We start from the raw sequence: 57,671 nt of genomic DNA, 5'->3' as shown, positions 1-57,671 counted from the left end.
AGCAATCGCACCGCCATCAACGCCCAAAAAACACGTTGAGGAACAGGTGAATCCACTTTACCGCCAGAGGTAATGCTATCGATAACCAATGAGCCTGAATCAGAAGAGGTGATAAAGAACACCATAATCAAACCAATCGATACCACTGAAAGCACAGAGCTCATTGGCAGAGCATCGTAAGTATGGAAAAGAGAAAGTGTAATATCTTGCAGACCATTCACACCAATCTCGCCCACCTTGTTCGCCACTTGATCAATCGCGATGCCACCGAAAATAGCCATCCAGATGATGATTACTGTCGTTGGGATGAACAATACAGCAACGATGAATTCACGAATCGTTCGACCTTTAGAGATACGAGCGATGAACATGCCTACGAATGGTGACCAAGACATCCACCATGCCCAGTAGAATACCGTCCAACCTTGCATCCACGTTTCGTCATCACGACCGTGAGGATTGCTTAAGGGAATGAAGTTTTCAATGTAGCCCATTAGCGCGGTTGGGATTGCTTTAATACCCGCCATGCCACCAGCGATGGCAACGAAGATAAGTAAGCCCAAAGCAACCAGCATGTTCACATTACTCAGAAGCTTTACACCACCGTTGATGCCACGAACCACGGACATTGTCGCTAAGAAAGTAACCACTGCGATAACAATCAGCTGCATGCCAATACCGCCATCGGTACCAAATACATGGTTAATACCACTGGTCGCTTGTTGAGCACCTAAGCCCAATGAAGTTGCAAGGCCAAATAGCGTTGCAAGCACAGCGACGATATCAACAATATGACCAAACCAACCCCAAGTTCTATCACCCAAGATAGGGTAGAAAATAGAGCGGATTGATAGAGGTAAACCTTTATTGAAGGTGAAGAAGGCAAGCGCTAGAGCAACAACCGCGTAAATCGCCCAACCGTACAGACCCCAGTTGTAGATGGTTGCACCAAGAGCCAACTTCGCCGCTTCAGGAGAGTAAGCTTCAACACCTAGTGGTGTTTCATACCAGCCAGTGAAATAAGCTACTGGCTCAGCAACACCCCAGAACATTAAGCCAATACCCATTCCTGCGGCGAATAACATCGACATCCAAGATAGGTTTGAGTGCTCTGCTTTGGCATCATTGCCACCAATACGTATCTTGCCATACGGGGAGACAATGAGGGCAAAACAGAAAATTACGAAGATGTTTGCTGCCCACATGAAGAAACCATCGAAGTTACCAATGACTTTCCATTTGATTCCATCAAGCGCCGCTTTTGCGGTTTCAGGGTCTGCGACTAGAAGTGCCAACAGGAAGATAATGATCGCCCCTGCACTGATTCCAAATACTGGGTTATGAACATCAAAAACCCATTTCTGAACGTTATCTTGTCCTACTGTATAATCGGTATTTTCAATACTATACCTATCTTTTACAGGCTCCATGCTTCCTCTCTAATTTGCAGCGCACAGTTTGCAACATTGCATTCGGCGCTTAAATTTCGAAAAGAAGAATATCAACCTGTCGCAAAAATACTAAAAAAACCTCCATAAAGGAGGCGTAAATTACACATTTAGTAATTAAATTACACATTTAACGTTATTTAGCGTAAGATCAGTCCACAAGCCCGGAGCTGACCGCATATTTAGCAAGCTCTGCCGTAGAGTGAATATCGAGCTTATGCTTAATATTTTGCCTATGGGTTTCTACCGTTCGATAGCTGATATTCAGCGCCTTTGCGACCTCTTTACTGCTCTCCCCTTTTGCGACTAATTTCAGCACAGCCTCTTCACGTCTGCTCAATGGATTCTTGACAGATGGCGTGGGAGTAATCGGCTGAGTAAACAAATTCTGCGTGACTTTTTCACAGAAATAGGTCGATCCTTGATTGACCGTTTTGATTGCCTGTACCATTTTTTCAGCCGAAATCTCTTTCAACATGTAACCGACAGCACCCGACTGCATCACCTTCATGATGTATTCACGGTTGTTATGCATGGTCAGCATCAGGACCTTGGCTTCTGGGTCTTCTTCTTTAATCAGATGGGTGGCATCAATGCCATTCATGATAGGCATGCTGATATCCATCAACACCACATCAGGGCGCAGAGACTTAACGACCTCTACCGCTTCTAGTCCATTGCTGGCGGTACCTATCACGCTAATATCTGGCTCGAGTTCCAATCTCGCCATAAAGCCATCCAGTACCACTTGGTGATCATCAGCAATCACAACTCGAATAACTTCACTCATTCATTAATCCCTCTAGTGTCAGTAACACTGTAATTTCCGTTCCGAGGCCAATCTCACTCATCAATTCAAAGTCACCACCGATGAACTCCACTCGCTCTCTCATGTTACGCAGCCCGATCCCTCGTTTTTCCATTGCTTTATAGGTGTTGAAACCGACACCGTTATCTTGAATCAGTAGTTGCAACACATTACCAATTTGCTGAGCGATAACCGTTACTTTGGTCGCTTGCGCGTGTTTCTCGATATTATTCAGCGACTCTTGCACCACTCGATACAAGGTTGTCGCAGCCTCAGATTTCAACTTACCCTGTTGAGTGCTAAACAAGGTTTCTACTTCAATACCCGAATGCGCCTGAAAATCTAACAACAATGAAGACAATGCCGCCTCTAAACCAATATCATCCAACGAACTTGGACGAAGTTGATGCGAGATGTGCCTCACTTCTTCGATCGCTCGCATCAGTGAATGCTGCGACTTATTCAAATGTGCTTTAAGGTCTTCATTTTGTAGCTTATTACCGAGCAGTTCCAAATGGCAACGACTCGACACTAATAATTGGTTAATACCATCATGCAACTCACGCGCTAGATGCTTCTTCTCGTCTTCTTGGAACATCACCGTCTTATGCGCCAGCTCCTTTAAGTTGTTATCAGCAATCCGATGTTCATGCATGTTAATAGCCAAGGTCAGCACGATGATGACCGCGACCGTTACGCTCAAAATCACCACAATCGAAAAGAACGTGGTTTCAATATTCTTATTTATCGCAGCCTGCATCGAAGCCACTTCTTGGTGTACGTCTTCAATATACAAGCCGGTGCCAATCATCCAGTCCCAACGCTCTAACCAAGCGGCGTAGCTCAGCTTAGACACCACCTCACCCGTCGAAGGCTTTTGCCACAAATACTGGTGAAACCCGCCTCCGGTTTGCGCTTCTCTTAACAGAGCCTCTATCAGAAAATCGCCATCTTCATCTTGCAGTTGGAGTAGGTTTTGGCCTATCAATTCTGGCTGAATTGGATGAACCAAGTTGGTCCCGTGGCGATCGTATGCGAAGAAGTACCCATCAGAGCCATATCTAAGTTTAGACAATATGGTTCGAACTTTTTTTTTGGCTTGGGCTTCTTGGATATTTGGATCGTTATAGACGTGTTCTATGGCGTCGAAAGCGAGGTCAACCGTGTCTTTGAGGGCGTTTTCACGCGACTTGATTAGGCTATCTCTAAAGATCTCGACTTCTTTAGCGCCTAACGTTTTAGTCTGGTGCAGCGAGATCCAGCTAATACTCGCCGTTACCAGCAGCAACGGGAGCAGCGTCAGCAAAATCAGCTTGGCTTTTAGAGGCATTCCTTTCCCTCACAAAAAACGGCTTACTGAACATCAATAAGCCGTTTTACTTTAGCAATTTATAGATAGCCGTTGAAACATATCATTCACATTCTTGGCTTCACTCACATTCCATAGAAAGATGGGAAAGCGAGAAGTGATCCAAGTACGAGGATTTGAATCAGAATGAACGGCATCACGCCTCGGTAGATGTCCTTAGTTGTCACACCTTTAGGTGCTACGCCTTTGAGATAGAACAGACTAAAACCAAATGGCGGCGTCAGGAATGAGGTTTGTAGGTTCATCGCGATAAGGATAGCGAACCATGTCATGTTGATGCCCATCAGTTCAGCAACTGGCGCAATGATCGGCACAATGATGAAACAGATCTCTACGAAGTCGATGAAGAACCCCAGAATCAGAATCACCAGCATGGTAATGATCAAGAAGCCCCATTTTTCACCTGGCAGTTGTAGCATCCACTCTTCAACCAGATAGTCACCACCAGTGTAGGTAAACGCCATTGAGAATGCCGTTGCACCCAACAAGATAGCAAATACCATCGCGGTTACTTTCACCGTCTCTTTCGACGCGTCGTAGACCATCGACCAACTAAACTGACCGTAAAGCAGTGCAAGAATCATCGCACCCGCGCCACCTAATGCCGCTGACTCGGTTGGCGTAGCAACACCTGCAAAGATAGAGCCCAGTACAACAATGATGAGCGCTAAAGGCGGAATAATCGCTTTCAGTGCATTAAACACTTCTTGCTTACGGCTGATAGAGTCATCACGTTCAATCGGTTGAGCCGCTTCAGGGTGTAGCTTCGCGTATATCAAGATATAAACGATGTACGCGCCGACCAGCATCACACCCGGCCAAATCGCCGCTTGGAACAAGTCGCCTACAGGAACACCTAGAACATCACCCAATAGAATCAATACGATGGAGGGTGGAATGATCTGCCCTAGCGTACCAGACGCACAAATAGTGCCGCAGGCTAAGCCTTTGTCGTAATTGTACTTGAGCATTACAGGTAGGGAGATAAGGCCCATCGCAACAACAGAAGCACCAACCACGCCAGTAGAAGCGGCAAGCAGAGAACCTACGAGTACCGTCGAGATTGCGATACCACCACGAACGCCGCCAAACAGTCGCCCCATAGACTCAAGCAACTGCTCAGCAAGCTTGGTCTTTTGTAGAACGAGCCCCATAAAAACAAACAATGGAACGGCCATCAGAACCGTGTTTTCCATAATGGATTGAATTCGATATGGCATGAAGGCAAACATTTCAATGCCCTCAGCCCAAACACCAAAGATTAACGCGATACCACCAAAGGTAAACGCCACTGGGAAGCCAAGTAAAAGCGCAAACAAGGCTACGAAAAACATTACTATTCCAATCATGTTCAGCCTCTACTTGTTTTTTGTATGAATATTGTTTGCATGGATAAGATGCGGATTAAAAATCTTATTCAGTGAATGCAGGATCAAACCTACGCCACTGAGTGCCATCAAAAAGAATGACAGCGGGATCATAGCTTTGATGATCCAGCGATACGGCAGGCCACCGGGATCGCCTGAGGTTTCACCCAGTTCATAACTCTCTTTGGCAACATCGATACCAAACCAAGCCACCAGCAGGCAAAACGGAAGTAGAAAGATAAGCGTGCCAAGCAGGTCAATAATCGCTTGTGCTTTAAAGCTCAGTTGCTCATAGAACACGTCAACTCGAACATGGCCACCAGCCTTGATGGCATAAGGAACACCGAGTAGGAAAACGGCGGAGAAAAGGTGCCATTCCATCTCTTGGAAGGCGATAGAGACATCGTTGAAGGCATATCTCATGACAACGTCATACACGACGTTGGCGATAAGTAAAATAAACAACATACTGGAAAGCCATCCCAGTGCGTCACCGATACGATTAAACAGGCGTTCAATATAAATTAGACTTCGCATTCCCGACTCCATGGAATTTGAAAAGACATCGCGCAGCTGAGGTAACGAGCTGTAGGACGTAGAAAAGGTTCTTGAGCGTAATACAGGATTTATCCTGCTTAGTTATTATGTTTTAAATGAACCCTCGGCTTATTCACTCTTAAATACTCAATAAGAAAAGCTTCGGGTTCATTTAGATTCAGTTCAACAACTGTCGATTATTTCGCTTGGCTATTTAGATAAGCTCTATGTGAAATATCCGTCCATGAACGTACTTGCTCTAGGTAGCTTGCTTGTGAAGCTTGAATCTCTTTTGCTAGCTCATCTTTCTCAGCATGTGCAGCCAGTAGGCGATCGTTCGCTTCTTTCAGAGCAGACATAACCTCTGGTGGGAAATCTTTCACTTGTACATCTGGGTATTCTGTCTTCATTGAAACCCAGTTCTTACCACTTTCGTGCGTTGCTTGTGTGTACATGTCGTAAGCCGCAGTACGCATTGCAACACGTAAGATTTCTTGTAGGTCTTCAGGCAGCTTGTTCCATGTACGCTTGTTCACTAGGAATTGAAGCTCTGAACCCGGCTCGTGCCAACCTGTGTAGTAGTAAGGCGCGATTTTGTGGAAGCCCATTCGTAAATCCAGCGATGGACCTACCCACTCTAGTGCATCAATCGTGCGACGCTCTAGAGACGTGTAAAGTTCACCTGGGGCAATGTTCGTCGGTTTAGCACCTAGCTCAGCAAGAATCTCGCCTGCAAAGCCCGGGATTCGCATTTTCAGACCTTGTAGATCTTCAACGCTGTTGATCTCTTTTTGAAACCAACCCCCCATCTGGATATCCGTGTTACCACCAGGGAAAGACATCAAGTTATGTGGAGAGTAAACCTGCTCCATTAACTCCATACCACCACCGTGATAGAACCACGCGTATTGTTCTGCTGGCGTCATACCGAAAGGCATAGAAGTGAAGTAAAGAGTGTTTGGAACTTTACCTTTCCAGTAGTAAGAGCCTGAGTGACCCATGTCGTATTGACCAGACTTAACCATGTCAAAAACGCCAAGAGGTGCTTTGTGTTTGTTTGCTGAATCGATTCTGATTTGCAGTCGACCATTCGACATCTTCTCAGCCATCGCCGCCATGTTTTTGGTTGCATCACCGAAAACTGGGAAGTTTGGTCCCCAAGTTTCCGCAAGTTTTAAACGGTAAACCTTATCAGCGGCTGTAGCACCAGTAGCGACCAAAGCTAAACAAGCCGCAGCAGTTACTGCAACGTTTTTAAAAACTCGTGTGAGGGAGTTAGAAATGAGACTCATGTTCACGTCCTTTGTTGGGTTAACACTCTTTCTATGAGCATTTTTTATGATTCAACATAAGAGTGCACCGTGATGAGGCAACAAGATATCAGGGAGAGCACGCACGCATGGCGTTAACAAAGTTACGTATTAGACCAAAGGATTAAGTAGAACTACGTAGGAGATGATTGAATAGTGTCGATTTCAAAGGAGTTTGGATATTCACCAAGGCAATGCGTATTGATAAATACCTAAGTATTAATAATTAAATACTCTTAACAATTGATTGCCATTTCGTGATGAAGCTCTATTCATTGCTGTATTTTAGGGGAAAAAATCAAGGCTTTGCTCTCTTGATCTACCTAGCTAACGCCCTAATTTAGTGCTTGCTGATTCGAAGCTCTGGCACGAGACAACACTAATCAGTTAAGCCGTATATCGAATTGGAATTGAGATTATAGAGCCTAGGTTTAGGCTTGGATTTGGGCTCGGACTTGGCATAATGTGCCAGATACAAAAAAGCCTCGAAAATCGAGGCTTAAAAACTTAACGAAGCGAATGTAATCCCACAGGATTAGATAGCTTTGTAGATAACCTTGTTACCTGCTAGCTGCTCTTTCGCTACTAGGTTTTCTTCAAGAAGTTTTTTCAATGCGCCTGTTGCCCATGAAGCTGCTTTCGCGTCTTCTTGACCAGCTTCTAGGCCGATACCTTTAGGGTTAATGCCTTCAGCATTGCTAACAACGATGTCTAGAACTTGTTGTTGCTTAGGAGTCAGTGCTACTGCAACTTCTTTAGTTGCTGCTACTGCTTTCTCTACCGCTGGTTTTGCTGCTACAGTTTTTTCTGCTACAACTTTCTCTGCGACAGGCTTCGCTTTTTTCGGCGTTGCCACTGCTTTAACTACAGCCGCTTTAGTGCGTTTCTGCAGTTTAGCCTGCACCTTACGCTTATGAGCAAGTCTCATTGAATATTTCTCCAGTTCACTGCTCTTTTCGCAGTGGTGAAAATTTGAAGCGCGATTTATACCAAAAAACAGGAGCTATTTGTAGAGTGAAGCGTCGAAAGTCGACGAAAAATACCGATATTGTCTACTAGCGTCTATTATTTAAACATCGACTTATCAATTCAGGGTCATATACACTGGTTATCCATCCAGACAAAAATATGAAAACTTGGTGTTACCTATGGACACTCGTCACCTTAGTAATTTCTCTTTGCCTTCATTCACTCGCTCGTACCGTATCCTCGCCATTATTTTAGGCTTCATTTGCTTGATCGTTTCGCTCTACAGTGACAATCCAAAGTTACTGATCGTGGGTGCTTTTTGCAGTATTGCGCTTCTGGGAACTGGCTACTATTTGATGCTGCGCAGCCGAGTGATGTTCACACTTACCCCGACTCATTTTCAGCAGCACTTTTACAAAGGGGGTTGGGTTTTAAAATGGAGTAACATCCAAAAAATTGGTCTTTGCACTTATGAACAAGATGGTTGGCATCAACCTCTGCCCTGGGTCGGAATTAAAGTAAAAGATTACTCGCCCTACCTCGATTCGATTTGCCCTAAAATAACTTGTGAATTATTGCTCAGCCAACGAGCACTTTTGTACTTAGGAGCCAAACAAGCAGGCAAAGAGTCCAACTTTGAGGATATGGTTCTCGACTCATCGCATTACCATGCGCGTTGTACTGAAAGTGGCTGTGTCGAACTAAGCCAATACAAAGAGTCGCAGAATACCGACAACGTAAATTTCAACGATAACCAATCACAGGACAACCTTGATTCACCGAATGAGACAAACAGTCCAAACGCGGTGATTAAAAACTATTCTGGATTGCAGGCGATGCTTGCCAACAGAATGAAATATCAAAGGGGCTTCCACGGTTATGACATTTTCATATCAACCCATGATTTGAATATGAGTGGAGAAGAGTTTGTGGGGCTGGCTCGACGCTACTTGGCTGCCGCTGAACGTCTTTCTGATTAAGGTTTACCAGTAAGTTCACACACAATAAAAAAGCTTAGCTTTCAGGACAAAAGCTAAGCTTCATTTTCAATCAATCGACACAAATAATCGGTTGGAAAATCAAAGATTTAATTAGTACAGAGGCATTTCATCTGCGACGAACGGGTTTGATGCACGCTCGCGACCGAATGTCGATTCAGGACCATGGCCCGGAACGAATGTTACGTCACTGCCTAGTGGCCAAAGCTTAGTCTTGATTGAAGCGATAAGCGTATTGAAGTCACCTTGTGGGAAGTCAGTACGGCCAATTGCGCCGTTAAACAACACATCACCCACAAACGCTAAACGAGCTTGCTCACTGAACAGTACAACGTGACCTGGCGTGTGGCCCGGCGTGTGAATCACATCAATCACTTGATTACCAAAAGTGACTTTGTCGCCCTCTTCTAACCAAGTGTTTGGTTCAAAAGCTTTACACAGTGGGAAACCAAACATCTGACTTTGATTCTCTAGACCTTGTAGCCAGAAGTTGTCTGCCTTATGCGGGCCCACAATTTCAACCTTCAAGATCTCAGCAAGTGGTACCGTACCGCCAACATGATCTAAGTGACCGTGCGTCAGTACCAAGTTCACAACCTTAACACCGAGTTCTTCAATGATAGCCGCGAGTTGTTGAACATCACCGCCCGGATCGACAACGATGCCATCCATGGTTTCATCACACCACACAATCGAGCAGTTCTGAGAAAAAGAGGTAACAGGTACAACTTGATACTTAAGAGACATATACAAACCTTAAAGAGCGAATCTGGTGAACAACTCGAATATCGCTATGTTATTGGCAACAAACCCAACAATAACAAACTAAACAGCAACAAACTGAGCAGCAATAAACCGAATTATTAGAACAAACTGAAATTTGGGCAAACTATGACATTGGATGTCTACTTTGACAAGTGCCTACCGTATCACTCAATAACTCAGCTTAGCTCTACCAGCTGCGAACTGGACCAGTATCAATGTGGATGAAGTTACTACGAGCGTAATAACCAACACCACCTGCTTGCAGACTTTTAGCTACGTCTCTCAGTTCCTTTAAATCAACACCATCGATACGAAAATCGATCGCTTTACCAAGCATGTGATAGCTCTTTTTAGCGACACCACTCGACTTAGAGCGCAACGCTTCGTTGGTTGCTGGAGAGCGGTAGCCAGAGATGATTTGAACTTCTTTTTGAATACCCAGTACATTTTGAATCTGAGTGATCTGATCAAACAGGTTCTTATCCATTGGATGAATCTCATTGCGGCGGAAGTCACGGCACAGTTTGCTAAGGCGTGCCATCTCGTCACCAACATAGTTAGTGCCATCGAAATAACAAGTCTCTAATCGTTCACCAGTGTGAAGATTGTTCATGCTAATCGTTCTTGGTTGATCCGGGTATGAAGCGAAAGCGATAGAAGGAGTAAGAGAGGCGACTACAGCAGTACCACCAGCGTAAGTCAGAAACTGACGGCGTGAAAATAAACTTTGAGACATACAGCAAAAAAACCAATTAGATCGAACGAAAAATGCACGATACATAATGGAATTTGCTGCGTCAACGTACAAAAACCGTGCAAAACGTTAGTATTTGTAACCTTTGCACGGTTAGTTATTGATACTCATTATAATTTTATCAATAGAAGCTTGGTTGTCATTTTTCAGTCAAGATCACCTTTCTTGACCATATTTCAATCAACCGCCCTCTTTATCATATTGGTAGATATCACCGCGGTATTGTATGCCTCCTTCTTCAAACAACACGGTTTGATAAATGATATGCACTGGAATTCGCTTCTTGAGACGAACCTTAGTATTGGGCGCAAGTTCATCATCCTGATTCGGCACTTTCTTTACCTTTGTCGCAAATAACAACTCCGCGAGTTCCTCGGCATGCTCAACACGAATACAACCAGAGCTATAGGCGCGGAAGTCATCGTTAAACAAGCTTTTACTTGGGGTGTCATGGAGATAGATGGCTCGCTTGTTGGGCGTATTGAACTTATACAAACCCAATGCGTTACTAGAGCCTGCTTGCTGGCGCATTCGATAAGGAAAAGAGTTAAAGTTAATCGTTTGCCAATCTATCTCGGTAGTATCGACAGTTTCCATCGAACGCCAACCATCGATCACTTGAAAATTGTGTGTTTCAAGATAACTCTCGTCGGCTTTTACTTTAGGCAAGATATCTTTAACCATGATTTTCCATGGCACGTTCCAAGTCGGATTTAAGATAACCGAATCAAGCTTTATCTCTAAGAGTGGTGTTTTTCTCGATTTTCTCCCAACCACAACTTTAGATTCAAAAACCTCTTCCCCATCTTCCCAATACTTCATATCAAAACTAGGTACATTCACCACAATCAGTGAGTCTCTATTTCTTGGCCATAAGCGGGCACGCTCGGCGTTCAATGCTAGGGAAGTAAGTCGATCATCAAAGCCCATATTGATCCATTTGATCGTGTCTGGCCCGATGATCCCATCATCCGTAAGACCGTGCATGCGTTGGAAAGATTTAATCGCCTTTTGCAGATCTCGATCGAACTTGGGAAAATCGACCGCGATCATCGAGGTATCAACACCAACCAAAGCAATGCGCTCAACAAGAACCGTCTTGTCTGAAAGCTCGTCACCCAAGCGCTTCAAACCTTTCTGTCTATATCGTTCAATATTGAGTTCAGAGGCGGTTTCTAACACCGAATAGGTTGCTTTGAATTGGTCAAAATCCCCAACAGGCGGCGCGTAAGACAACACCATCTCCAATAAGTAATCATTGGCGACGCTGCTTTTTAATCTCATCAGGATATGCGGAGAAGGCGCTGGTAATTTGGAATGCAGCTTGCCCGAGAAGTACCACTCTTTACCGGCAAGCGGCGCATTTTCAACGTAGCTCAGGTAGTAGATAAAAGTATCGGTGAGTAATATGTCCGACTCTCGCCATTGAGCATGGGATTGATAGTGACGAATTTGCTTGAGTTGTCGATCGAAGAGTGGTGCCATTTGAGCTTGTTCGAGAAGCGACAATTGAAATTCAAACGCCTTAACAAGTTCAGGTGAATCCCAAAGAATAGGCAGAGATGAGTCTTGATAAATACTCTGGGTAAGCTCTGGATAAATCAGCATAAAAGAGAGCTCCGAATCAGCCGGAAGAAATCGGCTCTCGTCAGAACTCGTATAGCTCCATGCGTGCACAGAAACTAGAACTAATAATCCACAGAAGTATTTTGCGAACATGCTTAACTCCATCACCAACCATCTCATAAGTATGGCAAAGAAATCGGAGTAAGCATGTTATTTTTAAGAGGCTTTATAAATCAGATTGAACTCCAATGGTTATCCCACTGGACCGATGATTGCTGAGTTGATTTCTCATAAGGCTTGCGCTGGCTAACCACACTGCCCGCCCCAGAGCTTAATCGAAACTCACCATCAAACAGCACAGCACCAGAAGCGTCAGATAATGCAGACAGTTCTACTAATTCTTTGGTCTCTTTCGACCAAATACCGTAGCAATTGCCTCTTGGCGAAGTCGCAATAATCCAATCGTCTGACGCCGCAATACTGGCGATATAGTGATTGAACCTTGCCCATTGCTCAGGCTCTGCGTTCAGTGATACAAACTGGCCGCCTTTAGTATGCATCGCCAATAGCGAAGGATACTCATCTGGTTCACCACGATATTGCTGGCCACAAAGTACCGTTTCAGCACCATCATGGGCTAAATGTCGAATGCTCAGCTTCTTATCCAACAATTCAACCTGATCAAGTAACACACCTTCAGGAGAAACATAACTCAAGCTCGGCAGCATCGAATCGAGGTTTTTCGGTGTTCTACCATCAGTATGAACGCCACCAACGCCGATCGCGAGATTACCATCCGGCATGATGATCACTTCATGTGGGCCGATACCGAAACCAGTGAACTCTTCGACCTTACGATAGCCTTGCGCGACATCGTAAACGCCAATCACGCCTTGACTGGTGTCGGTTTTCCCTTCAGTGGCATACAATAGTGTGCCGTCTAATGAGTAAACGCCATGACCATAGAAGTGGCGGTTGTTACCTTTCACCACCATTTTGATCTGCTGACCGTTTTTGTAGTCAAACACCATAAAATAGTCACCAGGACGACGGGCAAAAACCACCGCATGCGATGAGGTTGGGCAAATCGCGACGCCATGGCCACGATTGGGGATGGGAAGTTGGCTCAGTGGCATGCCAAATTCGTCAGCCACAACTGCAGAATATTGACCACGACCATTAAGCGCACAGCCAATCAGTTGAGGTTTATTCGATGCGCTTTCACCTGAACGGCTAGCACATCCGAACGGCAGCACAGGCACAGCAGCACACCCAAGTGCTGCTTTCAGTAAGGTTCTTCGTGTAGTATCAGTCACCATCGGTAGCATTAAATCCTATTACCACGCCAAGCTCTATCGCCACTTCTTCATGAATCAGGTACTTCAAACGTTCTAGTTTGTTGTATTGAGTCAGCACCTCGCGGTAGCCCTCTTTGCTCTGCAATAACTCAAACAAGCTTGAGTCTGTAGGCCAAGTATCTAGCGTCAATGTGAACTGGTCAGCAACGCGATCAGCTAGGTCGTTTAAGCCCTTCTCTCTCAACAAGCCGTCTAGGCCATTGCCACCGGCAAGGTACAAATTCTGAAGTGCTGCTACATTGGCTTTTAGTTGAGTCATTGAGGTTTGAGCGCGCCATGATTCCGAGAAGTAAGGGCGTGGATGACCAATTTTAGCCATCGGACGACTCAGTTTTTTCATGCTGTAATCAAGTTGGTTGGTCAATAAAGCGATGTATTCAGACTCCCAACGAGTCTCGTCTAGCGCTAACCAAGGGTTAACCTGCCATGCCTCAGCAATAGAGGCCGATTTCATTGCCAAGTTTTGTGCGATCGCTTGTGAAGATAGACAACCAGACGCTTTGTCTTGCAGTAATGGAGATTGCTCGTCGTACAGAGACCACTCCAACGCACCTAGCCCTTGAACCGTCACACTCTGCTGCGCGATTTCGTCTTGAGTCCAAGCTTTGTTCTGCTGAGTTAACTGACGCATCTTAAGACCCGTCGTGTTCTTTTTGTCTGGCCAGAATTGAACATTCCAGCTCTCTTCAAGCGCTGCTGTTGGACCTCTTTCTTGGCCTTGTAGTGCCATCCAGCTGTTCATTGTGATCTGCCATTGATCTTTCAAAGCGTCTAACTCAACGTTATCCGTTTCACAGTAACCTTGCATCAGAGCTTCTAATTCGCTCGATTGCTTCGCGAATAGCACCGCTGAATCAAACTCTTGTTGATAGACACTGCGACTGATGTGGTCGGTCGTGTCTGCTTGATAAGACACACCGTTAACCTCAGATGAAGCGGCTTGCTCACCCGATGATTGGCAGCCTGCCATAATTAATGCCGACAAAGGCATTAACAAAAATTTATGTGTCATGCTGTTACCTTACTTCCTAATTTTTCTTTTAATTATATGAGTTCATTAAATGCGAAACGACCGCTGGCCTCGTATTGCTACAAGTTCAGCGGTGCTAAGTGGTTTAATAGCGGCTTTCTTAAGTCATTAGCCGTTAACTAAACTGAATTCAACTCAGCTTATAACGAGTTTAAAAACGCCAATAGTGCTTCACGCTCGCTGCTACTAAGATCTAAAACGTTTTGTTTCGCCATTTCTGCTTCACCGCCATGCCAAAGCACAGCTTCCATAACATTTCTCGCACGACCGTCATGAAGTAAGAAGGTGTGACCATTCACTTCTTTGGTATAGCCTAATCCCCACAATGGCGTGGTGCGCCACTCTTGACCGTTTGCTAGATACTCTGGGCGATTGTCGGCTAAGCCTTCTCCCATATCGTGCAGTAACATATCGGTATATGGGCTGATTAGCTGTTTAGACAACGCAGGTAAGCCTTCACGTTCTGCTGTGCGAATTTCAGCTTGGTGGCAACTTTGGCAACCAATAGCTTTAAACAGTTTTTTACCTTGAACAACCGCAGGCTTATCAACGTTGCGACGAATTGGAACCGCCAAATGCTGCGAATAGAACTCAACAAAATCTAGGATATTATCGCTGACTTCAGGTTCACCACCATTTGGAAAATCATCACAGGTTGATTGCGCTGATGTGCAGTTTTCGTTCGGGAACAAACTGCTTGTTAAGCCCAAATCGCCGTTAAATGCTGCAGCATTTTGTTGCATTAGGTTTGGCTGTCCGGCTTTCCAACCAAATCGACCCAACGCCATTTCGTTAGTTTGAACATCAAGAACATAATTGGCTTTGCCTGTTACGCCTTGGCTGTCCGCAGCTTGTTGCTTCGCGAAGCCAAGAATCGTTTCTTGTGGGATGCTCTCAAGCAGACCTAGGCCGATCATTGGTGGCGCAACACGAGCCGAAAATTCTGTTTTAGGGTGCATTTTACCAAACGCGAGTTCAGTGATTTTTAATGTTGGTTTACGTAGAGTAACAACCGTGCCGTCTTTGAATTCAACAGGAACATCGGTGTAACTGATGTTCACTTTACCCTCTGGTTTCACACCTTGAAGCGCGAAATCTTGTAGCTGTCCACCGTAAGTCGGTTCTGGAATGCCACCATCGCGAATAAAGGCTTGTCTCTGCTCTGGTGTTTCAGCAGGAATACTCAAGCGAACCAGCATGGATACCGCGTTCTCATCGCCTTTTTCTGGCGCGTGGCCACGACCATCTTTGATGTGACAGTTTTGACAACCGTTGGTGTTAAACAATGGGCCCAATCCATCACGTGCATCGGTTGATGATGGTGCAGGAACCCAAGGGTTTCTAAAGAAGCTGTTACCTACACTGAAATCTAAGCGTTTGCTCATTGGTAGGTTGGCAGCAGGAAGAGAAAAAGCGTTTGCTCCCTCTTTCTTCACGGTTGTTTTGCCACCTGAGTAGGTTTCATGGGCATGTAATGGAGCTAAGAAAAACAGTGCGGTTAATAGTGAGGCTGAGAGATACGACTTCATACATTGCCTTGCTGTGTTTTTGATTTTAGTTTTTATGTGGGAGTAACTTTCATGAGTAACAAACAATTAAGGACTCAATGAGAGCCCTTTATGATTTTCGTCTCGGGTTCTTAGAACTCGTGATCAGCCGTGTCTGGGTTAAGGCTATCAATGCCAATCACACCAGCAGCACGCTCAATCGCAGCCGTTTGAGACACTAGCGCAACAATTGTTTTGTTTACTAGTGCGTTACCCGAAGCGTTGTCAGCAGCAATTAGCTGATCGAAATGCTGGTTGTTTTTCTCTGCAGAAACAACAAGCTGGCCAACTTGTGCACGTGCTAAGTCAAACTGCTTTTGGATCTCTTTCGCAGCTTGCTCATCTTTTTGCTCTACTAGGTCAAACAGGCTTGGACCTGAAAGCAGAGTGCCGTCTTCACGCTTATATAGACCCGTGTAAACGTTGTAGATGCCTTGCTCATTGTAGTAGTGAGAGTTGTGCGTGTTATCAGAGAAACAATCGTGCTCGTCTTCAGTAGAGTTTGCTTCTAGTGCAACCTTCATACGCTCACCCGCTAGTTCACCTAGAGACAGTGAACCCATGCCAAATAGCATTTTACGTAAGCCGTTGTCACTAGATTCAGAAAGAAGCTCTTGACGGTAGTTACCTTTCTCGCCTTCAGCCCACTGTTTTTCCATCCATTCTAGATCTTGGATAAGAAGTTCAGCTGATGCTTTTAGGTATGCGCCACGACGGTCACAGTTACCATTAGTACACTCAGCGCCAACAACGAAGTCAGTGTAAGCACGCTCACCTGCACCGCTGTTTGTGCCGTTTAAATCTTGACCCCAAAGTAGGAATTCAATCGCGTGGTAGCCAGACGCTACGTTTGCTTCAGAGCCACCGATCTCGTTGAGATCTGCAATTAGTTCTGGAGTAATGTTGGTTGCGTCTACCGTTGTCTGACCAATTTGGAAAGTTTTATTAGCAACGATGTTTGCGCTAGCGCCTTCGTTACCAAGCTCATATTGGTAATCAGTCGAAACGTAATCGATTAGGCCTTCATCAAGTGGCCATGCGTTCAATTGGCCTTCCCAATCGTCAACAACAACGTTACCAAAGCGGAATACTTCTGACTGTTGGTAAGGTACGCGAGACTCAAGCCAAGCTTGTTTTATTTGTTCGAAATTGCCAGCAGAAGGAGAAGCTAAGAAGGTATCAATAGAAGAGTTCAACGCTTTTGCTGTAATTACTGAATCTGCAAACACGGCATGAGCAATATCTGCGTAATGTTCTACAACTTGATCTTGAGTTACTGCTGCGAAAGAAGAAGCAGAGGCAAAAAGGAGTGACGAAGTTACGGCTTTTGTCACTAAAGATTTAATAGTCATGAAGCATCCTTGTTGAGCTTTAAATTATTATTCGTAGTAATAGTGCAAATCATTATCATTTGCACTACGGATTGGAATAATACAAACTTACAATTTTATTGCAAGATAAATACAAAAAAACCTCACATATGTGAGGTCTTTAAACATTTTTATGTTAAGCGCAACAAAGAGGCTAATCAGATATCCAGATTATGCTTACCGTGTGAGACTTTTGCCTTCAGGTAGCTTTCATTACCCGACTTAACATGAGCAGAGGTGTTCACCACTTCTTCAATCTCAATACCAAAAGATTTCAGCTCATTGATTTTCTTTGGGTTGTTAGTGACTAGGCGAATTTTTGTGGTTCCTAAAGCACGAAGCATTTCTGCCGCTTCAGTAAAATCACGCAAATCATCACCGAAACCTAGATGGTTATTGGCTTCGTAAGTGTTCATACCTTCACTTTGCAGGCGGTATGCATCGATTTTATTGTATAAACCAATACCACGACCTTCTTGGCGTAAGTAAAGAATCACTCCACCCGTCTCACCCATAATTCTAATGGTTTCGTCTAGCTGCTCGCCACAATCACAGCGAGAGGAATGGAAAACATCACCAGTCAGGCACTCAGAGTGCATACGAACAAGAGGTATGTCTTGTGTCTTGTCTGCTGATTTAAATATCACAGCAACATGCTCTTTATCTGTTTTCAATCCATGAAAAGACAGAAGTTCAGCATCAATACTGCTTGTTACCCCTACTTTGAAATCTATTCTGGCACGCACTTCCGCCATAGCTATACTCACTTGAAAATTCGATGTATTTAACAACACTACATTATATGTCTAGGCAATATTTTGTAGCTAACTATCTAATGATAGACACTATGAGGCTGTTAACAATTTTTTTCAAGGTCGACCATGCACTAATTGTTATATTATAACAATAATTTTTCAGGTAACAAAAAACCCCACATTGGGATGACCAGCATGGGGTTATAAATTAATCAGTTGCGGCTAAGGCTACGATTTTTTACAGAACGATTAACTTATTTGAGTTTGCTTCCAGATGACAAGCTGAACCCAAGCGTTCTCTAATTCGGTTAACTCTTCTTGAGTAAGCGTAGAAATGCTCGACTTTGCACTGTATTTTTCTGCCCATTTGTCAGATCGGACACGAGTATGGAACTCTTTCTTTAAATTTGAGATTACGTTATCCACAGATACATCCTTATATAACAGTGCTTAGCCTTTATAATCCTTTAATGTTACAAAATACAGGTCAATTGGTAAACAGTAATACATAATTTTTATGAGCTCTTTCTAACACTTTTTACTGATAGATATATAAATAAGAGAAATAATACGCTCGGAAGTAGCCAAAGTAATAAGTTTGAAACACTCATTGCTGGTTTATAGAGCACAAATTCACCGAACCTTTCCGTCATATATTGAGTAATTTCATTATTACTCTTCCCTGCTTTCACCATATTGAATACAACAAGGCGTAAGTCTTTTGCTATTGGTGAGTTGGATTCAATCAGATTTTGGTTTTGACATTGTGGGCAGCGTAACGTTTTCGCCAAGCTAATAGCACGTTGCTGTTGTTCTGGGTTTTCAAACTCAAACAGTTCAACTTGAATACTCGTCTCTTTATTACTGGCAGTAAACAGATCTTCAGCCATGGTTGAAAGGCTAATCACTAAAAGAGCTGACAGCATAAACAAGGTTTGTACTAGAGACTTCATCATCCATTCACACCATCAAAATACATCGCAAGCTCATCTTTCCATACCATTTCATTAATCACGCCCAATAGCTTTTTAATGATCTGGCCATTGGCATCAACCAAATACGTTTCAGGTGTGCCGATTACGCCCAACTCTAATGCTAACTTGCCTTGAGGGTCACTGATCACGGTTGAGTACGGGTTGCCATCGTTCGATAACACGTTAATCGCAGCCCCAGAGTTATCTCGATAATTAAGCCCAACGATGGGAATGCCTTTATCGTGAAGTTGAAGCAAAAATGAATGTTCGGTTTTACATATCCCGCACCAAGATGCCCATACATTAACCAGTTGATAAGGGTGCTGCGTGACATCAGTAAGCGTAATTTTCTGCTGACCATTGACGCCTTCACTATTCACTAACGCAGTCGATGTAAATTCTGGAAATGCCCTTTGTTGTTCAGACACAATGGTCGACTGCTGCTTATTATCAAGCGCAAAGACAAATCCCAGCACCACAATCAATGCTAAGGCAATTAGAGTAATTAGCTTGTTACGAACGCTGGTATGCATACTGTGACGCCTTAACGGTTTTCTTTTTACGATGAGTCAATGAGAGCAAAGCGCCGATAATGGAGAACAGCCCACCAAACCAGATCCAGCGCGCATACGCCTTATACTGAACACGAAATGCGTAAGCGGTGGAATCGACTTTCTCGCCCATGGTGATATAAACATCGCCATGCCAGAACCACTTCATTGCAGGCTCACTCATGTTCATAACACGAACTTGGTAGTGTCTTCTTTCTGGCGCGATGGAAAAGCTTTGCTCGCTAGCATCTAATTCGAGTATCGCTTTTTCTGCAGTAAAGTTGGAGGCGACATAGAGCTCGGTATCACGATGAGAGAGCGTCCAGCCCATAAACTCAACCTCTTCACCTGGGCTCAATTTGTAACTTCGCTCAAACGAGTGGTAGCTATTCATCGCGGCACCTATCGCTAATACTGCGACACCCACATGCGCCAACGTCATCACCCATACTTTGCGTTGAAACTTAGAGTTGCGCGTTACCGCTAAGCCGTAAACATGAGTCAGGGCTACCCAAAACGCAAGTGACCATGTCATTAGCACCATCACTTGGATCGCTTCAACTTGCAAAACATAAGTTACAAAGCCAAGACAGAGAGACAATAAGGCAATAATTCCAATCACACCTTTCGACGCTTGAGGTTTGATACTGAGCAATGGCGCTAACCCTATCACTCCCATCGCAAGCAGAGCCAATGGCGCAATAAGAAGATTAAAGTAAGGTGCGCCCACAGAGATATTTCCAAGGCCAAGTAATTCAAAAACCATTGGGTAGAAGGTACCAAACACCACCACCGCCGTACCCAGTACAAATATAAGTACCGCCACTAAACTCAAAAAACTTTTACTCGCAAAGCTAGTGATTGGATTCGACTCGAAAGATTCACCACGAACAATAAGAAGAGAAAACGAACTCACTAACACCAAAACCAGTATCAGCAACAGCGCGATACCTTTGGTTGGGTCAACAGCAAAAGCATGAACGGAAGTGAGGACGCCAGATCGAACAATAAAAGTACCGAGGATACTTAAACAAAACGTAATGAAAGCGAGACTGAGAGACCATTTCAGTAACTGTTGTTTGCCCTTAGCAACACCTAGGCTGTGCAGTAAAGCGGTCGAAGTAAGCCACGGCAACAAACTTGCATTTTCAACCGGATCCCAGAACCACCAGCCGCCCCAGCCCAACTCGTAATATGCCCACCAAGAACCAAGAATGATCCCCGCGGTTAAAAAGATCCAAGCGACTAAACACCAACTGCGACAATGGGCAACCCAATCAAACTCAATAGGATCAACCAGCAAAGCGGCAACTGCAAATGCCAACACCACAGAAAAGCCGACATAGCCAAGGTAAAGCAGTGGGGGGTGAAAAATCAGACCGACATCTTGCAGCATTGGGTTAAGGTCGCGCCCTTCTAGCGGTAATGTCGCGTTCATTTCAAATGGGTTTGATGCGAATAAGGTGAACCAAGCAAATATCGCGAGCAGTAGATTCATTACCCACAACACACGGCTTTGGTATTCATTTGAATAGTGTTTTTGTAAGGCGATAACGCCAGACCAGACGCTGATCGTCAGTACCCAAAATAACAAGGAACCTTCATGACCTGCCCATACGGCTGCGAGCTTAAAAAATGAGGGTAATTGAGTATTTGAATGTTCAGCGACATAGAGAATAGAGAAGTCATCACTGACAAAGGCATAGCCAAGCAATACGACAGAAGTGAGAGAAAACTGCGTGCTTGAAAGAGAGAAACTGCGGATTAAACCTAGATTTTGCGTCCGTTTATTTAGCATTTGGTAAAGCGAATGCACACCAATAGTGCTGCTGAGTACAGCAACCAACACCAAACTAAACAGCCCCAAAGAACCGACCATATCACCTCAATAAGACTCTACCGGAGCAGAACCAAGTTAAACCATTATTCGCTTTTGTTGCTCAACGAAACGGTATCTAGTGAGCAGATGTCAAGTATCCAACATCCACTCACTAATAAACTTGAGCGAAATTAAGCTATCGTTAACTGCCCTGCATAAAGGACAAAAGTTCGCAGCATTAATACGCCCATTAGGCTTAGTGAAGTCACCGAGAAAATATATACCGAACTATGGCGGATTGAGGTTGGTGTAACGGCATTCAGCAACAACGGTAGAACCATGCCAACACCGATTACGCCATACCAGAACCAACTCGCCCAGAAACCACTGCCGATTGCGTTCCATACTGCTTGCTCACTTTGGCCACCAGCGAAGATAAGCCCAGTAAAGAAAGTAATAAGAACAAACAACTCAAACATCACGACCGGACGTTCGAACCCGTGGATCCATGAAATGCTCGGGCTATGAGGGGATTCTTTAAAGACCAACACACCAAATAAAATACACGCCGCCGCTCCCGAAGATAAGCTCGAGAATAAGAACAAAATCGGCAACACGGGGTTATTCAACAGTGGGAAGGTATTTAAAGCTGAAAGCAAGAATCCGGTATAAGCGGCAAGCATTAGAGCAAGAACAGCTAAGAATATTTCCAGAGCATTCTCAAACACTTCTAATTTGCCAATCCAGTTCCCGACGAAATCGAGTCGTCCTTTTAACCATGTTTGGTCATTTAAAAATACAACGATTTGATCTCTAAATATAATGCCGATCCAAACAAATAGGATCACCATATACACTTGGAATAAGATCACACCCATCGACATCACAGACGTTGGATTATAGAAGATCATGATCTTCCAAAAGGATAACGGATTTGTCAGGTGGAAAACCAAGATAAGTAGGCCTGAAATGATCCCAAATGGCGCAAGAAAAGCGGTCGCCTTTAATACACCATTATGAGCAGGATCGCCTTCAATGACCTTACGTTTTAGGTAAATGGAGATCATTACGGCGCCCGCCGACATCCCCGCGAGAAATAGATAGATAGCTATAATCCAGTCCCATACCACAGTACCAGACTGAAAAGCTGTGTCCCATGCACTCATAATCAGATCTCCCCTTTTTGGTGTGGCACTTTATAGAGTTTTGGTTGAGTACCGAGATAAGCTTTATCTCTGTAAACCACCTCAGATTTAAGCACCTGGTTTATCTCACTCTTAGGGTCATTTAGATCGCCAAATACTAGCGCATTTGTCGGGCAAGATTCGACACAAGCCGGTAACTTCCCTTGTGCAAGATTGGTATCACGGCAGAAGTTACATTTGTCGGCCGACTTATTCTTAGGATGGAAGAAGCGCACTTGATATGGACAAGCTAGCAGGCAATAACCACAGCCGACACACTTCTCTTTATGTACATCAACAATTCCTGTCTTCTCATCTTTATAGGCGGCGCCTGTTGGGCAAACCATCACACAAGGTGCATTATCACAATGTTGACAAGAGTTACGAGTGAAACGGTAATCAACATTTGGATATTCACCTTGAGGTTCGCTCTTTATGATTTCTAAGCGCGATACGCCTTCAGGCACTTTGTTTACTTCACGACACGCCTCAGTACAAGCAGTACAGCCAATACAAGCGGTTTCGTCATGAACCATTCCGTAACGCTTGGTGCCATCTTCCTGAACATTAGCCAGCGTTTTGCGGCTTGTAACCGCTGCAGTACTTGCAACACCAGTTGTGAAAATAACGGCACCCGCGCCAGCTAAAAAGTTTCTTCTTGAGCAGCTCATAGATTACTCCCCTTCTTTCTTCTGGTTGAAGTCTGAATGGCAATCCACACACAGCTTGATGGTTTGCTTTTTATCTAAGCCAAGCACCTTCGCTTCACTCGCATGCACATCGTGACAGTTTGAACACGTTAAGTTTTGTGCGTGTACGTCATGAGTCCAACTCGCTTCGCGCAGATCATCAGGCTTATGACAATCTATACATTGGCTGTTGGCATCTAGGATTAAGCTAGGATCGAGGAAAACCTTTTCGGTTCCGGGTTGTGATTGAGCCGCGCGATACTTCACCACCTCAGGTGCACCATCACGGTGATCGGGGCCAATAGAACTATGACAATCTGTGCAATTCACTTCACGGCCAAGCAAAGCGTGCGCACTCTCACCATGTGAACCAAATACCGTTTCTTTAGAATCTTTATGGCATTGGACACACTTGTAATCTTTGTCACGTATTAATTCGACTTCATGTCTTGTTGACTCTCCTACTGGCGTAACAGCAGGCTCTGCAACAGCATGAATGGAATAACCATAGAGGCAGAATGCTAGAAGGGATTTAAGCATTATGACTATGGCCAATTTAATATTGCCCATTTTATCCTTTCCTTATACCGGCATTATTTAACTCTCAACCAAATAATATTCCGGTTAAACAAAAGTACCCTTAAACGATATTATTACCGCTTAAATGATATCAATTCTTATTTTGGATAAGCCACAACGCTTTCTATATTTAGAATATACCCCTAATTAGGTAAAGCGAAATATACAAAGGGTAATATGTGAACACAATCACCCTATTTATAGTGAGGGCATGTCGGGTAATTGTTTGTTATATATGCTAATAATTCTCAATAAGACCAGTCTAACTTGATGTCCACATACCCCTTTAGGGTTATATAAACTTCAACGTGATTGAAGTCACTGTCATTAATTGATCTAAAACAAGCAAACATCCGACACGTAACAAAATGTGTTTATTTATGAATTAATATAAACAGCAATTCTCCAGTTCTTAATTTGAATAGCAAACTCACAACGCTTGGTATAAAAATCAGTATATTGGAGATATCACTGTGAAAAAGCATTGGATACGTAATTCCGTCACAGCATTATTAATGGTTAGCGCATCACTAGTAAGCGCGACCAGTTTTGCTGCGTCTGAACAAAAAGAAATTGGTGATCCTCGTAACGACCAGTTCGAGCAAAACCACCCAGATCAATACCATTCATGGAGACAAACGTCAGAGAGCGAAGCCATTGAAGACGCACTAAAAGAAGATCCAAACATGGTTATTCTATGGGCGGGCTACGGTTTCGCGAAAGACTACAACAAAGCCCGCGGCCACTTTTATGCGGTTGATGATGTAAGACAAACCCTGCGTACTGGCGGACCAACCGACGAAAATTCAGGCCCAATGCCAATGGCGTGCTGGAGCTGTAAAAGCCCAGACGTAGCACGCGTTATTGAAGAGCGTGGTGAAGACGGCTACTTTGAAGGTAAATGGGCTCATCTTGGCAGCGAGATAGTCAATCCAATTGGTTGTGCCGACTGTCACGATACTCAAAGTGAAGGCTTTAAAAATGGCGAACCTGCACTAAAGATCACTCGTCCTTATGTTGAACGTGCGTTCGATGCGATTGGGAAGAACTTCGAAGAGCAAGGTCGCTTTGATCAGCAAGCCTCTGTGTGTGCTCAGTGTCACGTGGAATACTACTTCACGGGTCCAACAAAAGGTGTGAAATTCCCTTGGGATAAAGGGACGCGTGTTGAACAGATGGAAGAGTACTACGATCAGATTGGTTTTAAAGATTGGACACATAAAGTCTCTAAAGCACCAATGCTAAAGGCTCAGCACCCAGGTTACGAAACTTGGCGTGAAGGTATTCACGGTAAGAACAACGTCGCTTGTGTTGACTGCCACATGCCTAAAGTGACGAAAGAAGACGGTACCGTTTACACCGACCATAAAGTAGGTAACCCGTTTGACCGCTTCGAAGACACTTGTGCTAACTGCCATACTCAATCTAAAGAGACCATGCGTAACATCGTTTCAAGCCGCAAAGCTCAAGTACTAAACATGAAGCTGACCGCTGAGAAACAAATCGTAGCCGCTCACTTTGAAGCAGGCGCAGCATGGGAAGCAGGCGCAACAGAACAAGAGATGGCACCTATCTTACAAGATATTCGTCATGCGCAATGGCGTTGGGACTACGCTATCGCATCTCATGGTGTTCACATGCACGCGCCTGAAGTAGCCCTAGAGGTTCTTGGAACGGCGGTTGACCGCGCAGCAGACGCGCGAACTAAGATTGTTCGTCTACTTGCGAAGAAAGGCATTACCGATCCAATCGAGATTCCAGATATCTCAACCAAAGAAGCCGCTCAGAAAGCGCTAGGAATGGACATGGATAAGATGAATGCTGAGAAGCAACACTTCTTAGACACCGTGGTTCCTAAGTGGGAAGAGCAAGCTGAAAAGCGTGAAGCTAACTACGAATACTAGTTCCTTCAAATAGACCAATAAGATAAAACCAGTCACACTGTAAAGGTGTGGCTGGTTTTTTAGATTTGGGCGCACTCAACCGTCCCAATTTCACATTACCTTTTAGCTAATTCAAGGAACAAAGAATGAAGCACTTACTTTCGCTTTCGGCATTATGCATCGCATTAACAAGTTCAGGACTTCACGCCTCAGAACGAGCAGAAACAGGGTGGGAAATGATTGAGGAAGGTGCGCTGGTCGTTGATGTCAGGACACCAGGAGAGTTCAAGCAAGGTCATCTGGACAATGCGATTAACTACCCTCTTTCTGAAGTCGCTACGCACTTTGCCAGCATAGACAAAGCTCAACCTATCGTTTTGTATTGCCGCAGTGGTAACCGCTCAGGACAAGCTTACCAGTATTTGAAAGCTCAAGGGTTTACACAGATCCACAACGCTGGCGGTTTAATTGAGATGCAAGAAAGCAAATAATCTCGAAATTACAGATAGTGCCCGTTTAACGGATCATTTGCTTAGCTTGGTTGATCGAATGGATGATAGAGACACGATCAATGCCTTTCTGGTTAGAATCGAGAATTTGAGTCCAAGCATCGATCGCTTGTTGGTAGCGCATACTGATGAAGTGATCGGTCGCTATCAACATCAATGCCGTACGATCGTTGGGATCAAGCTCCATGGATTGATTTAAGAGCACTTTCACATCATCACTCATCGCCTGTGAACTTAGGTAATACAAGGCGCTCGCTTTAGCTGCATAAAGCCCTGAAGGCGCCTGTGGGTCTAAACGAATCGCATAGTCGTAACAGGTAAATGCAGCATCAAACTCCCCTTTCTGCATATAAACACCACCAAGCTTAAACCAAAGGTCTGATTGATTAGGGTCTTGCTTAAGGCTTTGTTGCAGCTCATCTTGGAAATCTGTTGTGGTGTAATTTTCGTTGTCATTGGAAGGAGGCTGAGGCAGCTCTTGCTTCATTTGAAACCAGATAATGCCACTGAGTAGCACTGCGGTGAGTGATATAAGAAGGTTCCCCTTAAGGCTACGACTGTTTTTGTTTGATGCAACGACAATCACCACCAAAAATAGGCTCATCAATAACAAAGCAACCAGTAACCAGATATCCATTTTACTCTCCCTTTTTATCCGCCCATTCACTCTACCTCTTTCACCACAAAGCAAACTTGATCAAGTTATAGCTATTGGCATTTAACGATTTTCCACAAACCACAGGCAATAAAAAACCGAGCACTTAGGCTCGGTTTTTTCAATGATAAGCTTAATTACTTAGCGTAATCGAGATTACTCAGTGTCTTGCTCGCTATCACTTTCAGAGTCAGAAGCATCTGATGCTTGCTCTTCGCTTGATTCAGCAACGTCAGCGTTAATAGTTTCAGCACCAGCCTCAGCTTCGCCTTCTACAATCTCAGCTTCTTCTACTTCGTCGATACGTTGTAGACCTACAACGTTCTCGTCGTCAGAAGTACGAATCAGTGTTACACCTTGAGTGTTACGACCAACTTGGCTCACTTCCGCAACGCGAGTACGTACTAGCGTACCTGCGTCGGTGATCATCATCATTTCGTCGCCTTCTTCAACTTGAACAGCGCCAACAACTGGGCCATTACGTTCAGAGACTTTGATAGAAACCACACCTTGCGTTGCACGGCCTTTCGTTGGGTATTCAGCTAGTTCAGTACGCTTACCGTAACCGTTTTGAGTCACAGTTAGGATATCGCCTTCGTTAGAAGGAACAATCAACGATACTACTTGATCGTCTTCTGGAAGCTTCATACCACGAACACCAGAGGCAGTACGGCCCATTGCACGTACTTTGTCCTCGTTAAAGCGAACAACTTTGCCCGATTTAGAGAACAGCATGATGTCGCTATCACCGTTAGTGATGTCAACGCCAATCAGTGAATCATCGTCACGTAGGTTAACTGCAATTAGGCCGTTAGCACGTACGTTTGCGAACTGATCCAGTGATGTCTTCTTAACAGTACCGTCACCCGTTGCCATGAAGATGAATTTCTCGTTAGAGAACTCAGAAACAGGCAGGATAGCCGTGATACGCTCACCTTCTTCTAGAGGAAGAATGTTAACGATAGGCTTACCACGAGCAGTACGACTTGCTAATGGCAGTTGGTAAACTTTCAGACGGTATGTCTTACCACGAGTAGAGAAACATAGGATGTTATCGTGAGTATTAGCAACAAGCAGACGCTCAATGTAATCCTCATCTTTCATCTTAGTTGCACTCTTACCTTTACCACCACGACGCTGAGCTTCGTAGTCGCTTAGGATTTGGTACTTAACGTAACCTGCGTTAGAAAGCGTTACTACAACGTCTTCTTGAGCAATCAGCTCTTCCATGTCGATGTCATGAACTGCCGCTGTGATTTCTGTACGACGCTCGTCGCCATAGATTTCACGTACTGCTTCAAGTTCTTCACGGATAACTTCCATCAAACGCTCAGTGCTTGCAAGAATGTGCATTAGCTCAGCGATTTCTTCTAGAAGGGCTTTGTACTCGTCTAGAATCTTCTCGTGCTCAAGGCCTGTTAGGCGGTGAAGACGAAGTTCTAGAATTGCTTGTGCTTGTGTTTCCGTTAGGAAGTATTGACCATCGCGGATGCCGTATTGGTCTTCTAACCAATCAGGACGAGCTGCGTCAGTACCTGCACGCTCAAGCATTGAAGCAACGTTACCAAGATCCCAACCACGAGACACTAAACCAACTTTAGCTTCTGCTGGTGTTGGCGCGCTCTTGATCAGTTCAATGATTTCATCAATGTTAGCAAGTGCTAGAGACAATGCTTCAAGGATGTGTGCACGGTCGCGTGCTTTCTTCAATTCGAAGATAGTACGACGAGTCACAACTTCGCGACGGTGGTCTACGAAGCACTTAAGCATGTCTTTGATGTTGAACAACTGTGGTTGACCGTTATTCAACGCAACCATGTTGATACCGAAAGTCGTTTGCAGTTGAGTTTGAGCGTATAGGTTGTTAAGAACCACTTCGCCTACTGCATCACGCTTACATTCAATAACAATACGCATACCGTCTTTATCAGACTCGTCACGCAGTGCACTGATGCCTTCTACTTTCTTATCTTTAACCAGTTCAGCAATCTTCTCGATCAAACGAGCTTTGTTTACTTGGTAAGGGATCTCAGTAACGATAATGGTTTCTTTACCATTCTTCTCTACTTCGATATCCGCTTTTGAACGCATGTAAACCTTACCGCGGCCAGTCTTGTAAGCATCTACGATGCCTTTACGACCACTGATAAGTGCTGCTGTTGGGAAGTCAGGACCAGGGATATAGTCCATTAGCTCATCAATAGTGATATCTTCATTATTGATAAATGCTAAACAGCCATCAACAACTTCACCAAGGTTATGTGGTGGGATGTTGGTAGCCATACCTACTGCGATACCAGAAGCACCGTTTACCAATAGGTTAGGAATTTTTGTAGGAAGTACTGCTGGAATTTGTTCTGTACCATCGTAGTTCGGTACGTAATCCACAGTTTCCTTATCAAGGTCAGCCAGGAGCTCGTGAGCAATTTTCGCCATACGAACTTCGGTATAACGCATTGCAGCCGCGGAGTCGCCATCGATAGAACCAAAGTTACCTTGGCCATCAACTAGCATGTAACGCAGTGAGAACGGTTGCGCCATACGAACAATAGTATCGTATACAGCACTATCACCATGTGGGTGGTATTTACCGATTACATCACCTACTACACGAGCAGACTTTTTATATGGTTTGTTCCAATCATTACCTAGTACATTCATCGCGAACAAAACGCGGCGGTGTACAGGTTTTAGGCCATCACGCACATCTGGAAGGGCACGACCAACGATGACGGACATCGCGTAGTCTAGGTATGAACCTCTAAGCTCATCTTCAATATTTACGGGCGTGATCTCTTTCGCTAGATCGCTCATAGAGCCATTTTCCCTCTATAGTCAGATCGTATTTTTGAATACGTATAAGACCGAAAAATATAACACAAATTTACCTACGGAGGCATCACTTTCCCTCTCCTTTTACCATCTTGTGACCCTTGTAGCCAATCAATTGATGAGAAATTGCACCTCCGCATCATATCTTGCTGAAACATGGTCACTTTACATCCAATAAACTAGCAAAATTGTAGATCTTCTGGTCAGAGCGAAAAGGCAAGTTATAATGCCTGCAATTTCATGGATGCATTATTTAACTTGGAAATGCCGATTATGACTAAATCACAGAACGTAGACCCAGCAGAAATCAAAAAATTCGAAGACATGGCGTCGCGCTGGTGGGATCTGGAAGGCGAGTTTAAGCCTCTACATCAAATCAACCCACTGCGCCTAAATTACGTGCTAGAAAAGACCGAAGGTTTATTTGGTAAGAAAGTCCTCGATGTTGGCTGCGGTGGCGGCATTTTGGCTGAAAGCATGGCTGTTGAGGGCGCAGTAGTCACTGGCCTAGATATGGGTAAAGAACCGCTAGAAGTGGCACGTCTTCACGCATTGGAAACTGGCACCAAGCTCGATTATATCCAGAGCACCATCGAAGACCATGCAGAACAGAATCCACAAACTTACGATGTGGTGACATGTATGGAAATGCTAGAGCACGTTCCTGATCCACAATCTGTGATTAGTGCATGTTCAAAATTAGTGAAACCGGGTGGTCACGTGTTCTTCTCTACCTTGAACCGTAACTTCAAATCTTACCTGTTCGCTATTGTTGGTGCAGAAAAGCTACTTAAGATTGTTCCTGAGGGCACTCATGAGCACGAGAAGTTCATTCGCCCTGCAGAACTTATCAAGATGGTCGATAACACTCCGCTGCAAGAACTAGGGATTACAGGGCTGCACTACAATCCTCTTACGGACACTTATCGTTTAGGCACAAATGTAGACGTAAACTACATCGTCCACACGCAAAACTTTGGCTAAAAAATATCGGTAGCCCTACCGTAAAACCTTTTGTAAAAAAGACGAATGAAAAGAGTTGCAATTACCATAACTTTGCGACTTTTTTCAGTCTAAATTTCGTGCGCTAGCTTCCATTTTGACCACCTCGATTTAAATTTAATCGCCTAAAATCAATCGCCCATTTTGGCCAAAGATCAAGGAATTTTTTTTTATGGGCGTGCAAAAATAAAGCATCATTAAAAGCCGACTTTTATACAATCAAGTCACATATAACCTCATCAGTTAGTGGTCACTTACAGTTTTTTTTCAATCCACCACTTATCCACAAGCAACCCCATTTCTTTACCTTGAAAAATATCAGTTGTAGCACTATCTTGTAACCCAACAAACAAATGACCCCTATATGTTGTGTTTGAACTACAATGTATGGGTAGACCAAGATCACAAAGCCGAAACGTAATTTACAAAAATTACACAGAAATACACAAAAACACGGCCTTGTTCAGTTTTGTTAGGGAAATTAAGCAGAATGAACCAACAACTTACTGTTACCAAGCGTAACGGGCGCAAAGAAACGATCGATCTAGAGAAGATCCATCGCGTGATTACATGGGCAGCTGAAGGCTTGCACAATGTTTCTGTATCACAAGTAGAATTGAAAGCTCACATTCAGTTTTACGATGGCATCACCACTACTGACATTCATGAAACTATCATCAAGTCAGCAGCGGATTTAATCTCTGAAGAGACTCCTGATTACCAATATCTAGCAGCACGTCTGTCTGTATTCCACCTACGTAAAAAAGCGTACGGCGAATACGAGCCGCCTGCACTGTATGACCACGTTGCAAAACTGGTTGATATGGGTAAATACGATAGCCACCTTATGGAAGATTACACGAAAGCTGAATTCGAAGAGCTTGACGAGTACATCGACCACAAACGTGACTTAGACTTCTCTTACGCAGCGGTTAAGCAGCTCGAAGGTAAATACTTCGTGCAAAACCGTGTAACGAAAGAAATCTACGAGAGTGCTCAGTTCCTTTACATTTTAGTTGCTGCGTGTCTATTCGCTAAATACCCGAAATCGACTCGTCTTGACTACATCAAACGTTTTTACGACGCATCGTCTACGTTTAAGATTTCTCTACCTACACCGATCATGTCTGGTGTGCGTACGCCTACTCGTCAATTCAGTTCTTGTGTACTGATCGAGTGTGGTGACAGCCTTGATTCTATCAACGCGACAGCAAGCTCAATTGTTCGTTACGTATCTCAACGTGCTGGTATTGGTATCAACGCAGGTCGTATCCGTGCGCTTGGTTCTGAAATCCGTAATGGTGAAGCGTTCCACACGGGCTGTATCCCTTTCTACAAATACTTCCAAACAGCAGTAAAATGTTGTTCTCAAGGTGGTGTTCGTGGCGGTGCAGCAACTGTATTCTACCCACTATGGCACGGTGAAGTTCAGTCTCTATTAGTACTGAAAAACAACCGCGGCGTTGAAGAGAACCGAGTTCGTCACATGGATTACGGCGTACAGCTGAACAAGCTTATGTACTCTCGCCTAGTTCAGGGTGGCAACATCAGCCTGTTCTCACCTTCAGACGTACCTGGCCTTTACGATGCGTTCTTCGAAAACCAAGACCGTTTTGAAGAGCTATACGTTAAGTACGAAAACGATCCTTCAGTGAAGCGTGAAACGGTTAAAGCCGTTGAGCTTTTCTCTCTGCTAATGCAAGAGCGTGCTTCTACTGGTCGTATCTACATTCAGAATGTTGACCACTGTAATACACACAGCCCGTTTGATTCTGAAGTAGCACCTGTTCGTCAATCGAACCTATGTCTAGAAATCGCGCTTCCTACTAAGCCACTTTCTAACGTAGAAGATGACGAAGGCGAAATTGCACTATGTACGCTTTCAGCATTCAACCTTGGCGCAATCAATGAACTGGACGACCTAGCAGAGCTTTCTGAGCTGGTTGTTCGTGCTCTAGATGCACTGCTTGATTACCAAGACTACCCGCTTCCAGCTGCATACAAGTCGACAATGAACCGTCGTACTTTAGGTGTAGGTGTAATCAACTACGCATACTACCTAGCGAAGAATGGTGTTAAGTACTCTGATGGCAGCGCGAATGGCCTGACTCACCGTACTTTTGAAGCAATTCAATACCACTTGCTAAAAGCATCTGTTGAACTAGCGAAAGAGCAAGGCCGTTGCCCATCTTTCCACGAGACCAACTACGCGAAAGGCCTACTGCCAATCGATACTTACAAAAAAGATATCGACTTAGTATGTGAAGAGCCACTGCACTACGATTGGGATTCTCTACGTGAAGAGATCATGGAGCACGGTCTGCGTAACTCTACGCTAACAGCGCTTATGCCTTCTGAGACATCGTCTCAAATCTCGAACGCGACTAACGGTATCGAGCCACCACGTGGTTACGTATCAGTGAAAGCATCGAAAGACGGCATCCTTAAGCAAGTGGTTCCAGATTTCCTAAATCTTAAAGAGAACTACGAGCTACTTTGGAACATTGGTTCTAACGACGGTTACCTACACCTAGTGGGTATCATGCAAAAATTCGTTGACCAAGCTATCTCTGCAAACACTAACTATGACCCAAGTGTTTACGACAGCGGTAAAGTACCAATGAAGAAGCTGCTTCAAGACCTACTAACAGCGTACAAGTACGGTGTTAAGACGCTTTACTACCATAACACTCGTGATGGTGCTAAAGACGACCAAGGCGATGCAGTTCAAGTGCCGGAAGAAGATTGTGAAGGCGGCGGTTGTAAGATCTAAACCGCAATAAACATTAAGACCCCAGAGAAGAGTTATCTTCTCTGGGTTTAAAGCATTAACAGGGTCCGTTTTATTACGGGTCTTTAAAGGATTTGAGGCATTTATGGCTTACAGTACTTTTTCTCAGCAAAAAAATGACCAACTAAAAGAACCAATGTTCTTGGGTCAGTCGGTAAACGTTGCACGTTACGACCAACAAAAATTCGAAATCTTCGAAAAGCTTATCGAGAAGCAGCTTTCTTTCTTCTGGCGTCCAGAAGAAGTAGACGTGTCTAGCGACCGTATCGACTACAACAAGCTTCCTGAGCATGAAAAGCACATCTTCATCTCTAACTTGAAGTACCAAACGCTTCTAGATTCAATCCAAGGCCGCAGCCCTAACGTTGCCCTACTTCCATTGGTATCTCTACCAGAAGTTGAAACTTGGATTGAAACTTGGTCTTTCTCTGAAACGATTCACTCTCGTTCTTACACGCACATCATCCGTAACATCGTGAATGATCCAGGCGTAGTATTCGACGACATCGTTGAAAATGAAGAGATTCTGAAGCGTGCTAAAGACATCGCTTTCTACTACGACGACCTAATCAAGCTAACGGCTGACTACCACCGCTACGGTGAAGGCAACCACAGCATCAACGGCGAAGACGTCAAGATTTCACTTCACGACCTGAAGAAGAAACTTTACCTATGTCTAATGTCTGTAAACGCACTAGAAGCGATTCGTTTCTACGTAAGTTTCGCATGTTCATTTGCATTCGCTGAGCGTGAGCTAATGGAAGGTAACGCGAAGATCATCAAGCTAATCGCTCGTGATGAAGCCCTTCACCTTACTGGTACACAGCACATGATCAACTTGCTACGCAATGGTCAAGATGATTTTGAATTCATGCAGATCGCTGAAGAGTGTAAGCAAGAGTGTTTCGACCTATTCAAAGAAGCGGCTGAGCAAGAGAAAGAGTGGGCAGAATACCTATTCAAAGATGGCTCTATGATTGGTCTGAACAAAGACATTCTTTGCCAATACGTTGAGTACATTACCAACATCCGTATGCAGGCTGTTGGCCTAGGTACGGCTTACCCAGCAGCAACGTCGAACCCAATTCCATGGATCAACGCTTGGTTGTCTTCAGATAACGTTCAAGTTGCTCCACAAGAAGCAGAAATCAGTTCTTACCTAGTTGGCCAAATCGACAATGAAGTAAAAGCTGACGACTTTGAAGGATTTGAGCTGTAATGCCAACAATCAAAATCAACAAACTGACTTCAATTGAATCTAACCCTTCAAACACTCTGTTGGAAACAATGGAACAAGCTGGGTTAGAGCCAGAATACAACTGCCGAGATGGTCACTGTGGCGCTTGCCGCTGCACGTTGGATTCTGGTGAGGTCGAGTACGTTGGTTTTGCTATGGCTTACACGCAAGGTAATGAGATATTGCCTTGTATCTGTAAAGCAAAGACTGAGCTATCGCTGAGTAACGTTATTCATAGAAACAAGCAAAAACGCGCATAAGCCAGCTGGCTTTAGGTCACTTTGTTCGAATATCGTCAATAAGAATCAAAAAAGGGTCCGCTTCCTTTAGGAATGCGGACCCTTTTCTATTTATGTCTTTAGGTATCTAAAGCGACTCGTCTATCACTCAACCAAATATTCCTGTTGGCTTGTGTCATACAAAGCCAAACGTTTATTGCTGAGTCAGGTTAAGAGTCACAGAGCCAATATAACAAGCGCTTCGGCACTCTCCACAGCCGTTACACTTATCTTTGTCCACTGTAGGCAACTCTCCTACTTCGATGTGTATTGCACCAGCTGAACACGCCGTTTGGCATGCTGAACAGTCCATTTGCATGTAATTATTGCAGCTATCCGCAAAGCTCGGCTTGAGGTCGATATAAGGCGTGGCCGTTGGATGAAGTGCGCCGGTCCGACACACTTCAGTGCATTTGTTACACATAGAACAACTGTTGTAATCCAAATTCAGCAGCGCACTGCCCTCTAGCATCTCAATAACGCTATTTGGACACGATTGTTCACACAATCCACAACCGTCGCAAAGACGCTCAAACAGCACCTCATCGACCGCTCTTGGCGGTCTTGCATGCAAGCGCTGTGATATCTCTTCATAATTCGCGGCTGCTTTAACCGGTTTAGAAAGTCGAGTTAAGAAACCGCGTCTATTTGAATTTATTTGTTCAGACATTAGTCGATATATAACTTTTTAGTAGCAACGTTTAAATTATATTCAGATATTAAGTACTTAAACCAATCTATTACATCAACCGATAGCTTTTTATAAAAAGATAACTCTGATGCTTTATTTAGTTTTTCTAAATAAACAGAAGACCAAGTTAATAAGTGACCCTCAAGTAATTCACCAGCTGAATTAATATTATTATTTTCTAACAAATACGCATGAGCGAATAACATTAAACCAAATTGATCTTCCGGCTCTCTTAACCCAGTGTCTAATTCAATCTGATTCAATTCTAAAAACTGGCGATACTCAACCGTAGAAGCACCAAACACAACGCGGTCTTTATCTAGGTACACAGAACCCCAAGGCGGAGCTGGCATGTCTCCAACGCCTTCAAACAGGCGGCTGAACTCTGCTGCGAGCGCATCTTCGTCTTCGCTTCTTAATGCCTGCAAGCATTCTTCAGAGAGTACTTCGCTCTCAACCAAAGCTTCGACAATGGTGATTAACTGTTCTTTACTTGTCGCTTGATAAAATAGCGAACCCAACAATTTATGCGTATCGATAATCATTATTATTTATACCGTTATAGGTTTAAAGATAATTATATTAATTAACTCATTTCATTCTTTGATCTATTTTATACATTCAATTCATAAACTTTAAATTCCACACTTATTTGATGCCAATCAACCAATAATTCGAAATAAATACATAAAGAATAAACTACCTATAAAGTGCTAGCTATCAATAGTAAAAGGCATCTTAGAATGACGAATAAGAAAGAATCTGGGGTAATGAATCTTACTCGAAGAGGCTTCATGAAAGCTTCCTCTGCAGTAGGTAGTGCAGCTGCACTTGCGGGCGGTATTGCATTACCTTTCAAATCCAAACCAGTAGCGGCTGCAGTTGCTGAAAATGTGGATGAGAAAATCGTATGGAGTGCATGTACAGTAAACTGTGGCTCTCGCTGCCCACTGCGTATGCATGTACAAAACGGTGAAATCAAATACGTAGAAACAGACAACACAGGCACTGACGAATACGGTCATCACCAAGTTCGTGCGTGTCTACGTGGTCGCTCGATGCGCCGCCGTGTTTATAACCCAGATCGCCTAAAGTACCCAATGAAACGTGTGGGTAAACGTGGTGAAGGTAAGTTTAAGCGTATTAGCTGGGAAGAGGCTTATGATGAAGTCGCTGGCACCATGCAACGCCTTATCAAAGACTACGGTAACGACACTATCTACCTAAACTACGGTACAGGTACGCTGGGCGGCACGGTTACTAAATCTTGGCCACCAGCACAAACGCTGATTGCTCGTCTAATGAACCTAAGTGGTGGTTACCTAAACCATTACGGTGACTACTCAACAGCGCAAATCGCGAAAGGCTTGAGCTACACCTACGGTGGTTGGGCAAACAACAACTCTTTCTCTGACCTAGAGAACACAAAGCTTAATATCCAATTTGGTAACAACCCTGCTGAGACTCGTATGTCTGGCGGCGGTCTGATCCACCACTACGTAGAAAGCAAAAACAAATCGAACGCAAGAACGATCATCATCGACCCTCGCTACACCGATACTGCAGGTGGTCGTGAAGATCAATGGATTCCAATTCGTCCTTCAACTGATGCTGCATTGGTAGCAGGTCTTGCACACGTGATGATCACTGAAGACCTTGTCGACCAACCGTTCCTAGACAAATACTGCGTAGGTTACGACGAGAAGACTCTGCCTGCATCAGCGCCTAAAAACAGCGACTACAAATCTTACATCTTAGGTTTAGGTGAAGATGGCGTAGAGAAGACACCTGAATGGGCCTCTAAGATCACAGGCATTCCAGTTGATACTATCGTTAAGCTTGGCCGTGAAATGGGCACAGCGAAACCATGTGCGATTCACCAAGGTTGGGGCTTACAACGCACTGCGAACGGTGAACTAGCGTGTCGTGCAATCGCGATGCTGTCACTGCTCACTGGTTCTGTGGGCGTATCAGGCGGTTCAACCGGCGCTCGTGAAAGCGACATCAACATTCCATTTGTGCGCTTCCCTACTGTGCCAAACCCAGTTGAAACGTCTATTTCAATGTTCATGTGGACAGACGCGATTTACCGTCACCATGAAATGACCGACATCACTGATGGTGTTCGCGGTGCAGAGCGCCTTAAGAACCCAATCAAGATGATCTGGAACTACGCAGGTAACTGCATCATTAACCAACACTCAGACATCAACAAGACTCACGCGATTCTTCAAGATGAAAGTGCGTGTGAAATGATTGTCGTGGTTGATAACCATATGACGTCTTCAGCGAAGTACGCCGATATCATCCTGCCAGACTTAACAACGTCTGAGCAAGACGACTGGTGTATGGACGGTAAAGCGGCGAACATGCCTTACTTCATCTACGCGCAGAAAGCGATTGAGCCTCAGTTTGAAGCGAAATCTATCTACGAGATGTGTACTCAGCTTGCGAAACGAATGGGCGTAGAAAAAGAGTTCACCGAAGGCCGTACTCAAGAGCAATGGATTGAGCACCTTTACGCAGAAACTCGTAAGAACGATCCAACACTGCCAACCTTCGAAGAGATGAAAGAGCTGGGTATCTACAAACGTAGCTACGACCACCACTACATCGCTTATGAAGATTTCCGTAAAGATCCTGAAGCGAACCCACTGACCACACCAAGTGGCAAGATCGAGATCTACTCAGAGCAACTGGCTGATATCGCGAAGACTTGGAAGCTGAAAGAAGACGAAGTGATTCACCCACTTCCGATTTACGCGGACTCTTTCGAAGGTCATAACGACCCACTAGCAGAGAAGTACCCACTTCAGCTAACCGGTTTCCACTACAAGGCTCGTACTCACTCGACTTACGGCAACGTTGCAGAAATCAAAGCAGCAGCACCGCAAGAGTTGTGGATCAACCCAATCGATGCAAAAGAACGTGGTATTGAAAGCGGCGACATGGTGAGTATTTTCAACGACCGTGGCGAAGTACATATTCCAGCGAAAGTGACACCTAGGATTCTTCCTCGAGTTGTCGCACTAGGCGAAGGTGCATGGTACGCACCAGATGGTCAGAAGATCGACCATGCAGGCTCTATCAACGTGCTGACGACTCAGCGCCCGAGCCCACTTGCTAAGGGTAACCCTCAGCATACAAACCTAGTTCAAATCAAAGCGCTAAAGAAAGCATAAGGTAGGTTGGAATGAAACAATACGGCTTTTACATTGATTCAAGTAAATGCACGGGTTGTAAAACCTGTCAGCTTGCTTGTAAAGATTATAACGATCTAGACATCAAAACGAACTACCGTCGCGTATACGAATATGCCGGTGGTGGCTTCACTCAAGATGGTGATACCTGGGTTCAGAAAGATGTCTTTTCTTACTACCTATCTATCGCTTGTAACCACTGTACTAACCCAGCGTGTGTGAAAGTGTGTCCTTCGGGCGCAATGCACAAACGTGATGAAGACGGTTTGGTTGTGGTTGATGAGAGCGTATGTATTGGTTGTCAGCACTGTAGCAATGCGTGTCCTTACGGCGCACCACAATACAATGCTAAGAAAGGTCATATGACGAAATGCGATGGTTGTTACCAACGTGTTTCTGAAGGCAAACAGCCTATCTGTGTTGAGTCTTGCCCACTTCGTGCATTGGAGTTTGGTGAAATCAATACACTTCGCGAGAAGTACGGCTCTGGTGCGGATGTGGCTCCACTGCCATCTTCAACAGAAACGCTACCAAACATCGTGATTAAGCTGAACAAAAACGCGAAGCCGACTGGCGATACCAGCGGTCACCTAGCAAACCCGAAGGAGGTGTAAGATGATTTTTCATGAGTGGTCTTTAATCTTCTTTACGGTGCTGGCGCAAACTGCGGTTGGTGGTTACTTACTGATTGGCGCACGTGCACTGGTACTTGGTCATGACGAAGAGAAGCTGAACAGCTACAAGGTTCCAATGTTTATCCTATGGGTACTGATGGGTCTTGGCTTCATGTTCTCGACAACGCACCTTGGCTCTCCACTGCGCGCGTTTAACGCTTTTAATCAGCTAGGTTCGGCTTGGTTGTCTAACGAAGTGTTCTTCGGTGCGGCATTCTTCGCTGTCGGTGGCCTGCAATGGTTACTGTCGGTAGTCAAGAAAGGTGGCGTTGCTATCCAGAAAGCACTGATGGTTGGCGCGATGTTACTGGGTGTTATCTTCATGTACGCGATGATCAACGTATACATGATCAACACAGTACCGACGTGGGACAACATCTACACACCACTGAGCTTCATCATGACGATGGTTGTGGGTGGCTTGCTGTTATCTCAGTTCGTGATTGTATTCGCAAACGACAGCCGCTTTACGGTTGACCGTAACATCACCATGTTGGCTGTTATCGCTGTTGCTATCAGCTTGCTTGTGACAGTAGGAAAACTGAACCTAATCGGAGACATCCAAACTTCAGCGGCAAAAGCGTCTGAGTTAGTCGATGGTTTAGGTAGCTATGTGATTCTTCAAGTGGCACTGCTAATGGCAAGCTTGTTGATTTGGATTCTACCTATGCTGAACAAAGCAAAAGTGAACCCAGTTAACCTTGGCTTAGCACTAGTATTGTTCTTGGCTTCAGAGTTAATCGGCCGTGGTTTGTTCTACAGCCTACATATGACAAGCGGTTTGTAATCGAGTTCTTACAGACATGAGTTGCGTGTAAACATCGCTGCTTGTTTGGTTATCTAGAAGGCTAGATAAACAAAAGGCCCAACACCTATTTAGATGTTGGGCCTTTTTATTTCGTTTTTTCTAGCGTTTTTAATACAGACTTAGCGAGTTCGCTTACATCGTTAGCTTACATAGCTACTTAATGATAGCCGCTGGAATAAACATGTCTTTTAATCGCTTAACCGAAGAATAAGTACCAAACATCGGTTTGTTATCTAAATGCCTTCTCAGCATATCGGTGGCAACGGTCTTAATCACGTTGCGTTGGTCTTCACGCGAGTACTGACGATAAAACTCAAGTACCTGCCCCCACTCGCCTGCTTCAGTCGACAATGCAACGCTGAATGTGTTGCCTTCCAGCTTACCAGTCACCAAAGCCAATTCAGTTCCGCACTTATCTCTTGTTGCTCCAGCCAGCGCAAAGGTCGCGGCTAATGGATCGCTCTTTTCAAGTTCGCTCTCTTTTGGCTCAGCCATCACCCATGAGTGTCCGAAGCAATCTTCTATCTGCTCATTCAATTGCAGCCACGCTGACAGTGAACCTTTGGTCGACACTTCAGACACAGATAACGTCTTCTTTTTTTCCGCCATGATGTGTCCAATATGGTCAATCATCGGCTCATCAACACTAACGACATTACTCTCTAGCAGCTTGTAAACCATCTGCAGAAGCTTAACGCGAGTTTCTAAGTCTGCCTTAGGACCAAACAGTTTGACCTCAATGAACGGCAGATAAGAGCGATAACCAAGTTCATAACCTTCTGGCAGCTTTAGTTGATCCAAAACATCAGAGATACCGGACTCAGACAAACCAAACGTAAACAGTCGACTGCATTCAGAGGCAACCACTTGAGGGTAGGTACACGACAAGTCAGGAAGAATCTCAAACGTCACCATGCGCTTGAATTCACTTGGTACACCCGGCGTGAAATAGAAAGTCGCATCGTTAATTTTCAGTTTGAAGCCACAAGCCGTCCCTACAGGGTTATCGACAATCTCTGAACTCGCAGGTAACAAAGCTTGTTTAAGGTTGCTGTCTGGCATTGGCATGCCACGTCCAGAGAACATCTCTTCCATACGAGCAAGCCATTCAGGGAACATGACGAGTTTCTGCTCGGAAGCAGCTGCAGCGGCGGCAGCACTCATATCATCGGTTGTCGGGCCTAAACCACCATTAACGATAACCACATCATAGTTAAAGCTCAGCATCAGCAATTCTTCAACAAGAGCATTCATTTGATCACCCACAGTTGAGCGCTTAGCAAGCGCAAAACCATGCTGATAAAACTCAGCAGACATCCAAGCTGCGTTTGTATCTACAATGTCTCCATGAAGAACTTCTTCACCTGTGCTTAACATTGCGATTTTCGTCATATTTCTATCCCTTGTTGTCATAAAAAGACACTGCATTATTTACAAACTGGTCTATGGTTGAATTTGGAGCAATTCGCCTTTTCATTAATATTAATAATGTTAAACCTAAGGTTTTCTTAGGAAAAGCTATAAATTATTAGTTCCCTAAATCAGGCATTTAATAGATAATTGTGACCCTGATCAATTCCAAACTTTCTCATGGAGACCCTTGTGGCCAAATCACCGTTACTAGCAAAGGTTACTGCCGCATTTTCAATGCTAATGTCAGTTAACTCGGTTGCAAGCCAATACGACTTCGACCAGCCAATCAACCTTTCTTACTCGGATGAATGTGCTCAAGATTACTGTTTTAATGACAACTTGTACACCTACAAGCCTAGTACCAATTACGCACTGAGCGAATCGAGTGATGAGTACGACTTCTCAATCCAACAACCAAAACACATGTTGGTGAGTCAGGAGAAAGATTGGGATTACCTAATGGGTCAAACCTACACCATTCTTGGCTTGAGTGTCGCGACAGTGGGTCTAATGACTCTGCTCCCTGAAAGTATTACTAAGTGGGATGATGACCAACGTGATATCAGCTCATTAGGTAAAAAGTGGAAAGATAACGTTTCTGCTGGTCCAACATGGGACCGTGACGAACACTTCCTAAACTACGTAATGCACCCATATTTCGGTGGTGTTTACTACACCGCAGCTCGACACGCAGGTTACGACGAGTTTGAGTCATTCTTATACTCTTGGACTATGTCGACGTTCTTCTGGGAATACGGCGTAGAAGCGTTTGCAGAAGTACCTTCATGGCAAGATCTCTTCATCACACCTTTCTTCGGTGCGGTTGTCGGTGAAATGATGCTAGAAGCAGAGCAGGATATCATTGCTTCAGGTGGCGAAGTGATGGGCTCTCAAACCATGGGTGATGTGTCGCTATTCTTCCTTAACCCTGTTGGACACATTCACTACTGGGTAAGTGACGCATGGGGCGGTGATGCAGAAGTTAACCTGAATACTAACCCTTGGTGGGATAACCAAGACGCTGCACGTTTTGCTTACGATGCTGGCGCACCATACGACTCTCAGTTTGTTGGTATGAACTTCAAAGTAACGTTCTAATTCGTCTCTAGTACTACTCAATATAAGTTATTGAATATAAGTTGCTGAATCATCAATCACAGTGACAACTCTTCTAAAAAGCGGCTCTCTAGCCGCTTTTTTTGTGCCCTACTCTTCATTCTCTTTTTTTGCATCGAAGCTTAGTTTCAAAAATTGACCTAGGTCAAACATTGTTCGATGTAACCTTCTACACTGAAATTAAAGAACTTTATCGCGTGATATCAAACATTTAATTAGCAAAGAATAATTGAAACCTTGGGGGCTGATATGAACAGTACATTTATCGTAAACTTTATCGGAAAAGCATCACCAGCAACAATCAAACAGCTTGCTGCGGTTACTCACGAAAACGACGGCAAATGGCTCATCAGTAAAGTGAACTTTATTGAAGACCAAGTCGCAGGCGTACTAAAGGTTCAACTTCCAGCCATCAACGAATCGATTGTAAAAGAAGCGTTCAGCGCCAATCCAGATCTCATCGTGCAGTTTGTCGATTCCGATCATACACACAATGTTCAAGACACGGTCCATCACTTGAGACTCGACTCTAACGACCGAGCAGGTATCGTCAACGAAGTGACTCATGTATTGGATAGACAAGGAATCAGTATTCTCGATATGGATTGTCACCGCGTCTTTATCGCTGGTGGCGGCGGTGTTAGCTCAAGTCTATTCACATCAAAAATCGCCGTTAAGCTGCCAATCGAAGTACAGATCGACGACGTAGTTAATGAACTCGAAACGCTCAGTGAAGATACTCGTGTGATGATTGAAAGCTAAATAAACAAAATTAAAGAACAAAAAAGAGCAGCTCATTAGCTGCTCTTTGTATTGCTCTGAACTTGTGATTCAGTTACTTAACTGACCATTGTGATAATGAGCGTTTGAAGTCTTCATAGCCGAATTCATTTAGCTTCTGAACTTCACCACTGCTACGTTCACAGTAGATTGAAGGCATTTTAAGGCCATTGAACCAGTTCAATTTCACCATTGTGTAACCCGCGCTGTCTAACAGATGCAGCTTTTGACCAATCTTAAGTGGCTCATCAAAGCTCGCTTCGCAGAACTGATCGCCCGCAAGACATGAACACGAACCAATCACGTAGTCATGGCTGCCTGTTTCTGATGCTTCCAATACTGATGCGGGCTCATTGTAGATAAGCGTGTCAAGGCGGTGCGCCTCAGTCGCTGAATCCACAATCGCTGTTTTCTTCACGTTCTCAACAATATCGACCACTGTCACAACTAGGTCGGTTGTTTTAGTGATGATCGCTTCACCCGGCTCAAGATACATCTGCACACCGTGCTTTTCAGAGAAGGCTTTCAGCGCAAGACCGAGTTTTTCGATGTCATAGCCAGGCCATGTGAAGAACACACCTCCGCCCATGCTCACCCAGTCCAACTTATCTAAGTGCTCACCAAACTGTTCTGAGATTGAATCAAGCAGGCCGATAAACGCATCGACGTCTTTGTTCTCACAGTTCATGTGGAACATCACACCATTAATCTCATCGAAAATTTCTGGTTTGATGTGGTCAGCTTGCACGCCCAAACGCGAGAATTGACGTGCTGGATTCGCCAAGTCTTGCCCTGCGTAGCTCACGCCCGGATTTAAACGTAAACCCAGTGAAGCTTTACCTTCAACAATATGACGGTAAGCAGCAAGTTGGCTTTGAGAGTTGAAGATCATCTTGTCGCAGATGTCAGCAACCTCTCTCACGTCATCTTCACTGTAGCCCACACTGTAAGCATGAGTTTCACCGCCAAAAGTTTCGTGACCTAATTTCACTTCATAAGGGCCAGAACTAGTAGTACCGTCTAGGTACGGTTTGATGATGTCAAACACGCCCCAAGTCGAGAAGCACTTAAGCGCAAGTACCAATTTCACACCTGAAATCTCTTTCAGTTGCTTGGCTTTTTCTAAGTTCGCAATCAACTTGTCTTCGTTGATCATGAAATATGGGGTTTTTAGTTCTTCTTTCTTAAACGTCATTTTTGTAAACACTCAAGCAGCATCTATAGATGGAAAGGTAAATTAACAATTTTGGTGTGATTTATTTTGATTTTGTCCTGTCCGAGCGCAGTGAGTTACAAAATCAAAATAAATGATACCAAAGCTTCAAGGCTATCATCATCGAAAAGGGAACAATCCATGTCCCCTTTAATTAGCAATCAAAACAAGAAATCAGTTCTTATTTTTTCAGCTCATGAATCACTGGAAGACCTTGGCCTGCTTCAAGCTCTTGAACATGCCAATCTAGACCAATTTCCGGCATAGTTGCTAGGAACGGATCTGGATTTAGCTGTTCCATGTTGAACACGCCTTTATCAGCCCATTCGCCACGGAAGAACTGAAGTGCAGCGGTAATCGCTGGAACGCCAGTTGTGTAAGAGATCGCTTGGTGCTCTACGTCTTCGTAAGCCACTTCGTGGTCTGCGTTATTGTAGATGAATACGCTACGCTCTTTACCATCTTTCTTACCTTGAACCCAAGTACCGATACACGTTAAACCAGTGTAACCCGGAGCTAGAGATGTTGGATCCGGTAGTAGTGCTTTAAGAACATGCAGAGGCTGAACCACAGTACCATCGTGCAGTGTTAGCGGATCTGGGCTAAGAAGACCGATATCACGCATGCAGTTGAAGTAGTTCAAGTATGCATCACCAAAGCCCATCCAAAATTCGATACGCTTAGCTGGGATGAACTCTTTCATTGAACGAACTTCATCATGCGCCATTGAGTAAACTTTGTGAGAACCACAGTTCGGGAATTCAAACTCAAGCATACGAGAGTGACAAGGTACTTGTTTCCACTCTTCATTTTCCCAGTAGAAAGAATCGCCTTGGATCTCAAGCATGTTGGTTTCTGGGTCAAAGTTTGTCGCAAACTTCTTGCCGTGGTCACCAGCATTCACATCCATTACATCAATTGAGTCAATCTCATCGAACAAGTGCTTAACCGCGTATGCAGCAAAGATTGATACCACACCTGGATCGAAACCAGCACCAAGAATACCTGTGATGCCTGCTTCAGCGAACTTCTCACGGTAGCCCCACTGCCAATCGTAAGCTTGTGGTACTTGTTGGCCTTCAGAACATAGGTCAACCGCTACCGATGTATCTAAATAAGAAACTTTAGATTGGTAACATGCTTCCATGATTGCCATGTTTACCCAAGGAGGACCAGCGTTGATCACTAGATCCGGCTGAACTTCTTTAATCAAAGCAACAAGCGCATCAACATCATCAGCGTCTACTGAACGTGCTTCTAGTTTCTTAGTTGAATCTTTAAGGTTGTTTTTGCCCTTGATAGATTCGATGATTTTTTCACACTTCGCGATTGTGCGAGAAGCGATTGTGATATCACCCAGTACTTCGTTATTTTGTGCTGCTTTGTGTGCAACAACCCAACCAACGCCGCCTGCACCAATTTGTAGAATAGCCATAGTATTAATTACCCTTGTTGTTCTGCTAGCTCAGTGGCTAGAGTTTGAATTTTGTTAATTAGAGATTTGAAATCTGATGTCTTTAGGCACGGATTCAAGATAGTGAATTTAAGCGCACTCTTACCATCCACGACCGTTTCACCGAGTACTGCAACACCACGAGTCAGCGCTTCCAGTCTTAGCGTTTGATTCAATTTGTCTAAATCTAGCTCGCCGTTTGCTGACGGCTTAGATCGGAACAGCACTGTTGATAGTGACGGCTCTGCGAGTAGCTCTAAGTCAGCTTGGTTTTGAATCAGGTCTGCCACTTCTAGCGTTTGCTCAAGAAGATGGTCGTACATATCACCCAACTGCTTTGGTCCAACGCTTTGCATCGTCATGAAGACTTTCAATGCATCGAAACGCTTGGTGGTCGCAATAGACTTATCGACTAGATTTGGCAGTTCATCGTGTTCGCGGTTTAGGTAATCTGCGTGATGTAGAAGGTACTTAAAGTTCGCTTTGTCTTTCAACAATACCGCGCCGCAGCTGATTGTTTGATAGAACAATTTGTGGAAATCGACACTCACAGAGTCCGCTTTTTCGATGCCTTGTAAGCGAGCCTTGTGGCTACTCAAGATAAGCGCGCCACCGTAAGCACTGTCGACATGGAACCAAAGGCCTTGTTGGCTTGCGAGGTCTGCAATCGCATCAAGGTCGTCGATAGCACCGTGATCGGTTGTACCCGCCGTACCGACAACAGCAAAAGGAATCAACCCTTGTGCTTTAAGCGCTTTCACTTCTGCATCTAACAAATCAGGCTTGATAGTGCCGTTTGCATTGGTGTCAACACAGCACACTGCCGCTTCGCCTAGCCCTAGTAGAGAGGCTGACTTTTGAACCGTGAAGTGAGATTTCTTTGAACATAAGATACGCAGCTTGCTCGCGTATTCTGGTAAGCCAAGCTTTTGGATTGAGTGACCATTGTGCTTATCCGCAACCCAGTCTCTCGCAAGCAATAAACCCATTAGGTTACTTTGCGTGCCACCGCTAGTGAAAACACCGTCAGCTTGTGCGCCAAGTTGGTATTTGTCACACATCCAATCCACGACGCGCTGCTCAACATAAGTCGCAGCCGATGCTTGGTCCCATGAATCCATTGATTGATTCAATGCCGCGATAATCGATTCCGCTGCTACCGAAGCCATAAGAGGAGGAGTGTGAAGGTGTGCAATGCAATCTGGGTGTTGCACGAAGATGGAGTTTGCAGCGACAAGGTCTGCAGTACTATCTACAACATCAACCAAAGCGTGTTGATTGTTATCAAGGTCGACAGCATTGATAGCTGCTTCTAGCACTTTTGGATCTAAACCCGAATAAGGGGTTTCAACCTGTTCAAAAACCGCTTTCATCGCTTGAGTGGTTTGGTTCATCACGTTAGCAAATTCGTCGCTACCGCCTAAACCTGTATGGATGAAATGCTTGTTCCATTCTTGGTTTGCTTGTTCGCTTGAAGCTGGGTCTTGTTGTAAGCCACCACCAGCTGCGATGATCGCTTCTTCCATTACGCGGAGTGCAAAGTCAATCTGCTCAAAAGAGATAATCATTGGCGGAAGGAAACGAATTACCGAGCCATCACGACCACCCTTTTCAACCATCAAGCCACGCTCTAACGCTGCTCGTTGAATCGCTAGGGTTAGTTCGCCGTCTGATTGTGGTTCGCCAAACTTGTTAAGCTCACCATTTGGTTGTTTGATCTCAGCACCGAGCATCAGGCCTTTACCACGAACTTCAGCAATACAGCTAACGCGTGATTGAATCTTCTCAAGCCCGTGACGTAAATATTGGCCTGCGATGTTCGCGTGCTCAACTAAGCCATCTCGTTCGATGATCTCCAACGCCTTAGCGCCAGAGACCATTGCTAATTGGTTACCACGGAATGTACCGGTGTGCTCACCCGCTTTCCATGTATCAATGCTCTTATCGAACACAAGCAGCGACATAGGCAGTCCGCCACCAATCGCTTTAGATAAACATAAGATATCTGGATTAACACCAGACTCTTCAAACGCAAATCGATGGCCAGTTTTGCCCACACCACACTGAATCTCATCAAAAATCAGTAGGATGCCGTGCTCATCACAGATGCGACGTAGGCCTTGTAACCAAGATGCTGGAGCAGGAATCACACCGCCCTCACCTTGCACAGGCTCAACGATCATCGCCGCCGGTTTCATGATGCCAGACTCGTCATCATTCAACATACGTTCGATGTAACGAATGCTCGCGTTAGCACCCGCTTCACCACCAATACCAAACGGGCAGCGTAGGTTGTATGGGAAAGGCATGAAGTGCACATCAGACATCAAGCCGCTACGACGCTCTTTAGTGCCGAGGTTACCCATCATACCCATGGTGCCGTTCGTCATACCATGGTAAGCACCACGGAAAGCAAACATGGTGTTGCGACCTGTGGTTTGCTTGGCGAGCTTGATCGCCGCTTCCACAGCGTCAGCGCCAGATGGGCCACAGAATTGAAGAACCGAGTTATTTGAAAAGTCTTGAGGAAGAAAAGCTTTAACTCGTTTGATAAACGTCTCTTTTGCTTGAGTCGTGATATCAAGTGTTTGGTATGGCAAACCAGAATCGAGTTGGTCTTTAAGTGCTTGGTTAATCTCAGGGTGGTTGTAACCCAGAGAAAGTGTACCTGCACCGGCTAAGCAATCGAGAAAGAGTTGGCCACGAGTATCTTCAACTAAAGCGCCACATGCTCGTTTAATAGCAATAGGCAGGCGTCTTGGGTAAGAGCGAACATCCGACTCATGCTGTTCTTGCTCTAGCAAAATAGCGTCAGGTGTTAGGTCGTACGTTCCCTCTAAGATAGGAACCATAGTTGAAAATGAATTTGCGATAGTATTGATATCGACTTCAAAGGCGGTAGTCATAAAAGTCCCCTTGAATGTGTTCATACTCACCTCCATCAGACGCAATTACCCACCAACTCTCGTTAAATTTGGAGAGAGTTCATAGTGAAGTACACGTATTGTCTAGAAATGAGATATAGCTGTACGCTCGCATAAGTCAAATGACGAATACGAAATTAAGCCGTCTTAAGACAGCGATAAATTGTTAGCGTGAGCTCAAGGTTCAGTAATGCTACTGTTTTGAAGAATTGGACATTTTTGCAGGATCGGGCAGCTATGAGGAGCTGGTCCCTTTGGAAATGCAGAGCTGATTAGCAATGTTGTAATTAGTGTGTTCAATGTTGGGTTTCCCATTAACATGACGAACTGCGCCATAAGTATCCCGTCTATCAGCTAAAGGACTAGCCAATACCTACCCTACGTAATGTCCCAATCAGCAAGAATGGTCACTACGCGTATCCCCCAGAAGCAATCGTTGCTCTTCTTGAACATTTTCATTCCGAGATTGCGCGGGAAAGTAACATAAAGTGAAATGAACGATCAATAGTTTTTAGTAATAGCTTGATAAATAGCAGCGGTGGCTAAGCAATTGCTGTAAATATCGTCACACTATCGTTTGGGAAAGAGATCCCCGGTTCATTCGTTCCTCATACCCGAGGATGACGACGTGGGGTTATAAACGTTGCTAGAGAAGCTTTTAGGTCATGGCGTCACTCCCTAGAGCGAGGTATGAATTCATAGAGAACCCCTTACAACATGTCATTGTATTGCTTTATTCAAGAAACTATCTGATGCAATAGATTAAACTGAAGTTAATCAGCAAGCGGCAAGAGATCCCCGGTTCATTCGTTCCTCACACCCGAGGATGACGACGTGGGTGTACAGGCGGTGTTAGTGATGGCTTTGAGGTCATACCGTCTTTCCGTCATTCCCTAGCACGAGGAACGAGTTCATAGGGAATCTCGCTTTTAAAAACTAACTTGATTGCAAAATTTGAAACAGAGATAGAAATGAATGTTGAGTGCGGATTCGAACAAGAAGAGTTCTTAAACGTAAAAGCTAAACGTCAGAAACCAAAAAGCCCGAACATTTCTGTTCGGGCTTCTTAATTTGGAGCGATACATCGGGTTCGAACCGATGACCTCAACCTTGGCAAGGTTGCGCTCTACCAACTGAGCTAGTATCGCATTTGCTTTATCGAGATAAAGACTTTAATAGATGGTGCCCCGGGCCGGACTTGAACCGGCACAGCGCGAACGCCGAGGGATTTTAAATCCCTTGTGTCTACCAATTCCACCACCAGGGCACGCAATTCTTTATTGCGATGCCGATTACTGAAAAGTAAAACACCATCTTAATGCTGACGCCAATCAACATTACAAAATTTGGAGCGATACATCGGGTTCGAACCGATGACCTCAACCTTGGCAAGGTTGCGCTCTACCAACTGAGCTAGTATCGCATTTTCATTCAAATTCTTTCTAGAAGAAAGAGAGAATGGAGGCGCCTCCCGGAGTCGAACCGAGGTCCACGGATTTGCAATCCGCTGCATAGCCACTCTGCCAAGGCGCCTTAGTAACTCCAATCGAATCGCTCATTGCCATCCTCTTGGGTACGGGATGCATTCTACGGATTCAGACGATTGAGTCAATATTATTTTTGTATTTTTAATTCGTTTGAATAGATTTCATACGAAACAGGCCAAATAGCTGACTTTATGTTCAAAACACACTGTGAGCGGGTTATTCAAAGGAGATCTATATCACATTAGATATCCACTATTGATAACTTAACCTTAGGTTAAAGATCAAAAAAGCGAGCCTCAGCTCGCTTCTTCATCAATGATGTTTTTCGTCTAACAAATCGTCTTTGGCAGCCATCAAGTATTGTGCCATTGACCAATAAGTAAGAACGGTGGCGACATACAGTGCAATGTAACCTACCCACACCATCCAGTCGTCGTATCTCCAGATAAGTACCCAAAGAGCGAACATCTGAGAAACCGTTTTGACTTTACCAACCCAAGATACCGCAACACTTGCGCGTTTACCGATTTCAGCCATCCATTCACGAAGCGCTGAAATGATGATCTCACGAGCAATCATGGTCACGGCTGGAATAGTTATCCAAATAGAGTGGTAATGCTCTGTAATCAGGATAAGAGCCGTAGCGACCAACACTTTGTCAGCCACAGGGTCAATGAAGGCACCGAAGCGAGACGTTTGCCCTAACTTACGAGCTAGCATGCCATCTAGCCAATCAGTGAAACCGGCTACCCAAAACACCATCGCAGCAGCGAAAGGAGCCCATTGATAAGGTAGATAGAAAACGACAACGAATACTGGGATCAAAAATAGTCTCAGTAAGGACAAAATGTTAGGTATATTCAAACGCATATTATTGGGCTCTTATTAATTGCGCTTTAATGGTGCGGGATTTTTACTATTGTTTCAATGCTTGATAAATGTTTTCTGCCAAAGAATGACTAATGCCCGGCACTTTGGCTATTTCTTCGACAGTTGCACGCTTAAGTTCTTGTAAGCCACCCATATATTTCAGCAAAGCTTGACGACGTTTAGGTCCTACCCCTTCAATTCCTTCCAAAGCACTGGTTCTGCGCGTTTTACCACGTTTCGCCCTGTGCCCTGCAATCGCATGATTATGGCTCTCATCACGAATGTGCTGGATAAGATGCAGCGCTGGTGCATCGCTAGGTAAATTAAACTCTTCACCTTCAAGGGTTACCAAAGTTTCTAAACCCGGTTTACGCGTCACGCCTTTCGCAATACCCATCATTCTTGGTCTAAACGGCCAATCACCCCAATATTGAGAAATGATCTCATGAGCGCGGTTTAGCTGACCTTTACCACCATCGATAAAGATGATGTCTGGGATCTTGTCGACATCGAGTTGCTTCGAATAACGTCTCTCAAGCGCCTGAGCCATCGCTGCATAATCATCGCCACCTGTAATGCCGGTGATGTTGTAACGACGGTACTCTGGTTTAACCGGGCCTTCTTGATTGAACACCACACACGACGCAATCGTGCTTTCACCCATGGTATGACTGATATCAAAACATTCCATGCGCTTGATAGCATCCATCGACAGCACTTCTTGGAGCTCTTTGAAGCGCTGATTAATCGTCATCTTGTGATTAATCTTGGTGGTAATAGCCGTCAATGCATTGGTATTAGACAATTTAAGGTAACGACCTCGAGTACCTGAAGGGTTGGTATTGAAGTGAATCTTACGACCCGCTACTTCACACAAGGCTTCTTGAATCGGTGTGACATCTTCCATCAAATCGGCATTGAGAATCAAACGGGTTGGGATGGTTCTCGCTTCACTATGCGCAAGATAGTATTGGCTTAAAAAGCTCGAAAAGACCTCTTCTCGCACCGTATTGTTGGGAATTTTAGGGAAATGGCTTCTACTGCCTAAAACCTTGCCTTGGCGAATCATCAAGATATGAATACACGCTACGCCATTCTCTTGAGCAAATCCCAACACGTCCATATCTTCCATTGAATCGTCAGATACGTATTGTTGTTCTTGCACACGTCGAATCGCTTGGATTTGATCACGGAAAGCGGCAGCTTGTTCAAAACGAAGCTCACGGCTTGCCTTGTCCATTTTGTCGATGAGTGTCTCAAGAACTAGCTTGTCTTTCCCCTGCAGGAATAAACGAACGTAGTCGATAAGCTCGCTGTACTCTTCATCAGAGATAATTGAGCTGACACATGGCGCAGCGCAACGACCAATCTGATACATCAAACACGGGCGAGTTCTGTTGGCATAAACCGTATCCTCACACTGACGAGCAGGAAAGATTTTCTGTATTAGGTGCAACGTCTCACGCACAGCGCCGGAATCAGGATAAGGACCCAAGTACTCTCCCTTTTTCTTCTTAGCACCACGATGCATCGACAACCGAGGATGTTTGTGACCACTAATAAAAATATAGGGATACGACTTATCATCACGAAGAAGTACGTTGTATTTCGGTAGGTACTGCTTGATGTAGTTGTGCTCAAGGATAAGAGCTTCTGTTTCTGTATGCGTTACAGTGACATCGATTTTGTCGATATTGCTAACTAAAGCGCGCGTTTTTTCACTGTCGACTTTTTTACGGAAATAACTGGAAAGGCGTTTTTTGAGGTTCTTTGCTTTACCGACGTAAATAACAACAGCCTCGGCGTTATACATACGATAAACGCCGGGCTGTTCTGTTACTGTCTTGAGAAATGACACTGAGTCAAACAAGTTGGTCACTATACGATCTCAGTGTTAAAGGGTCTCAGTATCTAACATTCCATGTCTAATCGCTAAATGCGTCAGCTCTACATCGCCACTGATATCCAATTTGCTGAACAAACGGTAGCGGTAACTGTTGACTGTTTTAGGACTTAGATTGAGTTGTTCTGAAATATCCGTCACTTTCTGACCTTTGGTAATCATCATCATGATTTGAAGTTCACGTTCAGATAAGTCTGCGAATGGATTTTCAGACGCAGGCGAGAATTGGCTCAAAGCCATCTGCTGCGCAATTTCTGGTGAAATGTATCGTTGGCCACTATTAACCACTCGAATTGCATTTACCATTTCATCCGGACCTGCCCCTTTAGTAAGGTAACCAGCAGCTCCAGCTTGCATCACTTTAGTTGGAAACGGATTTTCCGTATGAACAGTTAAAACGATGATTTTAACATCAGGGTTGAAACGCAAGATCTTCTTGGTTGCTTCTAAGCCACCAATACCAGGCATATTCATATCCATCAAAATAACGTCAGTATTGTTAGTACGACACCATTTTGCAGCATCTTCACCGCTTTCAGCTTCCCCTGCTACGTTCATTCCACGGACGTCTTCAATAATACGTCGTATCCCTGTGCGAACCAGCTCGTGATCATCTACAAGGAAAACATTTATCAAACTTGTATCTCCACACTATTAATTGGCTCTGCAACCACTGTGTCATTTCATCTGTTTGAAACAATTGAACAAAGGAACAGTGGATCGCAGCATTGAGTACATCTTAACTTAATTACTAAAAAAAAGCTCTGTTGAATATGTGCTGAAACACGAACTTTAGCAAGTACTTATTAACAAATAAGCTAACTAAAACAACAAGCTTTTTCTAAAAATCAACCAGTTAAAACAACACCCAATAAAATTACATAAGATAAAGATATTTTCAATACCATTGAATAACCATTCGCGACAATTTCACTTATTTGCTTATAGAGTCCCGTTATTTGCCTCTACTAACTAGAATTTAGTTAGTATTTTTACTGCCTTTTGTGCGCAGAGGGTCGCTAGATGGTAGTATTCGATTCCCCATTTCAATAGGTTACTACATTGGATATTCAGCAAGGCTTTGTACTCACAAGACAAGCAAGAGATTTTTCAGGGCGCACACAAATCGACTTGTGGTTAAGCACCCCTCAAGGCCCTACTCTGCTGACGATTCAAAATGAAAAACCGGTATTTTTTGTCGCTCAATCTGACGTTGAGGCATGTCAGGCAATCGCAGCGAAAGAGTCGATCGATTGCCAATTTAAGCCTCTAGAATTAGCCACATTCGAGCAAACACCTCTCGCCGCGTGTTACACCTCACTGTCGAGAAGCAGCTTTGGTTTAGCGCAAGCCTTTCACAACGAAGAAATCCAAACCTTTGAAAGCGATATTCGACTCGCCGATCGATTCTTGATGGAACGTTTTATCAAGGGAAGTATTGAGTTCACCGGATCTGCTGTGCAAAAAAATCAGCATCGTCTAGTCTCAAACGCAAAATGCCGAGCAGGTGATTACTTACCCAGTCTATCTGTGGTCTCGCTTGATATTGAGTGTTCGGAAAAAGGCGTGCTTTATTCAATTGGCCTAGACAGCCCGATGGACAGCCAAGTAATCATGGTCGGTGAAGCACAACAAGCTGAAACCAATATCCAATGGGTTACCAACGAGAAAGCGCTACTTGAAGCCATGATAGCTTGGTTCTCTGAATTTGATCCTGACATCATCATTGGCTGGAATGTTATCGACTTCGATTTTAGGCTGCTGCACAAACGTTCAGAATGGAACGAAGTGAAGCTCAACATCGGCAGAGACAACCAACCGAGCTTTTTCCGCAGTTCTGCTCAAAATCAGCAAGGTTTTATCACGATTCCGGGGCGCGTTGTCTTGGATGGTATTGATATGCTCAAGACAGCGACCTACCACTTCCGTTCTTGGTCTCTTGAGTCGGTATCCCAAGAGCTACTTGGTGAAGGCAAAGACATCCATAACGTTCATGACCGTATGGATGAGATAAACCGAATGTTTAAGTTCGATAAACCCTCACTCGCTAAGTACAACCTTCAAGACTGCGTACTGGTAAACAGCATCTTCGAGCACACTCACCTACTCGACTTCGCGATTGAGCGCTCTCGATTAACCGGTGTTGAGCTGGATCGCGTTGGTGGCTCTGTTGCGGCCTTTACTAACTTATATCTGCCTCAAATCCACAGAGCGGGTTATGTCGCACCGAACTTAGAGCCAGAGAATTGGATTGCGAGCCCCGGCGGTTATGTGATGGATTCAATTCCCAATCTGTACGACTCGGTTTTGGTACTCGATTTTAAGAGCCTGTATCCATCGATCATTCGCTCGTTTCTGATTGACCCTATGGGACTAATTGAAGGGTTGAAGCTTGAACTAGGCCCAGCAGAAAACCAAGCCGTTGATGGCTTTCGAGGTGGGCAATTCCACCGCTCTAAACACTTCTTGCCCGAGATGATCGAAAACCTTTGGGCTGCACGTGATGTGGCGAAGAAGAACAACGAGAAAGCGTTCTCTCAGGCGATTAAGATCATCATGAACTCATTCTATGGTGTGTTAGGTTCGTCTGGTTGTCGTTTCTTCGATACCCGGTTAGCGTCTTCAATTACCATGCGTGGACATGAGATCATGAAGCAAACCAAGGTTCTGATCGAAGACAAAGGCTATCAAGTGATTTACGGCGATACCGATTCAACCTTCGTGTCTCTGAACGGCAGTTATGATCAGCAAAAAGCAGACGAGATCGGGAACACACTGGTCGCTTACATCAACGATTGGTGGACGAATCACTTAAAAGAGACCCACAACCTAACCTCAATACTCGAATTGGAATACGAGACTCACTATCGCAAGTTTCTAATGCCGACCATTAGAGGTTCAGAAACCGGCTCGAAGAAACGTTATGCCGGATTAATCACTCAAGGCGATAAAGAAAAGATCATATTTAAAGGGCTTGAGAGTGCACGCACCGATTGGACACCTCTCGCACAGCAATTCCAACAAACCTTGTATGAGATGGTGTTTCACGATCAAGATCCAACCGACTACGTCAGACAGTTTGTTGATGAAACCTCTGCTGGCAAACATGATGATTTATTGGTGTATCAAAAGCGCTTACGCCGCAAATTACATGAATACCAAAAGAACATTCCGCCGCAGGTTCGCGCAGCTCGTATGGCCGATGAGATCAATGCTCAGTTAGGGCGCCCTCTTCAATACCAAAATAAAGGACGCATTGAGTATTTGATTACTCTGAGTGGCCCTGAGCCCAAGGAGTATTTAAAGAGTGGTATCGATTATCAGCACTATATCGACAAGCAGATTAAACCGGTCGCAGAGGCAATACTGCCCTTCATCGGTTTAGACTTTGAAAGAGTTAGTGGGCAGCAGTTGGGTTTGTTCTAGCACTATATTCAATATGCTCTTAAAACGAAAAAAGCAGAGATATGTTCTTCAGCACACTCTGCTTTTTAGTATCAATGGATCGGTTATAAATCTCTATCCGATTCTGAACTCGGTTTTCTGATACTGCTTAATCAACCACTCACCAAAGCCATCAAGAATACCGATCACCGAACGTTTAGGGATTGGTCGACCAGAAAGTAAAATGCCCAACCTTTGGATTTCGACTTCTCGATCTGGGTGATACTTCAAGAACTGTTGGCCACATTCAACAGGATCATCGTACCAATATTTATCGCGGTACATCACCAGTGAGTAACTCGCCCGTAGAAGCTTCTTGGCAATAATCACCTGCGCAGCGACTTGTTGTTCTGGCGTTGTCGCTCTTGCGATCTTGTTGCGATACACCGCCAACCAGTTTTCCGCATCCATATTCCAGTGCTTAGCGATTTCCCAACTTGTTTCAAAATCACCATAGCAGTCTGATAAGTCTTCACCATGCACACACACGGCTAAATGCTTGAGCATAAAACCCCAAGTGAAGATATTGTCGAAATCGACTATCTCACTCACTAAGGTAGTTTTTATCGCCACTTGAGTTACCTGCGGGAAGCTCTTTTGGAAACGCCATTTGATGGTGTTCAACAAAGTGGTTCGTTGGTCAGGAAACGGTCGATGGGTCACCACAACCACATCTAGATTGGAGCGACCGAAGACGGCTTGCTTACGAGCCACACTGCCATAAATATAAATACTGTGCAGATTAGATCCTAACCCACCTT

General features: G+C 44.5%; 46 protein-coding genes, 4 tRNA genes and 1 pseudogene (2 of these 51 only partly in view). 13 read left to right on the top strand and 38 right to left on the bottom strand.

The features are described 5' to 3' along the window. The 7 genes and pseudogenes from A6D97_RS20870 to A6D97_RS20840 all read right to left on the bottom strand — a co-directional run. A pseudogene (locus A6D97_RS20870) lies at window positions 1-1,430 on the bottom strand (BCCT family transporter); it reaches 168 nt to the left of the window's first position. A 169-nt stretch (window positions 1,431-1,599) separates the two neighbouring features. Further along, window positions 1,600-2,238 (bottom strand): response regulator transcription factor, encoded by a 639-nt coding sequence (locus A6D97_RS20865; RefSeq protein WP_017060961.1) that lies wholly within the window; start codon window positions 2,236-2,238, stop codon window positions 1,600-1,602. Further along, window positions 2,231-3,586: a cache domain-containing protein gene (locus A6D97_RS20860; RefSeq protein ID WP_019821218.1), complete on the bottom strand. Its 1,356-nt coding sequence runs from the start codon at window positions 3,584-3,586 to the stop codon at window positions 2,231-2,233. The genes A6D97_RS20865 and A6D97_RS20860 overlap by 8 nt, the downstream gene beginning before the upstream one ends. 104 nt (window positions 3,587-3,690) lie before the next feature. Continuing rightward, complete coding sequence (locus A6D97_RS20855) at window positions 3,691-4,974, bottom strand: TRAP transporter large permease subunit (protein ID WP_065585181.1); 1,284 nt, start codon at window positions 4,972-4,974, stop codon at window positions 3,691-3,693. A 9-nt stretch (window positions 4,975-4,983) separates the two neighbouring features. Further along, on the bottom strand, window positions 4,984-5,529 hold the full coding sequence (locus tag A6D97_RS20850; RefSeq protein WP_017060958.1) for a TRAP transporter small permease subunit: 546 nt from the start codon (window positions 5,527-5,529) through the stop codon (window positions 4,984-4,986). 197 nt (window positions 5,530-5,726) lie between these two features. Continuing rightward, complete coding sequence (locus A6D97_RS20845) at window positions 5,727-6,821, bottom strand: TRAP transporter substrate-binding protein (protein ID WP_017060957.1); 1,095 nt, start codon at window positions 6,819-6,821, stop codon at window positions 5,727-5,729. A gap of 553 nt (window positions 6,822-7,374) precedes the next feature. Further along, entirely contained in the window at window positions 7,375-7,767 is a 393-nt protein-coding gene (locus A6D97_RS20840; RefSeq protein ID WP_017060956.1) for a hypothetical protein, read from the bottom strand. 220 nt (window positions 7,768-7,987) lie between these two features. Between A6D97_RS20840 and A6D97_RS20835 the strand changes: the two genes are divergently transcribed. Continuing rightward, a complete protein-coding gene (locus A6D97_RS20835) occupies window positions 7,988-8,788 on the top strand; it encodes a DUF2982 domain-containing protein (protein ID WP_017060955.1) in 801 nt (266 codons plus the stop codon). A 111-nt stretch (window positions 8,789-8,899) separates the two neighbouring features. Here the strand turns inward: A6D97_RS20835 and A6D97_RS20830 are convergent, their stop codons facing one another. The 15 genes from A6D97_RS20830 to nrfB all read right to left on the bottom strand — a co-directional run bounded on the left by A6D97_RS20830 (window position 8,900) and on the right by nrfB (window position 23,738). Further along, entirely contained in the window at window positions 8,900-9,553 is a 654-nt protein-coding gene (locus A6D97_RS20830; protein ID WP_065585180.1) for an MBL fold metallo-hydrolase, read from the bottom strand. A gap of 205 nt (window positions 9,554-9,758) precedes the next feature. Then, a complete protein-coding gene (locus A6D97_RS20825) occupies window positions 9,759-10,307 on the bottom strand; it encodes a YcbK family protein (protein ID WP_017060953.1) in 549 nt (182 codons plus the stop codon). Window positions 10,308-10,505: 198 nt separating this feature from the next. Further along, window positions 10,506-12,044 (bottom strand): L,D-transpeptidase family protein, encoded by a 1,539-nt coding sequence (locus tag A6D97_RS20820; protein ID WP_065585179.1) that lies wholly within the window; start codon window positions 12,042-12,044, stop codon window positions 10,506-10,508. Window positions 12,045-12,124: 80 nt separating this feature from the next. Further along, a complete protein-coding gene (locus tag A6D97_RS20815; protein ID WP_065585178.1) occupies window positions 12,125-13,210 on the bottom strand; it encodes a DUF1513 domain-containing protein in 1,086 nt (361 codons plus the stop codon). Continuing rightward, a complete protein-coding gene (locus tag A6D97_RS20810) occupies window positions 13,200-14,261 on the bottom strand; it encodes an imelysin family protein (RefSeq protein ID WP_065585177.1) in 1,062 nt (353 codons plus the stop codon). The genes A6D97_RS20815 and A6D97_RS20810 overlap by 11 nt, the downstream gene beginning before the upstream one ends. Before the next feature lie 158 nt (window positions 14,262-14,419). Next, window positions 14,420-15,808, bottom strand: a complete 1,389-nt coding sequence (locus tag A6D97_RS20805) for a di-heme oxidoredictase family protein (RefSeq protein ID WP_065585176.1) — start codon at window positions 15,806-15,808, stop codon at window positions 14,420-14,422. A 110-nt stretch (window positions 15,809-15,918) separates the two neighbouring features. Continuing rightward, the gene (locus tag A6D97_RS20800) at window positions 15,919-17,178 is read right to left on the bottom strand and encodes an imelysin family protein (RefSeq protein ID WP_065585175.1); all 1,260 of its coding nucleotides are present in this window, start codon (window positions 17,176-17,178) and stop codon (window positions 15,919-15,921) included. A gap of 176 nt (window positions 17,179-17,354) precedes the next feature. Then, window positions 17,355-17,951, bottom strand: a complete 597-nt coding sequence (gene ribA / locus A6D97_RS20795; RefSeq protein WP_004733379.1) for a GTP cyclohydrolase II — start codon at window positions 17,949-17,951, stop codon at window positions 17,355-17,357. A 249-nt stretch (window positions 17,952-18,200) separates the two neighbouring features. Continuing rightward, window positions 18,201-18,377 (bottom strand): hypothetical protein, encoded by a 177-nt coding sequence (locus A6D97_RS22090; RefSeq protein ID WP_017098202.1) that lies wholly within the window; start codon window positions 18,375-18,377, stop codon window positions 18,201-18,203. An 89-nt stretch (window positions 18,378-18,466) separates the two neighbouring features. Next, window positions 18,467-18,907, bottom strand: a complete 441-nt coding sequence (nrfF, locus tag A6D97_RS20790; protein WP_065585174.1) for a heme lyase NrfEFG subunit NrfF — start codon at window positions 18,905-18,907, stop codon at window positions 18,467-18,469. Continuing rightward, entirely contained in the window at window positions 18,904-19,458 is a 555-nt protein-coding gene (locus A6D97_RS20785) for a DsbE family thiol:disulfide interchange protein (protein ID WP_017063563.1), read from the bottom strand. Before A6D97_RS20785 ends, nrfF begins: the two co-directional genes overlap by 4 nt. Beyond that, entirely contained in the window at window positions 19,439-21,355 is a 1,917-nt protein-coding gene (locus A6D97_RS20780) for a heme lyase CcmF/NrfE family subunit (protein ID WP_065585173.1), read from the bottom strand. The genes A6D97_RS20785 and A6D97_RS20780 overlap by 20 nt, the downstream gene beginning before the upstream one ends. Window positions 21,356-21,486: 131 nt before the next feature. After that, the gene (gene nrfD, locus A6D97_RS20775; protein WP_065585172.1) at window positions 21,487-22,461 is read right to left on the bottom strand and encodes a cytochrome c nitrite reductase subunit NrfD; all 975 of its coding nucleotides are present in this window, start codon (window positions 22,459-22,461) and stop codon (window positions 21,487-21,489) included. A 2-nt stretch (window positions 22,462-22,463) separates the two neighbouring features. Beyond that, complete coding sequence (gene nrfC / locus A6D97_RS20770) at window positions 22,464-23,150, bottom strand: cytochrome c nitrite reductase Fe-S protein (RefSeq protein WP_065585171.1); 687 nt, start codon at window positions 23,148-23,150, stop codon at window positions 22,464-22,466. A 3-nt stretch (window positions 23,151-23,153) separates the two neighbouring features. Continuing rightward, complete coding sequence (nrfB, locus tag A6D97_RS20765; RefSeq protein WP_008222036.1) at window positions 23,154-23,738, bottom strand: cytochrome c nitrite reductase pentaheme subunit; 585 nt, start codon at window positions 23,736-23,738, stop codon at window positions 23,154-23,156. Between the two features lie 482 nt (window positions 23,739-24,220). Between nrfB and nrfA the strand changes: the two genes are divergently transcribed. Both nrfA and A6D97_RS20755 read left to right on the top strand, forming a co-directional pair. Further along, window positions 24,221-25,651, top strand: coding sequence for an ammonia-forming nitrite reductase cytochrome c552 subunit (nrfA, locus tag A6D97_RS20760; protein ID WP_170791837.1), 1,431 nt, complete (start codon window positions 24,221-24,223; stop codon window positions 25,649-25,651). 125 nt (window positions 25,652-25,776) lie between these two features. After that, a complete protein-coding gene (locus tag A6D97_RS20755; RefSeq protein ID WP_017063559.1) occupies window positions 25,777-26,121 on the top strand; it encodes a rhodanese-like domain-containing protein in 345 nt (114 codons plus the stop codon). Window positions 26,122-26,146: 25 nt separating this feature from the next. Here A6D97_RS20755 and A6D97_RS20750 read toward each other — a convergent pair whose 3' ends face one another. Then, window positions 26,147-26,776 (bottom strand): tetratricopeptide repeat protein, encoded by a 630-nt coding sequence (locus A6D97_RS20750; protein ID WP_017063558.1) that lies wholly within the window; start codon window positions 26,774-26,776, stop codon window positions 26,147-26,149. Window positions 26,777-26,950: 174 nt separating this feature from the next. Further along, window positions 26,951-29,608, bottom strand: coding sequence for a DNA topoisomerase (ATP-hydrolyzing) subunit A (gene gyrA, locus A6D97_RS20745; protein ID WP_017063557.1), 2,658 nt, complete (start codon window positions 29,606-29,608; stop codon window positions 26,951-26,953). A 258-nt stretch (window positions 29,609-29,866) separates the two neighbouring features. On the opposite strand from gyrA, the gene ubiG reads away from it, so the two are divergent. The 4 genes from ubiG to yfaE all read left to right on the top strand — a co-directional run bounded on the left by ubiG (window position 29,867) and on the right by yfaE (window position 34,916). Further along, window positions 29,867-30,610, top strand: coding sequence for a bifunctional 2-polyprenyl-6-hydroxyphenol methylase/3-demethylubiquinol 3-O-methyltransferase UbiG (gene ubiG / locus A6D97_RS20740; RefSeq protein ID WP_017063556.1), 744 nt, complete (start codon window positions 29,867-29,869; stop codon window positions 30,608-30,610). A gap of 508 nt (window positions 30,611-31,118) precedes the next feature. Then, window positions 31,119-33,401, top strand: coding sequence for a class 1a ribonucleoside-diphosphate reductase subunit alpha (gene nrdA / locus A6D97_RS20735; protein WP_017060992.1), 2,283 nt, complete (start codon window positions 31,119-31,121; stop codon window positions 33,399-33,401). 103 nt (window positions 33,402-33,504) lie between these two features. Then, window positions 33,505-34,638 carry a class Ia ribonucleoside-diphosphate reductase subunit beta gene (gene nrdB / locus A6D97_RS20730; protein ID WP_017063554.1) on the top strand — a complete coding sequence of 378 codons (1,134 nt, stop codon included), beginning with the start codon at window positions 33,505-33,507 and terminating at the stop codon, window positions 34,636-34,638. Continuing rightward, on the top strand, window positions 34,638-34,916 hold the full coding sequence (yfaE, locus tag A6D97_RS20725; RefSeq protein ID WP_010438115.1) for a class I ribonucleotide reductase maintenance protein YfaE: 279 nt from the start codon (window positions 34,638-34,640) through the stop codon (window positions 34,914-34,916). Before nrdB ends, yfaE begins: the two co-directional genes overlap by 1 nt. Window positions 34,917-35,088: 172 nt before the next feature. Here the strand turns inward: yfaE and napF are convergent, their stop codons facing one another. Beyond that, on the bottom strand, window positions 35,089-35,604 hold the full coding sequence (gene napF, locus A6D97_RS20720) for a ferredoxin-type protein NapF (protein ID WP_065585169.1): 516 nt from the start codon (window positions 35,602-35,604) through the stop codon (window positions 35,089-35,091). Continuing rightward, window positions 35,604-36,170, bottom strand: a complete 567-nt coding sequence (locus A6D97_RS20715) for a molecular chaperone (protein ID WP_017060995.1) — start codon at window positions 36,168-36,170, stop codon at window positions 35,604-35,606. The genes napF and A6D97_RS20715 overlap by 1 nt, the downstream gene beginning before the upstream one ends. Before the next feature lie 198 nt (window positions 36,171-36,368). Between A6D97_RS20715 and A6D97_RS20710 the strand changes: the two genes are divergently transcribed. Genes A6D97_RS20710 through A6D97_RS20700 form a run of 3 tightly spaced genes read left to right on the top strand, consistent with a single transcriptional unit; the run spans window position 36,369 to window position 40,286 of the window. Next, window positions 36,369-38,807, top strand: a complete 2,439-nt coding sequence (locus A6D97_RS20710) for a DmsA/YnfE/YnfF family dimethyl sulfoxide reductase (RefSeq protein WP_050621272.1) — start codon at window positions 36,369-36,371, stop codon at window positions 38,805-38,807. Between the two features lie 11 nt (window positions 38,808-38,818). Further along, window positions 38,819-39,439, top strand: a complete 621-nt coding sequence (locus A6D97_RS20705) for a DMSO/selenate family reductase complex B subunit (RefSeq protein WP_004733360.1) — start codon at window positions 38,819-38,821, stop codon at window positions 39,437-39,439. Between the two features lies 1 nt (window position 39,440). Continuing rightward, entirely contained in the window at window positions 39,441-40,286 is an 846-nt protein-coding gene (locus A6D97_RS20700; RefSeq protein WP_065585168.1) for a DmsC/YnfH family molybdoenzyme membrane anchor subunit, read from the top strand. A gap of 174 nt (window positions 40,287-40,460) precedes the next feature. Here the strand turns inward: A6D97_RS20700 and A6D97_RS20695 are convergent, their stop codons facing one another. Next, on the bottom strand, window positions 40,461-41,699 hold the full coding sequence (locus A6D97_RS20695) for a CinA family nicotinamide mononucleotide deamidase-related protein (protein ID WP_065585167.1): 1,239 nt from the start codon (window positions 41,697-41,699) through the stop codon (window positions 40,461-40,463). 210 nt (window positions 41,700-41,909) lie between these two features. Between A6D97_RS20695 and A6D97_RS20690 the strand changes: the two genes are divergently transcribed. Then, a complete protein-coding gene (locus A6D97_RS20690) occupies window positions 41,910-42,818 on the top strand; it encodes a DUF3943 domain-containing protein (protein ID WP_017069173.1) in 909 nt (302 codons plus the stop codon). A 267-nt stretch (window positions 42,819-43,085) separates the two neighbouring features. After that, window positions 43,086-43,598, top strand: a complete 513-nt coding sequence (locus A6D97_RS20685; protein WP_017061000.1) for an ACT domain-containing protein — start codon at window positions 43,086-43,088, stop codon at window positions 43,596-43,598. 73 nt (window positions 43,599-43,671) lie between these two features. Here A6D97_RS20685 and nspC read toward each other — a convergent pair whose 3' ends face one another. The 10 genes from nspC to uvrY form a co-directional block, all read right to left on the bottom strand. After that, window positions 43,672-44,811, bottom strand: a complete 1,140-nt coding sequence (nspC, locus tag A6D97_RS20680) for a carboxynorspermidine decarboxylase (protein ID WP_017063550.1) — start codon at window positions 44,809-44,811, stop codon at window positions 43,672-43,674. Between the two features lie 199 nt (window positions 44,812-45,010). Further along, window positions 45,011-46,264, bottom strand: a complete 1,254-nt coding sequence (locus tag A6D97_RS20675) for a carboxynorspermidine synthase (protein ID WP_017061002.1) — start codon at window positions 46,262-46,264, stop codon at window positions 45,011-45,013. 8 nt (window positions 46,265-46,272) lie between these two features. After that, a complete protein-coding gene (locus A6D97_RS20670; protein ID WP_170791836.1) occupies window positions 46,273-49,212 on the bottom strand; it encodes a pyridoxal phosphate-dependent class III aminotransferase in 2,940 nt (979 codons plus the stop codon). Window positions 49,213-50,278: 1,066 nt separating this feature from the next. Then, a tRNA-Gly gene (locus A6D97_RS20665) sits at window positions 50,279-50,354 on the bottom strand. A 32-nt stretch (window positions 50,355-50,386) separates the two neighbouring features. Then, window positions 50,387-50,473 (bottom strand) — tRNA-Leu (locus tag A6D97_RS20660). 80 nt (window positions 50,474-50,553) lie between these two features. Then, window positions 50,554-50,629, bottom strand: a tRNA-Gly gene (locus A6D97_RS20655). Between the two features lie 36 nt (window positions 50,630-50,665). After that, window positions 50,666-50,739, bottom strand: a tRNA-Cys gene (locus A6D97_RS20650). A 266-nt stretch (window positions 50,740-51,005) separates the two neighbouring features. Beyond that, window positions 51,006-51,563 carry a CDP-diacylglycerol--glycerol-3-phosphate 3-phosphatidyltransferase gene (pgsA, locus tag A6D97_RS20645; protein WP_017061490.1) on the bottom strand — a complete coding sequence of 186 codons (558 nt, stop codon included), beginning with the start codon at window positions 51,561-51,563 and terminating at the stop codon, window positions 51,006-51,008. Between the two features lie 46 nt (window positions 51,564-51,609). Beyond that, entirely contained in the window at window positions 51,610-53,442 is a 1,833-nt protein-coding gene (gene uvrC, locus A6D97_RS20640) for an excinuclease ABC subunit UvrC (RefSeq protein WP_065585166.1), read from the bottom strand. Window positions 53,443-53,457: 15 nt separating this feature from the next. Then, a complete protein-coding gene (gene uvrY / locus A6D97_RS20635; RefSeq protein WP_004729778.1) occupies window positions 53,458-54,102 on the bottom strand; it encodes a UvrY/SirA/GacA family response regulator transcription factor in 645 nt (214 codons plus the stop codon). A 426-nt stretch (window positions 54,103-54,528) separates the two neighbouring features. On the opposite strand from uvrY, the gene A6D97_RS20630 reads away from it, so the two are divergent. Beyond that, a complete protein-coding gene (locus A6D97_RS20630; protein WP_065585165.1) occupies window positions 54,529-56,892 on the top strand; it encodes a DNA polymerase II in 2,364 nt (787 codons plus the stop codon). 93 nt (window positions 56,893-56,985) lie between these two features. Here A6D97_RS20630 and A6D97_RS20625 read toward each other — a convergent pair whose 3' ends face one another. Continuing rightward, window positions 56,986-57,671, bottom strand: partial view of a hypothetical protein gene (locus A6D97_RS20625; RefSeq protein ID WP_017061494.1) — the 3' portion only. Its footprint extends 82 nt past the window's final position; 686 of the gene's 768 nt are visible here — the last part of the coding sequence; the start codon falls outside the window, past its right edge; its stop codon occupies window positions 56,986-56,988.

This window comes from Vibrio sp. ZF57, from assembly GCF_001691235.1.
GTDB classification, from domain to species: domain Bacteria; phylum Pseudomonadota; class Gammaproteobacteria; order Enterobacterales; family Vibrionaceae; genus Vibrio; species Vibrio crassostreae_C.
Note: the sequence above shows the minus strand (reverse complement) of the source record. Positions and strands in the feature narration are given on the sequence as shown.

What these genes read in the sequence shown, in the direction of transcription:
- napF (WP_065585169.1), bottom strand. Translation starts at nt 35,604, where the DNA reads ATGTCTGAACAAATAAATTCAAATAGACGCGGTTTCTTAACTCGACTT.
- pgsA (WP_017061490.1), bottom strand. Translation starts at nt 51,563, where the DNA reads ATGCGTTTGAATATACCTAACATTTTGTCCTTACTGAGACTATTTTTG.
- ribA (WP_004733379.1), bottom strand. Translation starts at nt 17,951, where the DNA reads ATGGCGGAAGTGCGTGCCAGAATAGATTTCAAAGTAGGGGTAACAAGC.
- nrdA (WP_017060992.1), top strand. Translation starts at nt 31,119, where the DNA reads ATGAACCAACAACTTACTGTTACCAAGCGTAACGGGCGCAAAGAAACG.
- A6D97_RS20825 (WP_017060953.1), bottom strand. Translation starts at nt 10,307, where the DNA reads ATGTCTCAAAGTTTATTTTCACGCCGTCAGTTTCTGACTTACGCTGGT.
- A6D97_RS20855 (WP_065585181.1), bottom strand. Translation starts at nt 4,974, where the DNA reads ATGATTGGAATAGTAATGTTTTTCGTAGCCTTGTTTGCGCTTTTACTT.
- A6D97_RS20815 (WP_065585178.1), bottom strand. Translation starts at nt 13,210, where the DNA reads ATGGTGACTGATACTACACGAAGAACCTTACTGAAAGCAGCACTTGGG.
- A6D97_RS20800 (WP_065585175.1), bottom strand. Translation starts at nt 17,178, where the DNA reads ATGACTATTAAATCTTTAGTGACAAAAGCCGTAACTTCGTCACTCCTT.
- A6D97_RS20715 (WP_017060995.1), bottom strand. Translation starts at nt 36,170, where the DNA reads ATGATTATCGATACGCATAAATTGTTGGGTTCGCTATTTTATCAAGCG.
- A6D97_RS20830 (WP_065585180.1), bottom strand. Translation starts at nt 9,553, where the DNA reads ATGTCTCTTAAGTATCAAGTTGTACCTGTTACCTCTTTTTCTCAGAAC.
- A6D97_RS20835 (WP_017060955.1), top strand. Translation starts at nt 7,988, where the DNA reads ATGGACACTCGTCACCTTAGTAATTTCTCTTTGCCTTCATTCACTCGC.
- gyrA (WP_017063557.1), bottom strand. Translation starts at nt 29,608, where the DNA reads ATGAGCGATCTAGCGAAAGAGATCACGCCCGTAAATATTGAAGATGAG.
- A6D97_RS20810 (WP_065585177.1), bottom strand. Translation starts at nt 14,261, where the DNA reads ATGACACATAAATTTTTGTTAATGCCTTTGTCGGCATTAATTATGGCA.
- A6D97_RS20840 (WP_017060956.1), bottom strand. Translation starts at nt 7,767, where the DNA reads ATGAGACTTGCTCATAAGCGTAAGGTGCAGGCTAAACTGCAGAAACGC.
- A6D97_RS20700 (WP_065585168.1), top strand. Translation starts at nt 39,441, where the DNA reads ATGATTTTTCATGAGTGGTCTTTAATCTTCTTTACGGTGCTGGCGCAA.
- nrfC (WP_065585171.1), bottom strand. Translation starts at nt 23,150, where the DNA reads ATGAGCTGCTCAAGAAGAAACTTTTTAGCTGGCGCGGGTGCCGTTATT.
- A6D97_RS20850 (WP_017060958.1), bottom strand. Translation starts at nt 5,529, where the DNA reads ATGCGAAGTCTAATTTATATTGAACGCCTGTTTAATCGTATCGGTGAC.
- A6D97_RS20785 (WP_017063563.1), bottom strand. Translation starts at nt 19,458, where the DNA reads ATGCATACCAGCGTTCGTAACAAGCTAATTACTCTAATTGCCTTAGCA.
- nrfB (WP_008222036.1), bottom strand. Translation starts at nt 23,738, where the DNA reads ATGGGCAATATTAAATTGGCCATAGTCATAATGCTTAAATCCCTTCTA.
- A6D97_RS20820 (WP_065585179.1), bottom strand. Translation starts at nt 12,044, where the DNA reads ATGTTCGCAAAATACTTCTGTGGATTATTAGTTCTAGTTTCTGTGCAC.
- nrfD (WP_065585172.1), bottom strand. Translation starts at nt 22,461, where the DNA reads ATGAGTGCATGGGACACAGCTTTTCAGTCTGGTACTGTGGTATGGGAC.
- nspC (WP_017063550.1), bottom strand. Translation starts at nt 44,811, where the DNA reads ATGACGTTTAAGAAAGAAGAACTAAAAACCCCATATTTCATGATCAAC.
- A6D97_RS20750 (WP_017063558.1), bottom strand. Translation starts at nt 26,776, where the DNA reads ATGGATATCTGGTTACTGGTTGCTTTGTTATTGATGAGCCTATTTTTG.
- A6D97_RS20675 (WP_017061002.1), bottom strand. Translation starts at nt 46,264, where the DNA reads ATGGCTATTCTACAAATTGGTGCAGGCGGCGTTGGTTGGGTTGTTGCA.
- A6D97_RS20845 (WP_017060957.1), bottom strand. Translation starts at nt 6,821, where the DNA reads ATGAGTCTCATTTCTAACTCCCTCACACGAGTTTTTAAAAACGTTGCA.
- A6D97_RS20710 (WP_050621272.1), top strand. Translation starts at nt 36,369, where the DNA reads ATGACGAATAAGAAAGAATCTGGGGTAATGAATCTTACTCGAAGAGGC.
- A6D97_RS20685 (WP_017061000.1), top strand. Translation starts at nt 43,086, where the DNA reads ATGAACAGTACATTTATCGTAAACTTTATCGGAAAAGCATCACCAGCA.
- A6D97_RS20695 (WP_065585167.1), bottom strand. Translation starts at nt 41,699, where the DNA reads ATGACGAAAATCGCAATGTTAAGCACAGGTGAAGAAGTTCTTCATGGA.
- A6D97_RS20865 (WP_017060961.1), bottom strand. Translation starts at nt 2,238, where the DNA reads ATGAGTGAAGTTATTCGAGTTGTGATTGCTGATGATCACCAAGTGGTA.
- A6D97_RS20780 (WP_065585173.1), bottom strand. Translation starts at nt 21,355, where the DNA reads ATGGTCGGTTCTTTGGGGCTGTTTAGTTTGGTGTTGGTTGCTGTACTC.
- nrfF (WP_065585174.1), bottom strand. Translation starts at nt 18,907, where the DNA reads ATGATGAAGTCTCTAGTACAAACCTTGTTTATGCTGTCAGCTCTTTTA.
- yfaE (WP_010438115.1), top strand. Translation starts at nt 34,638, where the DNA reads ATGCCAACAATCAAAATCAACAAACTGACTTCAATTGAATCTAACCCT.
- A6D97_RS20670 (WP_170791836.1), bottom strand. Translation starts at nt 49,212, where the DNA reads ATGAACACATTCAAGGGGACTTTTATGACTACCGCCTTTGAAGTCGAT.
- A6D97_RS20705 (WP_004733360.1), top strand. Translation starts at nt 38,819, where the DNA reads ATGAAACAATACGGCTTTTACATTGATTCAAGTAAATGCACGGGTTGT.
- A6D97_RS20755 (WP_017063559.1), top strand. Translation starts at nt 25,777, where the DNA reads ATGAAGCACTTACTTTCGCTTTCGGCATTATGCATCGCATTAACAAGT.
- ubiG (WP_017063556.1), top strand. Translation starts at nt 29,867, where the DNA reads ATGGATGCATTATTTAACTTGGAAATGCCGATTATGACTAAATCACAG.
- nrdB (WP_017063554.1), top strand. Translation starts at nt 33,505, where the DNA reads ATGGCTTACAGTACTTTTTCTCAGCAAAAAAATGACCAACTAAAAGAA.
- A6D97_RS20805 (WP_065585176.1), bottom strand. Translation starts at nt 15,808, where the DNA reads ATGAAGTCGTATCTCTCAGCCTCACTATTAACCGCACTGTTTTTCTTA.
- A6D97_RS20860 (WP_019821218.1), bottom strand. Translation starts at nt 3,586, where the DNA reads ATGCCTCTAAAAGCCAAGCTGATTTTGCTGACGCTGCTCCCGTTGCTG.